This window comes from Stenotrophomonas sp. STEN063, from assembly GCF_056854515.1.
This window is the reverse complement of sequence record NZ_JBXFWF010000032.1, coordinates 1-48,026: the sequence shown is the minus strand read 5'-3', so window position 1 is coordinate 48,026 and position 48,026 is coordinate 1. Positions and strand designations below refer to the sequence as shown.

Annotated in this window: 40 protein-coding genes; 23 read left to right on the top strand and 17 right to left on the bottom strand. The window is 65.5% G+C overall.

Translation table 11 applies throughout. From position 1 onward, the window contains the following. Positions 1-286: 286 nt before the first annotated feature. The 3 genes from AC1VWL_RS10520 to AC1VWL_RS10510 all read right to left on the bottom strand — a co-directional run bounded on the left by AC1VWL_RS10520 (position 287) and on the right by AC1VWL_RS10510 (position 6,673). Complete coding sequence (locus AC1VWL_RS10520) at positions 287-2,596, bottom strand: beta-N-acetylhexosaminidase (protein ID WP_482986642.1); 2,310 nt, start codon at positions 2,594-2,596, stop codon at positions 287-289. Positions 2,597-2,902: 306 nt separating this feature from the next. Further along, positions 2,903-5,560 (bottom strand): TonB-dependent receptor, encoded by a 2,658-nt coding sequence (locus AC1VWL_RS10515; RefSeq protein ID WP_482986641.1) that lies wholly within the window; start codon positions 5,558-5,560, stop codon positions 2,903-2,905. 93 nt (positions 5,561-5,653) lie between these two features. Next, a complete protein-coding gene (locus AC1VWL_RS10510) occupies positions 5,654-6,673 on the bottom strand; it encodes a glucokinase family protein (RefSeq protein ID WP_481534330.1) in 1,020 nt (339 codons plus the stop codon). 370 nt (positions 6,674-7,043) lie between these two features. On the opposite strand from AC1VWL_RS10510, the gene AC1VWL_RS10505 reads away from it, so the two are divergent. Genes AC1VWL_RS10505 through AC1VWL_RS10485 form a run of 5 tightly spaced genes read left to right on the top strand, consistent with a single transcriptional unit; the run spans position 7,044 to position 12,721 of the window. Then, complete coding sequence (locus tag AC1VWL_RS10505; RefSeq protein ID WP_482986640.1) at positions 7,044-8,333, top strand: sugar MFS transporter; 1,290 nt, start codon at positions 7,044-7,046, stop codon at positions 8,331-8,333. Positions 8,334-8,376: 43 nt separating this feature from the next. Next, positions 8,377-9,453, top strand: a complete 1,077-nt coding sequence (locus tag AC1VWL_RS10500; protein ID WP_057627176.1) for a LacI family DNA-binding transcriptional regulator — start codon at positions 8,377-8,379, stop codon at positions 9,451-9,453. A gap of 6 nt (positions 9,454-9,459) precedes the next feature. Further along, positions 9,460-10,488: an SIS domain-containing protein gene (locus AC1VWL_RS10495; protein ID WP_482986639.1), complete on the top strand. Its 1,029-nt coding sequence runs from the start codon at positions 9,460-9,462 to the stop codon at positions 10,486-10,488. Next, positions 10,488-11,630, top strand: a complete 1,143-nt coding sequence (gene nagA / locus AC1VWL_RS10490; RefSeq protein ID WP_482986638.1) for an N-acetylglucosamine-6-phosphate deacetylase — start codon at positions 10,488-10,490, stop codon at positions 11,628-11,630. Before AC1VWL_RS10495 ends, nagA begins: the two co-directional genes overlap by 1 nt. Before the next feature lie 23 nt (positions 11,631-11,653). Continuing rightward, on the top strand, positions 11,654-12,721 hold the full coding sequence (locus tag AC1VWL_RS10485; protein ID WP_482986637.1) for an acyltransferase family protein: 1,068 nt from the start codon (positions 11,654-11,656) through the stop codon (positions 12,719-12,721). 168 nt (positions 12,722-12,889) lie between these two features. Here the strand turns inward: AC1VWL_RS10485 and AC1VWL_RS10480 are convergent, their stop codons facing one another. Both AC1VWL_RS10480 and AC1VWL_RS10475 read right to left on the bottom strand, forming a co-directional pair. Then, positions 12,890-14,110 carry a multifunctional CCA addition/repair protein gene (locus tag AC1VWL_RS10480; protein ID WP_482986636.1) on the bottom strand — a complete coding sequence of 407 codons (1,221 nt, stop codon included), beginning with the start codon at positions 14,108-14,110 and terminating at the stop codon, positions 12,890-12,892. Positions 14,111-14,579: 469 nt separating this feature from the next. Beyond that, on the bottom strand, positions 14,580-16,526 hold the full coding sequence (locus AC1VWL_RS10475) for a transglycosylase SLT domain-containing protein (RefSeq protein ID WP_482986635.1): 1,947 nt from the start codon (positions 16,524-16,526) through the stop codon (positions 14,580-14,582). A gap of 178 nt (positions 16,527-16,704) precedes the next feature. Between AC1VWL_RS10475 and AC1VWL_RS10470 the strand changes: the two genes are divergently transcribed. Then, the gene (locus AC1VWL_RS10470; protein WP_482986634.1) at positions 16,705-17,115 is read left to right on the top strand and encodes an ExbD/TolR family protein; all 411 of its coding nucleotides are present in this window, start codon (positions 16,705-16,707) and stop codon (positions 17,113-17,115) included. Between the two features lie 162 nt (positions 17,116-17,277). Then, a complete protein-coding gene (locus AC1VWL_RS10465) occupies positions 17,278-18,153 on the top strand; it encodes an EamA family transporter (protein ID WP_296248467.1) in 876 nt (291 codons plus the stop codon). 8 nt (positions 18,154-18,161) lie between these two features. Here the strand turns inward: AC1VWL_RS10465 and AC1VWL_RS10460 are convergent, their stop codons facing one another. The 4 genes from AC1VWL_RS10460 to AC1VWL_RS10445 form a co-directional block, all read right to left on the bottom strand. Next, entirely contained in the window at positions 18,162-18,899 is a 738-nt protein-coding gene (locus tag AC1VWL_RS10460; RefSeq protein ID WP_482986644.1) for an endonuclease/exonuclease/phosphatase family protein, read from the bottom strand. Positions 18,900-18,970: 71 nt separating this feature from the next. Continuing rightward, positions 18,971-19,792 (bottom strand): thiol:disulfide interchange protein DsbA/DsbL, encoded by an 822-nt coding sequence (locus tag AC1VWL_RS10455; RefSeq protein ID WP_482986633.1) that lies wholly within the window; start codon positions 19,790-19,792, stop codon positions 18,971-18,973. Between the two features lie 130 nt (positions 19,793-19,922). Continuing rightward, a complete protein-coding gene (locus AC1VWL_RS10450; RefSeq protein ID WP_481534321.1) occupies positions 19,923-20,570 on the bottom strand; it encodes a thiol:disulfide interchange protein DsbA/DsbL in 648 nt (215 codons plus the stop codon). 94 nt (positions 20,571-20,664) lie between these two features. Continuing rightward, on the bottom strand, positions 20,665-21,450 hold the full coding sequence (locus AC1VWL_RS10445) for a c-type cytochrome (protein ID WP_482986632.1): 786 nt from the start codon (positions 21,448-21,450) through the stop codon (positions 20,665-20,667). Positions 21,451-21,623: 173 nt separating this feature from the next. Between AC1VWL_RS10445 and yihA the strand changes: the two genes are divergently transcribed. Beyond that, positions 21,624-22,265: a ribosome biogenesis GTP-binding protein YihA/YsxC gene (gene yihA, locus AC1VWL_RS10440; RefSeq protein WP_481534320.1), complete on the top strand. Its 642-nt coding sequence runs from the start codon at positions 21,624-21,626 to the stop codon at positions 22,263-22,265. A gap of 331 nt (positions 22,266-22,596) precedes the next feature. On the opposite strand, the gene AC1VWL_RS10435 is transcribed toward yihA, so the two are convergent. The 3 genes from AC1VWL_RS10435 to AC1VWL_RS10425 form a co-directional block, all read right to left on the bottom strand. Beyond that, positions 22,597-23,574 carry an MBL fold metallo-hydrolase gene (locus tag AC1VWL_RS10435; RefSeq protein ID WP_482986631.1) on the bottom strand — a complete coding sequence of 326 codons (978 nt, stop codon included), beginning with the start codon at positions 23,572-23,574 and terminating at the stop codon, positions 22,597-22,599. A gap of 100 nt (positions 23,575-23,674) precedes the next feature. Beyond that, positions 23,675-24,508: a helix-turn-helix transcriptional regulator gene (locus AC1VWL_RS10430; protein ID WP_482986630.1), complete on the bottom strand. Its 834-nt coding sequence runs from the start codon at positions 24,506-24,508 to the stop codon at positions 23,675-23,677. Between the two features lie 3 nt (positions 24,509-24,511). Then, positions 24,512-25,210: a VIT1/CCC1 transporter family protein gene (locus AC1VWL_RS10425; RefSeq protein ID WP_482986629.1), complete on the bottom strand. Its 699-nt coding sequence runs from the start codon at positions 25,208-25,210 to the stop codon at positions 24,512-24,514. Between the two features lie 203 nt (positions 25,211-25,413). On the opposite strand from AC1VWL_RS10425, the gene AC1VWL_RS10420 reads away from it, so the two are divergent. Continuing rightward, complete coding sequence (locus AC1VWL_RS10420) at positions 25,414-26,778, top strand: glutamate--cysteine ligase (RefSeq protein ID WP_481534316.1); 1,365 nt, start codon at positions 25,414-25,416, stop codon at positions 26,776-26,778. A 40-nt stretch (positions 26,779-26,818) separates the two neighbouring features. On the opposite strand, the gene AC1VWL_RS10415 is transcribed toward AC1VWL_RS10420, so the two are convergent. Further along, positions 26,819-28,276 carry an ATP-binding protein gene (locus AC1VWL_RS10415; RefSeq protein WP_482986628.1) on the bottom strand — a complete coding sequence of 486 codons (1,458 nt, stop codon included), beginning with the start codon at positions 28,274-28,276 and terminating at the stop codon, positions 26,819-26,821. After that, on the bottom strand, positions 28,273-28,983 hold the full coding sequence (locus AC1VWL_RS10410) for a response regulator (RefSeq protein WP_482986627.1): 711 nt from the start codon (positions 28,981-28,983) through the stop codon (positions 28,273-28,275). The genes AC1VWL_RS10415 and AC1VWL_RS10410 overlap by 4 nt, the downstream gene beginning before the upstream one ends. A gap of 175 nt (positions 28,984-29,158) precedes the next feature. Here AC1VWL_RS10410 and AC1VWL_RS10405 point away from each other — a divergent pair, with 175 nt between their 5' ends. The 12 genes from AC1VWL_RS10405 to AC1VWL_RS10350 all read left to right on the top strand — a co-directional run bounded on the left by AC1VWL_RS10405 (position 29,159) and on the right by AC1VWL_RS10350 (position 40,620). Continuing rightward, on the top strand, positions 29,159-30,169 hold the full coding sequence (locus AC1VWL_RS10405) for a glycosyltransferase (protein WP_482986626.1): 1,011 nt from the start codon (positions 29,159-29,161) through the stop codon (positions 30,167-30,169). Continuing rightward, entirely contained in the window at positions 30,166-31,056 is an 891-nt protein-coding gene (locus AC1VWL_RS10400) for a sulfotransferase family protein (RefSeq protein ID WP_481534312.1), read from the top strand. Before AC1VWL_RS10405 ends, AC1VWL_RS10400 begins: the two co-directional genes overlap by 4 nt. Positions 31,057-31,071: 15 nt before the next feature. Beyond that, positions 31,072-31,428 (top strand): hypothetical protein, encoded by a 357-nt coding sequence (locus AC1VWL_RS10395; RefSeq protein WP_482986625.1) that lies wholly within the window; start codon positions 31,072-31,074, stop codon positions 31,426-31,428. Between the two features lie 74 nt (positions 31,429-31,502). After that, complete coding sequence (locus AC1VWL_RS10390) at positions 31,503-32,141, top strand: glutathione S-transferase family protein (protein WP_482986624.1); 639 nt, start codon at positions 31,503-31,505, stop codon at positions 32,139-32,141. Continuing rightward, a complete protein-coding gene (locus AC1VWL_RS10385) occupies positions 32,141-32,605 on the top strand; it encodes a DUF6265 family protein (protein ID WP_482986623.1) in 465 nt (154 codons plus the stop codon). The genes AC1VWL_RS10390 and AC1VWL_RS10385 overlap by 1 nt, the downstream gene beginning before the upstream one ends. Positions 32,606-32,651: 46 nt before the next feature. Beyond that, entirely contained in the window at positions 32,652-34,247 is a 1,596-nt protein-coding gene (locus AC1VWL_RS10380; protein ID WP_482986622.1) for an AAA family ATPase, read from the top strand. Between the two features lies 1 nt (position 34,248). Next, on the top strand, positions 34,249-35,241 hold the full coding sequence (locus tag AC1VWL_RS10375) for a hypothetical protein (RefSeq protein WP_482986621.1): 993 nt from the start codon (positions 34,249-34,251) through the stop codon (positions 35,239-35,241). Next, on the top strand, positions 35,238-37,019 hold the full coding sequence (locus AC1VWL_RS10370) for a hypothetical protein (RefSeq protein ID WP_482986620.1): 1,782 nt from the start codon (positions 35,238-35,240) through the stop codon (positions 37,017-37,019). Before AC1VWL_RS10375 ends, AC1VWL_RS10370 begins: the two co-directional genes overlap by 4 nt. A 22-nt stretch (positions 37,020-37,041) precedes the next feature. Continuing rightward, positions 37,042-37,623 carry a hypothetical protein gene (locus AC1VWL_RS10365; protein WP_482986619.1) on the top strand — a complete coding sequence of 194 codons (582 nt, stop codon included), beginning with the start codon at positions 37,042-37,044 and terminating at the stop codon, positions 37,621-37,623. Beyond that, positions 37,620-38,969 carry an AMP-binding protein gene (locus tag AC1VWL_RS10360; protein ID WP_482986618.1) on the top strand — a complete coding sequence of 450 codons (1,350 nt, stop codon included), beginning with the start codon at positions 37,620-37,622 and terminating at the stop codon, positions 38,967-38,969. Before AC1VWL_RS10365 ends, AC1VWL_RS10360 begins: the two co-directional genes overlap by 4 nt. Then, entirely contained in the window at positions 38,966-39,535 is a 570-nt protein-coding gene (gene pnuC, locus AC1VWL_RS10355; RefSeq protein ID WP_482986617.1) for a nicotinamide riboside transporter PnuC, read from the top strand. The genes AC1VWL_RS10360 and pnuC overlap by 4 nt, the downstream gene beginning before the upstream one ends. Positions 39,536-39,537: 2 nt before the next feature. Further along, entirely contained in the window at positions 39,538-40,620 is a 1,083-nt protein-coding gene (locus tag AC1VWL_RS10350) for an AAA family ATPase (RefSeq protein WP_482986643.1), read from the top strand. On the opposite strand, the gene AC1VWL_RS10345 is transcribed toward AC1VWL_RS10350, so the two are convergent. Next, entirely contained in the window at positions 40,614-42,299 is a 1,686-nt protein-coding gene (locus AC1VWL_RS10345) for a tetratricopeptide repeat protein (RefSeq protein WP_482986616.1), read from the bottom strand. The genes AC1VWL_RS10350 and AC1VWL_RS10345 overlap by 7 nt on opposite strands. A 293-nt stretch (positions 42,300-42,592) precedes the next feature. Here AC1VWL_RS10345 and bla point away from each other — a divergent pair, with 293 nt between their 5' ends. Beyond that, positions 42,593-43,474, top strand: a complete 882-nt coding sequence (gene bla / locus AC1VWL_RS10340; protein ID WP_482986615.1) for a subclass B3 metallo-beta-lactamase — start codon at positions 42,593-42,595, stop codon at positions 43,472-43,474. Between the two features lie 216 nt (positions 43,475-43,690). On the opposite strand, the gene AC1VWL_RS10335 is transcribed toward bla, so the two are convergent. Continuing rightward, positions 43,691-44,392, bottom strand: a complete 702-nt coding sequence (locus tag AC1VWL_RS10335) for a LytR/AlgR family response regulator transcription factor (RefSeq protein WP_296248420.1) — start codon at positions 44,390-44,392, stop codon at positions 43,691-43,693. Then, positions 44,380-46,089, bottom strand: coding sequence for a histidine kinase (locus AC1VWL_RS10330; RefSeq protein ID WP_482986614.1), 1,710 nt, complete (start codon positions 46,087-46,089; stop codon positions 44,380-44,382). The genes AC1VWL_RS10335 and AC1VWL_RS10330 overlap by 13 nt, the downstream gene beginning before the upstream one ends. A gap of 296 nt (positions 46,090-46,385) precedes the next feature. Here AC1VWL_RS10330 and AC1VWL_RS10325 point away from each other — a divergent pair, with 296 nt between their 5' ends. Next, positions 46,386-47,855, top strand: coding sequence for an alpha/beta fold hydrolase (locus AC1VWL_RS10325; protein WP_482986613.1), 1,470 nt, complete (start codon positions 46,386-46,388; stop codon positions 47,853-47,855). The last annotated feature ends 171 nt before the right edge of the window (positions 47,856-48,026 follow it).

Here is a 48,026-nt window from a genome sequence, read left to right as displayed (position 1 = left end):
CCCACAACCTTCGGTCAGGAGAGGGCGGAGCGCGTGTCGTTGTAGGAGCGGCGTAAGCCGCGAAGCTGACAGCAATGAAGCGAGAGCCATCGCGTCGCCCGGATGAAAACGCACATGCAGTTGGCCGGCGAGCAAGGAATATGCAGGCGGTTGCATCTGTGGCTTCGCGGCTGACGCCGCTCCTGCAAAAAGGCTCGCATCAACAGCTACCGGAATCTCATCTCGCCAAACGGCAGAAGGCCACCGCATGCGGTGGCCTTGTGCTTGCATCAAACCGCTGTGTGGATTACTTGCCCGGTTCGAGCTTGATCCAGTCCAGCGTCCACATGTTGGGGCGGGTGTCGCCGGTGAAGCGCACGCACAGGTCGCCGCGTGCTGCGGGGGCGGTGATGCTGGCGTCCAGCTCGAGGAAACCGTCGGCGTTCGGTTCGGCCGGCAGTGCTACCGAGGCCAGTGGCTTGCCTTCGCAGTTGGCCAGGATCTCCATTTCGCCATGGGCAGTGCGCGCCGGCGCGAACTTGCGCGACGGCTCGTCATGGGCCAGCTGGAAGTTGTACGGAATGCGGCCTGCACGCACCTTGATGCGGCTGATGTCCGACAGGTCGACATCACTCCACAACCAGCACGGGTTGAAGATGTTGACGTTGAACACTTCGCGCTCGCCTTCTGCCGGGCCGTCATCTTCCAGGCGCAGCAACAGCTTGCCGCCATTCGGGCACAGGCCCAGCTGGGTGTCTTCGCGGACCAGCAACGAAGCAGCGTCAAGCTTGAAGGTGTTGACGCTGGCCAGGGGCTTGCCATCAAAGAACGCGGCGGTCTGTACCTGCAGCGGCACCTTCAACTGCAGTGGTTGCGCGTACAGCGGCGAGCTGGCGGTGACCGGGCTGCCATCCAGCGTGTAATGCACCGGGTAGCCCAGTGGATTGTTCAGGCTCACCTGCACCGCGCCAGTGCGGTGCTCACCCTTGTCGATCATGTCGACCTGGAACGGCGTCTTCGCATAGGCGATGTTCATCGCCTGGTAGCGCTGCAGCTGCTGCGGCAGGCGCTGCAGGAAATTGCCGAAGTTGCGCTTGTCCTGCGGGCTCCAACCGGTCTCGGCGACCGCAGCCAGGCGCGGGAACAGGTTGTGCTCCAGGTTCTGGTTGTTGCGGGTGTGCTCGTTGAACATGTTGGCCTGCAGGCCAAGGATGTGCGAGCGCTTGTCGGCAGCGAGCTCGGCCGGTACCGGTTCGAACTCGTAGGCCTTCTGCAGGGTGATGGTGGCCGGGCGGCCCGGCGGCTCGTTCGGCGACTCGGTCTGCAGGTAGTCCATGTACATGTGGCTGACCGGCGACATCACCACGTCGTGGCCTTCGCTGGCGGCCTTGAGCCCGCCCTCGGTGCCACGCCAGGACATCACCGTGGCTTCCGGCGGCAGGCCGCCTTCGAGGATTTCATCCCAGCCGATCAGGCGGCGGTCGTGCTGCTCCAGGAACTTCTCCAGGCGCTTGATGATATGGCTCTGCATTTCCATTTCATCCTTGGCGCCGAGTTCGCGCATGCGCTCCTGCACGCGCTTGGAGGCGATCCACTGGTCCTTGACCGCTTCGTCACCGCCGACGTGCACGTACTTGGACGGAAACATCTGGATCACTTCTTCCAGCACGTTCTCCAGGAACTGGAAGGTGGCTTCCTCGGTGTTGAACAGGTTCGGGAACACGCCCCACTGGTTGTCGATGACCAGCTTCTGTTCGGTGGTGCCAAGCTCCGGGTAGGCGACGATGGCGGCGGTGGCATGGCCGGGCACGTCGATTTCCGGGATCACCTGGATGTGGCGTTCGGCGGCGTAGGCGATGATTTCGCGGATCTGCTCCTGCGTGTAGTAGCCGCAGTACTGGCGCGCTTCGCCGGTGGCGGCATTGATGCCGGCATCACCCAGCGGCACGCGGCAGCTGCCGACTTCGGTCAGTTTCGGATAGCGCTTGATCTCCATGCGCCAGCCTTGATCATCAGTCAGGTGCCAATGGAAGGTATTGAGCTTGTGCTGCGCCATCGCATCGAGCAGCTTCTTGATCTCGTCCATGCTCTGGAAGTGACGTGCCGAGTCGAGCATGAAGCCACGCCATGGGAAGCGCGGGGTGTCATTGATGGTGGCGGCGGCGACATGGCCTGGCGTATTGCCGGTCAGCAGCTGCGCGGCGGTGACCGCGCCGTAGAACAGGCCGACATCATCACCGGCGCTGATGTCGATGCCGGTGTTGGAAACCTTCAATGCGTAGCCTTCGGCGGTGTTGAGTGCCGAAGGATCGAGGCGGAAGCGGATCTGCGCCTTGCTGGCGTTGTCGGCCACGGTGAGGGTCGGGCCGCCGTTCTGCTTGAGCAGGGTCACGAACTGCGCGGCGGCGCGGCGCGCGGCCTCGTCGTTGCCGCCGACGCGGGCGGAACTCTGCAGCACGAAGTCCTTGCCGCCGTCAGCCTGGTAGCTGGCGGGCAGGGGGACAAGCGAAGGGGCGGAGGTGGTGTCGGCGGCCTGTACCTGCAGGGCGGACATGCCCAGCAATACGCAGCTGCTGAGCCACGGCGCGCGGCTGCGCTTGTGGAAGGACTTCGTCATGGGCGGAGCTCCTGTCTGTGCTTGGGCGGCAGTGTGTAGTGCCGCATTGATCTTGTGTAGTGCCGAGCCAAGCTCGGCAGGATGTTGCTGTTGCTGTTGCTGTTGCTGTTGCTGTAGCGCCGGGCCATGCTCGGCAGCGCAAGCATTGCCGAACGAAGCCGATGCCGGGCATGGCTCGGCACTACATGGGGCAAGGGCATTGCCGAGCATGGCTCGGCAATGCGCCAAAGGCTAAAAAAAACCGGGCCCGGAATGATCCAGGCCCGGCGGGTCACGCTGACCGGCGATGTTGCCTGCCGGGATCGATCAGTACTTGAAGCGGAAGTTCAGGTAGTACTGGCGACCGTTCTCGTAGAACGCGCTCGGAATCGTCGTGCTCTGGTAGTACTTCAGGGTCGGGTTGTTGAGGTTCAGCGCATCGAAGCTGACGCTCAGCCAATCCGTCGCCTTGTAGCTCAGCGACAGCGACAAGGTGCCGAAGTCGTCCTGGTAGTACGGATTCGCACCCTTCAGGCCGATCAGGAACGACGAACGGTAGGTGTAGCTGACGCGTGCGCCGAAGGTGTCGTTCTCGAAATAGCCGCCCACGTTGTAGGTGTTCTTCGAGGTGCCCAGCAGGTTGTTGCTGCCGTCCGCCCAGGTGTGCGAGGTGCTGCCATCGGCGTAGGTGTAGTTGGCATTGACACCGAAGTTGTCGCCGATCGGCTGCTCATAGGCGACTTCCAGGCCGGTGACCTTGCCGTTGGAATTGACCGGCACGGCGACCTGGTAGGCCTCCAGCTGGTTGGTCAGTTCGCTGAACAGCATCTGCGTTTCGGTGCCGAAGGCCACGTAGTCCTTCAGGTTCATCGAGTACGCGCCCACCGACAACATGCCGCGCGGCATGAAATACCACTCGATGTTGGCGTCGAAGTTGGTCGACAGCACCGGGTTCAACTTCGGATTGCCACCGCCACCGGTGCGGCTCAGGTCCGAGCCCCACGACGAAGCGCCCAGTGCCGAGAAGTCCGGCAGGGTCTGGGTCTGCGACGCGGCGAAGCGGAACACGAGGTTATCGCTCATGTCGAACTTCAGGTTGGCGCTGGGCAGGATGCGGTCGTGCTTGTTGTTGAACGACAGTGCCTTCCACATGCCGAACAGGCTGCTTACATCGGCGTTGGCGATATCGCTGACGGCCTGGTAGGTGTTGATGTCCTGGTCGATGTTGACGTAGCGCAGGCCGACATTGCCGCTCCAGCGATCGCCAACGAAGTTGGCCTGGACGTAACCGGCAAAGTTCTTCTCGGCAACCTTCCACTCGCCGCCGTAGTTGTGGCGGCCGTTCGGGCCGTCATTGTTCGACAACCAGGTGGAGTTTTTGAGGATCGCCTCCTTCAATGCGGCCGGGGTGAAGTACCACAGGTCGCGCGGGAAGTTGCCGCCGATGCCGCCGGCAAAGCCACCCGGGAAATTGGCGGTGGCGCCGTTCTTCAGGGTGTCCCAGATGTTGCCGGGGGTTGCTCCTTCCGGCGACAGCGCTTCGCGCTTGTGGTCGGCATAACGCAGGCCGAAGTCCAACGAGCTGAGCGTGCCGACATCGAAGTACTGGCTGAAGTCGGCGGTGAACCACTTCTCCTTGTCTTCAGCGGTGACTTCCTGGTTACCCCAGGTGCCAAAGCTGGTGACGCCGGCCGGGCTGATGTCGCCGCCGACGCTCCAGTCGATCGGTGCACCATTGCCGTGGGTGCTCCAGCTGGCACCACCACCGCGGGCTGCGGTGACTTCGGCGATGAACTGGCGCGGGGTCGAGCCGGTGCCCTTGGTGCTGCCGGCCTGGAACTTGGCATTCAGGCCATCATTGATCTGCCAGTCCGCATCGGCAGTGATGTAGCTGCTCTTGGCGGTGGCTTCGCGGTAGATCATGTCGTACACCGCATAGTCGGTGCCTGGCTTGCCCGAATAGGTGGCGTTGGTCAGTACGCCATCCTTGACCACGTAACCCGCATCCGGTGCCTGGGTGTTGGCGAAATTGCCGCCCCACAGCATGAAGTTGCGGTTGTAGTTGTTGGCGTCCATCTTCGAGCTGAAGCCTTCCAGGCCCAGGGTCAGGTTGTCGGCTGGCTTGAATTGCAGTGCGAGCAGGCCGCCCTTGCGCTCACGGGTCTGTTCGAACAGGGTCGAACCGAGCAGGCTGGGGACGTAGACGCCGGCCAGGTCCGGGTTGGACTGGGCAACGGCGCTGTCGGCGCCGATCTGGAAGAAGCCGGACGGGATTTCCTGGGCTTCGCGGCGCAGTTCACGCTTCTGGCTGAAGGCCTGCACCATCACGCCGAAGGTGTTGTCTTCGTTCTTGTAGTTGAACAGGCCCGACAGCTGCGGATCATTGGATTCGGCTGCATCCGAGCGCACTGCGCCGATCGAGGCTTCTGCAGTGATCTGCTTGGAGAATTCCAGCGGCTTGCGGGTAATGATGTTGACGGTGCCGGTGGTGCCGCCATCCTGCAGCTTGGCCTGCGAGGACTTGTGCACTTCCACCGAACGGACCAGCTCGGACGGCAGCAGGGTGTAGCTGACGCTGCGGCCGACGTTGCTGCCCTGGCTCAGTACGAACCAGTCAGCCGAACCAACGGTATGGCCGTTGATCAGGGTCTGGGTCAGGCTCGGGCTGGTGCCACGCAGGCTGACGCGGTCGGCTTCGTCGAAGCCGCCTTCGTCGGCCGAGGACGAGCTGATGTTGACGCCCGGCAGGCGCTGCAGGGTATCGGCGACGTTGTGCGCGGGCAGCTTGCCCACGTCTTCAGCGGTAACCACTTCAACGCGCGAGTTGGCTTCGCGCTTGGTGTCCAGCGATTTTTCCATCGAGCCGCGGATACCGGTGACGGTCACGGTGTCCAGGTCGGTGGCGTTCTGAGGGGCTTCCTGCGCGTGTGCGCTGAAAGCAATACAGCTGACGATAGCTGCCGAAAGCAGGGTCTTGCGATGCATGTTGTCTCTCCTCAACATCAAGATTGATTGGCACTGCGTGCCGCGTTACTACAGGGTCCTGCTGGTGGATCTGTTGCTTATGCTGCTGAAGGCTTACGTGGCCGACTTTTCCAGATACCAACTGGCGGCGCCGATGACGCCCAGTTGCCCGTGCTCTACCAGCTTCACGGGAATGCTTTGCAACGCCTTGCGCATCGGCCCCTTGTTGAGGAAGCGTTCGACGAAGGTGCTGTTCAGAAGGAACTGGCTGATCTTCGGCAGGATGCCGCCAGCCAGATAGATGCCGCCCTGCACGCCGTAGAGCAGGGCCATGTCACCGATGGTCGAGCCGAGGATTCCGCAGAACAGCTGCAGGGTTTCCACGGCCAGCGGATCACTGCCATCGCAGGCGGCGGCGCTGACGGCATCGGGGGTGGTGTGCACCGGCGTGACGCCGCGCACCGCGCATAGCGCGTTGTACAGGTTGAGCAGGCCGGGGCCGGACAGTGCCTGTTCGATCGATACATGTGGACGGTCCTGCAGCATCTGCTGCAGCACCGCCATTTCCAGTTCGGTCGTGGCTGCCAGCGAGGCCTGGCCGGCTTCGGTCGCCAGGACCACCGAGCGGTTGCCGACCGGGATCCACACGGCGGCGCCCAGGCCGGTGCCCGGGCCGATCACCAGGGTCGGGCCGCGCTCGGCTTCGGCCGGGCCGGTCAACTGCAGGACCTGGCTGGCACTGATATGGCCGGCGGCATGCGCGACCGCTTCGAAGTCGTTGACCAGATGCACGCCAGCAAACCCGAGGTCATCGCGGATGCGGGTGGACGACAGCGGCCACGGCAGGTTGGCCGAGATCACAGTGCCGTCCGGCAGCGCGTAGCCGGCGGTGGCGATCACGCAATGCTCGACCGGTGGGTTATGGCTGGCGAAGTCGGACAGGATCGCGCTGAGGCTGGGATAGTCCGCGCAGCGGTACTTGCGATAGGACAGTACGTCGATCGACGGGTCGTTTGCTGCCGCGGCCCGGATCAGGCCGACGCGGACGTGCGTGCCACCCACGTCGGCGGCGAAGAAGGGCCGGGAGGCGGGGTCGAGGCGGGTGGTCTGCAGTGGGGGGACGACAGCTGTCACTCGGTTTCCCTATGGCGAGGCGGAGCGCCCGGAGGGGCACCATTGGGGGGCGAGTCTGTAATCGTTCTGACAACGATGTCAACGAATAATTGAAACTTTCGATGCTGCGCCGCAGCGTGTCTGCGCAAACCTTGCGCCGCCTGCATTTGTTGCATCCGATAGCGTGCAGTGGCTTAACTTGCAGGGTTTTCTGCCAAAAGCCTGATCCTTACGGGCTTATGGGACATTCCTGATGAGCTGCCGGAATAACCCTGCGAAGCTGCGTTGTTGACAAACTTGTCCGCAGCAAACCATAAATGTGACAACGTTGTTCCCACGTAAGTCGCCGGACGGCCTCGATCCGTCTCCCGCATCCGCAGGAGCTTTGCCCATGTCTGCTGTTCCCGTCTCGACGCCGCGTACCAGCATGGCGTCGTCCATCGCCATCGTCGGCGTGCTGTTCTTCATCATCGGCTTCTGTACCTGGATCAACGGCCCGTTGATCACCTTCGTCAAGCTGGCCTTCGACGTGAACGAGGTATCAGCCTTCCTGGTACTGATGGTGTTCTACCTGTCTTACTTCTTCCTGGCCTTGCCTGCGTCCTGGATCCTCGGTCGCACCGGCATGAAGAAAGGCCTGGCGCTCAGTCTGGCGGTGATGGCGGTTGGTGCGATGGGCTTCGGTGAGTTCGCCACGCAGCGATGGTTCGGCGGTGCGCTCGCCGGCCTGTTCGTCATCGGCGGCGGCATGGCCCTGCTGCAGACTGCGGTCAATCCCTATATCAGCATCCTCGGCCCGATCGAAGGCGCCGCGCAGCGCATCGCGCTGATGGGCATCTGCAACAAGATCGCCGGCATCATCGCGCCGGTGGTGATCGGTACCTTCGTGCTGCACGGCATTGGTGACCTGGAAAGCCAGGTGCAGGCGGCCGACGCCGCAACCAAGGCCGACCTGCTCAACAGCTTCGCCGCCAAGATCCACACACCCTATATGGTGATTGCCGGTGTGCTGCTGCTGGTTGCAGTCGGCGTGCTGTTCTCGCCGCTGCCGGAAGTGCAGCCGGACCAGGCCAATGCCGTGGCCAATGACGGCAAGGCCGCCAAGCGCAGCATCTTCCAGTTCCCACACCTGTGGCTGGGCGTGATGTGTCTGTTCGTCTACGTCGGCGTGGAAGTGATGGCCGGTGACGCCATCGGTACCTATGGCAATGCCTTCGGCCTGCCGCTGGACCAGACCAAGCTGTTCACCTCCTACACCCTGTTCGCGATGCTGGTGGGCTACGTGATCGGCCTGTTGGTGATCCCGCGCTTCATCTCGCAGGAGAAGTACCTGGCGGTGTCGGCGGTGCTGGGCGTGGTCTTCACCCTGGGCGCGTACTTCACCCACGGCTATGTGTCGGTGGGCTTCGTTGCCGCGCTGGGCTTCGCCAACGCGATGATGTGGCCGGCGATCTTCCCGCTGGCGATCCGCGGCCTGGGCCGTTTCACCCAGATCGGTTCGGCCCTGCTGGTGATGGGTATTGCCGGCGGCGCGATCATCCCGCAGGCGTTTGCCCTGCTCAAGCACGCGTACCCGGAACACTTCCAGCTGGTGTTTGCCGCATTGATGATCCCCTGCTACCTGTACATCCTGTACTTCGGCACCGTAGGTCATAACGCGGGCAAGGCACGTGGCGCCTGAATCAAGCATCATGGCGGCAATCGAGCCAACGCGGGAACCGGTAATGCGTAGACCCACCATCAAGGATGTCGCCGAGCGTGCCAAGGTCTCTTTGAAGACCGTCTCGCGGGTGATCAACAACGAGCCTTCGGTGATGCAGGCCACCCGCGCGCGCGTACTGCGCGCGGTGGCCGAGCTGGACTATGAGCCCGATCCGTCCGCGCGCAACCTGCGCAGCAACACCACCTTCGTGATCGGGCTGGTGTACGACAACCCCAATCCGTACCACATCATCGGGGTACAGAACGGCGTGTTGTCGGCCTGCCGCGAGACCGGTTTCGGCCTGCAGATCCATCCCTGCGATTCGACCTCGCCGATGCTGGCCGAGGAACTGGCCGACTGGGTGCAGCGTTCGCGCCTGGCCGGACTGGTGCTGACCGCACCGATGTCCGAGCGCCCGGAACTGGTGGCCGCACTCAATGCACGCGGCATCAAGACCGTGCGCATCATCGCCGCCACCGAGGACCCGGGCGATGGCCCCTGCGTGTTCGTCGATGACCGCGATGCCGCCTACGAGATCACCGAGCACCTGATCCAGCTTGGCCACCAGCGCATCGGCTTCCTGTGGGGCGGCACCTCGCACCGTTCCAGCGGCGAGCGCTACGCCGGCTACGAAGCGGCGCTGAAGGATTACGGCATCCCGCTGGACAAGCACCTGGTGATCCCGGGCGACTACACCTTTGACGATGGCTTCCGTGGTGCGCGCCGCCTGCTGGCGCTGCGTGAACCACCTACCGCCATCTTCGGCTCCAACGACGAAATCGCCGCTGGCGTGTTGGCCGCAGCCAATTCGGCCGGCTTGAACGTGCCTTACGACCTGTCCATCGCCGGTTTCGAGGACAGCCCGTTCTCGCGCCAGTCGTGGCCGGCACTGACCACCGCCAAGCAGGCCACCGGCGACATCGCCCGCCATGCCGCGCGTTTGCTGATCAGCCAGCTGCGCACCGATGCCTACGAAGACAGCCCGGCACAGCTGCAGAACCAGGGCTTCGTACCGCAGCTGGTGGTACGTGGCTCCACCGCACCGCTGCGCCAGCAGCCGTCGCGACCTCCGTCATCTCCCCCCGACCTCTCCGAGTAACGATCCATGGCACTGCCGAGTGAAACCGAAACCTTGATGTTCAACGAGGCCGCGGAAAGCGCCTCTGTCATCGCCGCCCAGTTCGCACGCAACCGCGACGTGGTGCAGGCCCTGGCCGCAGACCTGCGCCAGAACCCGCCACCGTTCGTTGTCACCTGCGCCCGTGGCAGTTCCGATCACGCGGCTACCTATGCCAAGTACCTGTTCGAGACCCAGCTCGGCCTGGTGACCGCGTCGGCGTCGCCGTCGGTGGGCTCGGTCTATGAAGCGCCGCTGCAGCTGCGTGGCGCGCTGTATATCGTGATCTCACAGTCGGGCAAGAGCCCGGATCTGCTGCGCAACGCCGAGGCCGCCAAGGCTGCCGGCGCGCGTGTGGTGGCACTGGTCAATGTCGAGGATTCGCCGCTGGCATTGCTGGCCGAAACCGTCATCCCGCTGGGCGCCGGCGTCGAGCGCAGTGTCGCCGCGACCAAGAGCTACCTGGCGTCGCTGGCTGCGATCCTGCAGCTGGGTGCGTACTGGAAGAACGATCCGGCACTGATCGCCGCGCTGGATGCCTTGCCGGCCGCGATGTCCGAAGCATGGGCCTGCGATTGGACGGCGGTGACCGACGGTCTGGTCGATGCGCACAACCTGTTCGTGCTTGGCCGTGGCCCGGGCCTGGCTGCTGCGCAGGAAGCCGCGCTGAAGTTCAAGGAAACCTGCGGCCTGCACGCCGAAGGTTATAGCTCGGCGGAAGTGAAGCACGGGCCGATGGCGCTGGTTGGCCGCGATTTCCCGGTGCTTGCCTTCGCCCAGCCGGACGAAACCGGCGCCGGCACCCGTGCCGTGGCCGAAGAATTCGCCGCGCGCGGCGCGCAGGTATGGCTGACCGGCGAGGGCGGCAACCTGCCGACCGCATCTGCTCCGCATCCGCTGTGCGCACCGCTGCTGACCATCCAGAGCTTCTACCGCGCGATCAACGCACTGGCGCTGCGCCGTGGCAACAACCCGGACCTGCCGCCGCACCTCAACAAGGTGACGGAAACGGTCTGATGAAAACCGCGCTGCGCAATGGCCGGGTACTTGCCGGCGAGAACTTCCGTGACGATGTCGCGGTATTGATCGAAGACGGCCGCATCACTGCGGTCGTTTCCAGTGACGACCCGGCCGTTGCCGCGGCCGACGCGCAGGTAGACCTGGGCGGCGGCTGGCTGCTGCCCGGCTTCATCGACGCCCAGGTCAATGGCGGCGGCGGTGCATTGTTCAACAACCAGACCGACGTCGATGCACTGCGCACGATGGTGGCCGGGCATCGCCGCTACGGCACCACCGGCATGCTGCCGACCCTGATCAGTGACGATGCCGAGGTAATGGCGCGCGCGGTGCAGGCCACGCGCGAGGCAATCGCCAGCAAGGTGCCGGGCGTGCTCGGCATCCATCTGGAAGGCCCGTATATCGCACCGGCGCGCAAGGGCACGCACGATGCGGGCAAGTTCCGCGTGCCGGATGCCGATGAAGTGCGCATGGCGACGGCGCTGGACAACGGTGTCACGTTGATTACCCTGGCACCCGAGCGCGTACCGCTGGCAACGATCCAGCAGATGGTCGCCAATGGCGCCATCGTTGCTGCCGGTCATACCGCCGGTACCTATGACGAGATCCGTGTCGGTCTGGACGCTGGCATCACTGGCTTCACCCATCTCTACAACGCGATGTCGCCGCTGCAGGGGCGTGATCCCGGTGCAGTGGGTGCGGCACTGGAAGATGCCGACAGCTGGTGTGGCGTGATCGTCGATGGCGTGCACGTACACCCGGCCAGCCTGCGCGTGGCGCTGGCGGCCAAGCCGCGCGGCAAGGTGTTCCTGGTCACCGATGCAATGCCGATGGTGGGCTCGGACAACCCGGCGTTCGAGTTGTACGGCGAAACCATCACCGCCGTTGATGGGGTGGTCCGCAACGCTGCGGGTGCTCTGGCCGGTTCTGCCTTGGACATGATCACCGCCGTGCGCAATACGGTCGGCCTGCTGGGTCTCTCGCTGGCCGAAGCTTCGCGCATGGCGTCGACCTATCCGGCGCAGTTCCTTGGCCTGGATGATCGTTACGGACATATCGCGGCCGGCTACCAGGCCGATTTCGTATTGCTGGACGCCGATCTGCAGGTGCAGGCAACCTGGATTGCCGGTCAGCGCGACTGAGCTTCGGTCTGTGAGTAGTGCCCATGAATAAAGCCATCCGTTATGCCTCGGTGGATGCCCTGCGCGGCATCACCGTCGCGGCCATGCTGCTGGTCAACAACCCCGGCAGCTGGAGCCATGTCTACGCGCCGCTGCTGCATTCGGAATGGAACGGCTGCACGCCGACCGATCTGGTGTTTCCGTTCTTCCTGGTGATCGTCGGCGTGTCCATCGCGCTGGGCGTCGTGCCGCGGGTGGAGCAGGGCGCTGATCGTGGTGCATTGACGCGCACGGTATTGATCCGCGCCGGTCGTATCCTCGGTCTGGGCCTGCTGCTGCACTTTGTCGCCTGGTGGTGGTTGGATCTGGCGCACTACCGGCCATGGGGTGTGCTGCAACGCATTGGCCTGTGCTTCGCTGCTGCTGGCATGGCGGCGATCTGGTTGAAGCCGCGCTTGCAGTGGCTATGCATTGGCGTGTTGTTGACCGGCTACGCTGCGCTGTTGGTGGCAGGTGGCTCGCTGGAGCCCTGGCTCAATCTGAGCAGCCGCGTGGATACTTCGTTGTTCGGCGCGCTGCTGTATCAATATGACCCGGCGACCGGCCATGGCCATGATCCGGAAGGGCTGATGTCCACGCTGGGCGCATTGGCTTCGACCTTGCTCGGCCTGCGTGCCGGTGCCTTGCTGCGGCAACGTCCATGGCGATTGCTGCCTGCTGCGGTGTTGCTGTTGATTGCCGGCGGCCTGTGGGCGCAGTGGCTGCCCTTGAACAAGAACCTGTGGACCTCGTCGTATGTGCTGTGGACCGGCGGCTGGGCATTTGCGGGCCTGTGGCTGGCGCACATCCTGATCGACTGCCGGCAGTGGCCCGCGCTGGGGCGCCGCTTCGGTGTCAACGCGATCACCGCTTATGCCGGTTCCTCGGCGATGGTGCTGGCGATGATGGCCACCGGCAGCTGGGGCTGGCTGTGGGAACACCTGTTCAACCGCTGGCTGACCCCGTTGGGCGGCGCACAGTTCGCCTCGCTGGTGATGGCCCTGAGCTTCGTGGCGATCTGGTGGTTGCCGATGGCGTGGATGGACCGCCGCAAGATCTATCTGAAGATCTGAAGTGGCTGATTCTTGGCTTGTAGGAGCGGCGTAAGCCGCGAAGCTGGTGATACATGGCCAACAGAAGAAATTGCAGTTGCACAATCCAGCGGTGTCTTTTGCATTTTCGGCTTCGCGGCTTACGCCGCTCCTACAAGCAGCTCCAGAATTTCTTGGTGCCTGAGGCAATCACCGCGCCGCGCTGATTGCCTTGATCCGCGCCTTCTTCAAGGCTTCACCGATGGCGGGGCCTTGCAGGCCTTCAGTGGCGATATCGCGTGCATTGATTGCCAGTGCAGCCGCATGCAGGCGCTGCAGGGTTGCGCGCTGTGGGTAGTCACTGTCCTCGAAGCCGAGCCGTCCGCGCTTGTCGCATTCGCAGACCAGGGCCATCTGTGCGATGCGTTCGGGGCGACGGAAACCGTCGCAGCGTTGGATCAGCTCCAGCACGGTGGCGTCGCGCAGTTCGTCGATGCGATGCACGTTGAGGTGTTCGCGGCAGACCGCTTCGGCCAGTTGACGATGATCGAGCGGAATCTTCAGGCGTTCGCAGAGCTTGGCCAGCGGCTTCAGGCCGCGCTGCTCGTGCATGATGTGGCGCGGCAGTTCGTCGGTTGGAGTCAATGCCTTGCCAAGATCGTGGGTGAGCGCGGCGAACCCGATCAGGTCATCGCCCGGTGCCAGCTGTGCAGCCATGTCACTGACCATTTCCTGGTGCACGCCGGTATCCACTTCCGGGTGGAACTCGGCGCGTTGCGGTACGCCGTACAGCGCGTCCACCTCCGGCAGGATCACTGCCAACGCACCGGTATCGTGCAGGCAGCGCAGGAAGGCGGAGGGTTGTTTCATGGTCAGGCTGCGCCGCAGTTCCTGCCAGATGCGTTCCGGCACCAAGGCATCGAGTTCACCGCTGGCTGCCATATCGCGCATCAATGCGGCGGTTTCCGGTGCCAGGGTGAATCCCAAGGGGGCGAAGCGGGCCATGAAGCGTGCCGCACGCAGCACCCGCAACGGGTCTTCGACAAAGGCCGGGCCGACATGGCGCAGTACGCGCTGCTCGATATCGCGTACACCGCCCCAGGGATCGACCAGTTCGCCGGTTTCTTCGTCGCGGGCAATGGCATTGATGGTGAAGTCGCGGCGCTGCAGGTCTTCTTCCAGCGTCACCGAGGGATCGGCATCCACCACGAAGCCGCGATAACCGCGGCCGGATTTGCGCTCGGTGCGCGCCAGCGCGTGTTCCTCGCCGGTCAGCGGATGCAGGAAGACCGGGAAATCCTTGCCCACGGCCTTGAAGCCGTCCGCTTCCATCTGTGCTTGCGTGGCACCGACGACCACCCAGTCACGGTCACCGGCCTGCAGGCCGAGCAGGGAATCGCGGACAGCGCCGCCGACGAGATAAGTCTTCATGCGGCCATGATAAGGCGGATGGGGCGTCGGCCATGTCGTGCCGAGCCATGCTCGGCAGGGGCGTCACCAGCAATACCCAGTGTTGTGGGAGCGGCGTAAGCCGCGAAGCTGACAATGCTTGAAGGCCGCAAGAGCCAACCCCTCCCCAACCCTCCCCTTCGCTGCGCGAAAGGGAGGGGGCAGAAGCGGTAGTGCCGAGCCATGCTCGGCAAGGGGCGTTACCGGCCATGCATGTTCTTGTAGGAGCGGCGTAAGCCGCGAAGCTGGCGATGCAGGAAGGCCTCAAAAGCCAACCCCTCCCCAACCCTCCCCTTCGCTGCGCGAAAGGGAAGGGGGCAGCAGCGGTAGTGCCGAGCCATGCTCGGCAGGGGCTTTGCAAGCGAAAAAGCTGCCCTCACCCCAACCCCTCTCCCGCTAGCGGGAGAGGGGCTGAAGCGATAGTGCCGAGCATGGCTCGGCACTAGAGGTGTTACGGGGCTTGTTGGCAGCTGAAGGCTTTGCGCGCGCCTTGGGTCTTGCCGACCATGCGGTCGCTCAGGGTCAGGGCGTTGTTGTTGAGGCGCCAGTCGTAGATCACGCTGAAGGCCAGCACGCGCGCCACGTACTCGCGGGTTTCCTTGTAGCTGATGGTCTCGATCCAGAAATCCGGGTCGTAGTTCGGGCGTTGACTCTGCCAGCGTGCGGTCGGGGTGGGGCCGGCGTTGTAGGCGGCGATGGTGACGTAGGGCAGGCCGTTGTACTTGTCCATCAGCTGGCGCAGATAGGCGGTACCGATGGCGATGTTGGTATCCGAGTCATACAGGCTGGACGCACCGCCATAGCCGCTCAAACCAATGCTCTTGGCCACGCTGGCGCCGGTGGCGGGCAATACCTGCATCAGGCCCATGGCGTTGGCCGGCGAACGTGCATTTGGATTGAAGATGCTCTCGGCGCGGATTTCCGCCGCAATCCAGGCCGGGTCCAGCGCATTGCGGGCGGCTTCGCGGCGGATCGTGTCGTCGTGGTGCAGCGGGAAGCGCAGGTTGTACAGGCGCAACTCCTGCGGGCCTTTCAATGCAAACACTGCGCGGTCAAACCAACCGTTTTTGCTGGCTACTTCCACGGCGAGACGGCGCTGGCTGTCGTCGAAACGCGACAAGGCCTCGGCCCATTCGCGCGCGGCCCAGCTTGGGCGTTCGATCTTGAACAGCTCGATTGCGCGTACCAGCGCCGGGTCACGGGCAACAGCGGTCTTTGCTGCTGCGCTGTCGCCCGGATTCCACGGGCACAGGTTGTAGGGCTGCTTGAGCTTGTCGGCGGCCAGGAAGCCGTGGAAGGTCGGTTCGGCCGAGGCGGCGCGGTACAGCGCGGTGGCCTCGGCCGGCTTGCCGGTCTTCTCCAGCAGGCGGGCCTCGAACCAGCGCCAGCGTGAGTCGTTGCGCTGGCTGGCCGGCATCTTGCGGATGGCGGTCAGTGCTGCCGGCCAATCGCCACGTGCCATCGCTTCGCGGGTGCGCCATTCGTGCAGGCGTTCGTCATAGGCCGACTCGGGCACGGCGGCCAAACGCCGCGCTGAATCCGGCAGATAGGAAGCCACCGTCCACAGCGCAATCTCATACAGCACCTTGCCTTGCTGCTCGGCGTTGAGGGCGAGTGCCTGGGCGTATTGCGGCAGCTGCAGCTCGGCGGCGTCGGGGTCGGCCTTGGCCAGCTTCTGCAGGCCGTCGACGGCGATGCGACGGCTGCGTTCGTTCTTCGGCCAGTTCAGGGCGCGCGCGTCGGGCTTGTCGACGAAGGCTGCGTAGTCATTGGCCTGGGCCAGCTCGGCGGCTGGCAGGCCACGTGCGGCGGCACGCATCACCGCCGGTTGCTGCGCATCGGCGGCAGCGTCGATGCGTTCCCAGCGCAGCGCCGGGGTCAGGTCGCCGCGGCTGGCGAGTACCGCAAACACCGGGTCGCAGCCATCGGGCAGCGACTTGCCGGCGCTGCGCCAGACGGACTGGGCGTCGCTGGTCCATTGCGCATCGGCCCTGCCTGTTGCCTGGCGTGCGTTGAGCTCGGCACAGCGCAGGCCGGGATCGTTGCTGGTTTTCCAGTTGGCCAGCAGGGTCGGCCAGTCCTGGCGGCGGGCGAGGGCGGGCAACCAGGCCGAACGGAAGCTCTCGGCCACGGCCTGGCCCTGGTAGCGCTTGAGGAAATCCTGCGCCTGCGTGGTCGGCAACGTGTCGATGTTGCGACGCAGGGCGCTGAACTCCAGCCAGCCGTACAGCGGGTGGTCGCGCAGCGGCGCGGCGGCGTTGGCATCGAACTGCCCGCGCTCGGCATTGTCGATGGCGGTGCGCATCGCGGTGCGTTGTGCGTCCAGGTTCTGGGCCTGGACGCAGGCGCTGAGCAGCGCGGCGAGGGTGGCCAGAGGCAGCAGGAAGATTTTATTCATGGCGGAAGGATAACGGCCGCAGCGTCAACGGCAGAGCAGCAGCCCAACCCGCACATGAACAAGCGCGCCCCTTCCGTGCAAATGGAAGCTGAACAGAAGTCGCGGCATCGCTGGAAACCCCCGGAAGCAAGCGTAGCTTCGGTGGCGAGGCAGCCGGCCTCGCCCTGGGGGAACTGGAATGGCATTCAGTGCAGCAGGCAATAGCGGGCGTCCACTGGCCGATATCAACGTGACCCCATTGGTCGACGTGATGTTGGTGTTGTTGATCATCTTCATCGTGACCGCGCCGATGGTGGCGGTGCCGATCCCGGTGGATCTGCCACAACGAACCGACAAGATCGTGCAGCGTGTCGAGCCGCCACCGCCGATAGCGTTGCGGGTGGATGCATCCGACCAGCTCTTCTGGAACGGCGAGTTGCTGGCGATAGGCGATTTGCAGGCGCGGCTGCAGGCACAGGCCGATCTGCATGAGGGCAACCAGCCCGAGCTGCGCATCGACGCCTCGCCGGATGCGCAGTATCAGGTGATGGCCAAGGTGTTGGCGGCGGCCAACAACACGCACATGCAGCGTATTGCCTTCATCCAGTAGCGTGCCGCGCATGGCAGGCATCAACCAGCCGATGTGAAGGTTGATGCCTGTCGGGCGGTGATGGTGGCCGCACCGCCACGCAGGTCCGGCGACATCATCGGATCTGCCGCCCATCGCCATTTCGCCCAAGCGTTTGCAGCAGCGGCCGAATACACTAGCGGGATGCAAAATTCCCGATTCGCATCGCTGTTGCCGGTGCTGGCGGTGCTGGGCTCGGTGACCTCGTTGTCGATCGGCACGTCCTACGCCAAAAACCTGTTTCCCATCATTGGCGCGCAAGGCACCAGCGCGTTGCGCGTGGGTTTTTCGGCGCTGTTCCTGTTGCTGCTGTGGCGGCCATGGCGCTGGCATACCAGTCGCGCCGATGGCGCGGCGATCCTGCGCTACGGGTTGACGCTGGGGCTGATGAACCTGCTGTTCTACATGGCGCTGCGCACGATCCCGTTTGGGATTGCCGTTGCCATCGAGTTCACCGGCCCGCTGGCGGTGGCGATGTTCTCCTCGCGGCGGCCGATTGATTTCGTCTGGGTCGGTTGTGCGCTGGTTGGGCTGGTGCTGCTGTTGCCACTCGATGGTGGCCAGGCCTTGGATCCAATCGGCGTGCTGTATGCCCTGGGTGCCGCGCTGTGCTGGGCGTTGTACATCATCTTCGGCAAGCGTGCCGGCCATCTGCATGCGGGCCACAGTGTGTCATTGGGCTTGCTGGCGGCATCGCTGGTGGTGGTGCCGGTCGGCGTTGCGCATGCTGGCATGGCGCTGCTGGAGCCGAAGATCCTGCTGGCCGGTTTCCTGGTGGCGGTGGTGTCCAGTGCGATCCCGATGTCGCTGGAAATGATGGCGCTCAAGCGCCTGCCCAAGGAGACCTTCGGCATCCTGATCAGCATGGAGCCGGCCGTGGCGGCGCTGTGGGCATTGCTGTTGCTGCACGAGCATCTGACCGGCCTGCAGTGGCTGGCGATCGGCTGCACGGTGTTGGCTTCGGCGGGCAGTACCTTGACCGCGCGGCGGCGACCACCGCCAGCCGCGGTGGCCGGCTGAGCCTGCGCTCAGCGCAGGCTGTTGGCGGGGACTTCGACTTCCATTTCAACGGCCAGATGGTCCGAGTGCGCGGCGGGAACGGCGCGGGTGTCGAGCATCTTCAGGTTGTCGGAAATCAGGATGTGGTCGATGGCGCGGTCCGGACCCCAGCTGGGGAAGGTCGGTACCAGGCAGCTCGGCGGTTGCAGCCGGGTCTTGTGGTACAGCACGCGCATCTCCGGGCGATCCGCCTTGCAGTTGAAGTCACCCATCAATACCGCGTTGGGATGATCAGCCAGCACATCGGAAATGAAGTCCAACTGCGACAGGCGCGAGCCGGTACCCAGCGATAGATGCGCCACCGCCACGGTCAGGCCTTCGTCGCCATCGCCATAGCGGGCGACCAGCAGGCCGCGGCCACCGATGCGGCCGGGCAGGGCGTGGTCCTGAACTTCCACCGGCTCAAGCCGGCTCAGCAGGCCATTGGCGCTGGAGGCGACGCCGCCCATGCGCCGGTTGGGCTGGTGCGCCCAATAGTTGAAGCCCGCGCGTTCGGCCAGGTAATGGGTCTGGTTGGTGAAGCCCGAGCGCAGGCTGCCCGGATCGGCCTCCTGCAGGCCGACGATGTCACGGCCGCTGGCCAGCTTGGCGATCGCGTCAAGGCTGGAGCGCTTCTGGCCGGCAGGCAACGCATGTGACCAGCTGCGGGTCACATAGTCGCTGTAGCGGCGGGTGCTGGAGCCGGCCTGGATGTTGGCGGTCAGCAATCGCAATGTCTGGGTGGGGGATTTCACGACGGGTCGAACTCAAGGGCCTCGTTACCGAGGCCCTTGATACCTCACTTGGCGTTGGCGGCGCGTTCGCGCGCGATCAGGTGGTCGGCAATGCGAAGCATGTCTTCATAGCCCTTGCCCTTGACCAGGTACTTGCCGTTGATGATCAGCGACGGGGTACCGGTGATCTTGCTGCGCTGGGCGAACTGCTTGCCGCGGTTGACCTTGGCGGCGACGCCGAAGCTGCCCATGGTGTCGGCGAAGGTCTTGGGGTCGACGCCGTACTTGCCGTAGAAGTTGGCGATGTCCTGCACCGAATCGGTGCCGCGCTCGCCCTTCAGGGTCTGCTCGATGTGGATGGCGGTGTACAGCGCGTCGTGGGTCTTTTCCTGCACGCCCAGGGTCTCGGCGGCGTAGAAGGCACGTGCGTAGTTATCCCAGATACCGCCGAAGGCGGCCGGTACGTAGACGAAGTTCACGTCCGAGGGCAGGCCAGCCTTCCACGAGCTGATCAGCGGCTGGAAGCGGGCGCAGGCCGGGCAGACGTAGCCGAAGATCTCGGTGACTTCGACCTTGCCGGTGGCCGGCTGGAACGGCTGGCCACCTTCGATGGCGACGTAGTCGGTGCCGGCAACCGGCTCCGGGCCGACCAGGCGGGCCTGCGCCGGGACCGGGGCTGCCGGAGCGGCGTCGGTGGCAGCCGGGGCAGCGGTGGCACCTTCAGGGCTTGCACCTTCAGCGGCCGGGGCCGGGGTGGCGGCTGCCGGAGCGGCCTCGGTTGCGGCCGGGGCTGCCGGAGCGGTGGTATCAGCAGTGCCGTCCTGGGCCTTGCAGGCAACCATCAGCGGCAACAGGGCAGTCAGGGCCAGGGCGAAGCGGATCTTCATCGGGAGGGATCTCCAGCAGGGTGTGTTTGGGGCGCCGGGCAGATGGGCTGCAACCGACGCGCGCAGGGACGCATTATGTGCGTATTCGGCTGAACAGGTGACCCGGCTCAGCCGGGCTTCAGCGGAGGTTTCAGCGGCGGCTGGCGCCAGTGCGTTCGCGGGCCACCAGGGCAGCGGCGATGCGCAGGGTGTCGTCAAACGTCCTGCCCTTGACCAGGTACTTGCCGTTGACGATCAGCATCGGCGTACCGGTGACCTTGACCCGCATGGCGAAGGCGCGGGCGTACTTGACCTTGTCATCCACCTGCTGGCTGCGCAGCGCTTCGATAAAGCGCTGTGGCTGCACGCCGTACTGGGCATAGAAGGTTGCCAGTTCGTCGGGCGTGACATTCTGTGCTGGCAGGCTGCCCTGCACATGCAGCGCCTTGAACACGTCGGCATGGCTGCGCTGGCGTACGCCGACCTGTTCGGCGGCATAGAAGGCACGCGCGTAGGAATCCCAGTAACCGCCAAACGCCGCCGGCACCGGGGTGAAGCGCACGTCGGCCGGCTGCTTGGCCACCCATGCCTCCAACTGCGGCTCGAAGTGGGCGCAGTGCGGGCAGGTGTAACCAAATACCTCGACGACCTCGATCTTGCCGGCCAGCGGCGCAAACGGACCCGGCTCGGCGATCACTTCATAGTCATCGCCTTCGACCAGCGCGGCAGGGGCGGCGGCACAGGCCGAGAGTGGGGCTATTGCCAGCAGCATCAGCAACAGTCGGGGGAACAACTTCATCGTGGGGAGTCTCCGTTGGAAAAACAGACGCCGACCTTGCGGCCGGCGTGTCTGCGTGAGGCAGTTGCCGGGTCGCCGGAGCGACCGGCGGGTATCAGGGTTGCGCGGCGGCGGTGGCTACCGCGGCATCGTTGGCTCGATCATGCAGGCCTTGGACGTAACTGGCTAGCGCCTGGATCTCCTGTCCGGTCAGCGCGTGGCTGATCTGGGCCATGATCTTGAACTGTGCGGCATCGGCCTCGCCGGTCTGGCCAGACTGGTAGCGCTGCAGACGTTGCGCGACGTAGCCGGCATGTTGGCCGCCGATATGCGGATAGGCTGGGCCCGGGTTACCAGCGCCGGTCGGACCATGGCAGGCGATGCAGGCCGGGATGTTGCGGCTGGCGTCACCGCCACGGTAGAGCTTCTGGCCGACTTCGAAGAACTTCATCCCCTGGTACGGGCCGTCGCTGACCACGGCGTCATCGGCCACACCGGCACCGGACTTCTGGGTGGCGAAGAAGGCGCCGATATCGCGCATGTCCTGCGGGGTAAGCCCCTGTACGAACGGCAGCATCGCGGCGACTGCGCCTTCGGTGCGCTGGCCACTGGCGATCAGGGCTGTTTCCTTGGCGATATAACGCTCGCTCTGCCCGGCCAGGCGCGGGTAGATCTCCACGGCGGAGTTGCCGTCGGCGCCGTGGCAGGCCGCACAGGTGGACGCTTTGGCCTCGCCGACCTTGGCATCACCGGGCTTGGTCTTGCTGAAGTCGATTTCCAGCGAAGCGGTCTGTACAGGCGCATTGTCCGGCACGGCGATGACCGAGCTCTGGGCAAAGGCGACGGCGGCAATTACGGGGACTACCAGTGCTGCAACGGCAAGAACACGAGCATGGCGCATGCTGAAGCTCCGTGTGGACCGGGCCGGGCGGGGCTTTCCGCCGGCATCGCCCGGATTATCAACGGCGTTTTGCGGCACGGTCAACGCAGCAGTGCAGCAAAATCGGCCGGGTCGGTGGTCCCGGGACAGCGGCCAGGCCGACGCGCGGCGTCGCAACATGCGATCCTATGCCTATGTCATTGCTCATCGAACGCGCCCGTTACCACCTTTCCGCCCACAATTCCCGGCAGTTGCCGCCGGATCTGGGGGCCGAAGTGGCATTTGCCGGTCGCTCCAACGCCGGCAAGTCCAGCGCGCTCAACGCGCTGACCCGCCAAAATTCACTGGCCCGCGTCTCCAAGACCCCTGGCCGCACCCAGCAGCTGGTGTTCTTCGAGGTAACCCCCGAGGCGCACCTGGTCGATCTGCCCGGCTACGGCTACGCCAAGGTGCCGCTGGACCTGCAGGCGCACTGGCAGGCCTTCATCGACCAGTACTTCCGCACCCGTAATGCCCTCAAGGGCCTGGTAGTGGTGATGGATATCCGTCATCCGCTGAAGGACTACGACCGGCAGATGCTGGGGTATGCGGTACAGCGGGGCCTGCCGGCGCATGCGCTGCTGACCAAGGCTGACAAGCTCGGCCGTGGCCAGCAGATGCAGACCCTGCAGAAGGTGCGCAAGGAACTGCACTCGGTTTTCGGTGACACGGTCAGCGTGCAGACCTTCTCCGGCGAATCGCGCCAGGGCGTGGACGAAGCGCGCGGCATCATCGGTGGCTGGCTGGGCCTTAATCCGCCGGCAGCTGACGGTGCAGAGGATGCAGGAGTGGCGTAAGCCTTGTAGGAGCGGCGTAAGCCGCGAAGCCCAAGATGCTCGGATTGTGGGAGCGGCGTAAGCCGCGAAGCTGATGCTCTGTCAGTATCCACCGCAGAACAAACGCCGCCTTGTCAGGGCGGCGTTTTTGTTTTGTGGTTTTTTGGTTGTTGCCAAAGCCAAAGCCAAAGCCAAAGCCAAAGCCAAAGCCAAAGCTTCCCTCACCCCTACCCCTCTCCCGTAACCGGGAGAGGGGACAGCAACGGCAACGGCAAGAGCAACAGCCACAGCAACAGCAACAGCAACAGCAACAGCCACAGCCACAGCCACAGCCACAGCCACAGCCACAGCATCACTTCAGCGGCGAGAACTCACCCGGTACCCACGCAAACGCCTCAGCTGCGCGACGCACATGGCCGAGACCCGGGAACGGCAGGTGCGCACCGGCCACCCACCAGCCCTGGTCGGATGCTTCGGCCATCAGCCGGCGGCGGCTGGCAATGGCGGCGGTGCGGTCGCTGTCGGCCTCGAAGGCGGCATCCGGGCGGGCGAACTGCGCCGCATGGAAATGCACGATGTCGCCCCACACCAGCAGCTGTTGGCCGCTGCCACCCTCAATCAGGTACGAGACATGGCCGGGGGTATGACCGTGGCTGTCCAGCGCGGCGATCCCTGCCGGCAGGGGCTCACCCGGACCGAACCGGTGCAACTTGCCGGCGGCCACATAAGGCGCCACCGCATGGCGGGCCAGGCCAAACGCGAACCGCAGCGGCTGCGGGGCAGTGGTTTCGCTGGCCGGATCGAGCCAGTACGCGGCATCGGCCTGTGACAGCCACACCGTGGCTTTCGGGAAGGCCGGCTTGCCCTGTGCATCCAGCAGGCCGCACATATGGTCCGGATGGGCGTGGGTCAGCAGCACGTCATCGACATCGGCCGGGTTGTAGCCGGCGGCGCGCAGGTTGCCCAGCACCTGGCCCAGGCCGATATCAGCGCCGAAGCATTGTGCAGTGCCGGTATCGATCAGGCTCAGATGATCGCCGCGTTGTACCAGATAGGCGTTGACCGCGGTCTGCAGGCCTTTGCCATCCTCCGGTACATAGCCATGCTCAAGCAGGCGGGTGACCGCGCCGGGATCAATGCCGACCAGTTCCTGGCGGCCCAGTGCCACTGCGCCGTCAAACAAGGCGGTTACCTGCAGGTCGCCGATCTGTTGGTGATAGACACCGGCAACCTGCTGCTGCACGACATGCGTGCTGCGCGCCTGCGCGGTGCAACTGGCGGCGAGGATCAGCAAGGCGGCGGCGATACGGTGTCGGGGGCGGATGCGCATGGGGGTTCCTGCAGATACGGCTGTGCCGCGGGAACTCAATGCTGCGCTGGAGTGCCGCCGCGTTTCGCTCACAATGCTGCGCGAAACGCTCGCATCACGATCAGCTGTTGCCGATTGCCGCAGGCTCCAGGCCGTAGCGCGCGGCGAAGCGCTTGTTGAAGCTGCCCAGCGAGCGATAACCGGCGCGCGCTGCCACGGTCTTCAGCGGCAGGCGGGTGGTGTAGAGCAACTGCATGGCATGCGCCAGTCGCGCATCGGCTACCAGCTCGCGCACGCTGAGTTGTTCGCCGGCCAGGCGCCGCCGCAAGGTGGCACCACTGATGCCCAGGTGCGATTCGAAGTCACGGGATTGCCAATCGCGCTCCGGCTGCGCGGCAACCAGATCGCGGATGCGATCGCCCAGACCGGGCTCGGGCGCGGCGAGCAGGCTGCCATGGCCACGACGGCAGAAGGCCACCACCAGTGCGGCCAGGGCCAGTCGCGCCTCGGTGTAGTGGCCGTCCTGCAATGCCTGCCGCCATTGCAGCAGGGCCGCACCGTGTTCGGCCAGCGACAGACCTGCCAGCGCATTGCCGGCATCGGGCAGGGCGTCAGTCCACAAGGCGCGCGCTGCAGCCAGTACTTCCGGGCATAGCGGCACGATGGCACTCAGATACAAACCACTGTGCGGATCGGGAATATTGACCACGTCGATGCGGCTGCGGCGGGTAATCAGGAACAGGTCGCCCGGGCCGAATTCCAGCGACTGCTGCGCAGTGCGGGCTTGCTTGCGCCCCTGCAGCAGGATGGCGAACTGTGGCTGCGGAATGTCCACCGAGCTTGCGCCGTGCTCGCGACGCGCGGTGATGCAGGCGTAGCCTTCGGCACGCTCGCAATCGACCAGCGAGGACAGCTGAGCCAGCAAGTGGAGTGTGGGATCGGCTTCGGTAGTCATCGTTTACACGGTGATCTGGAACAGGTGGCCGATGGCTGCGGCGGCGGCCATCGCCAATGCACCCCAGAACACCACCCGCAACGCGCCGCGCAGAACGGGGGCGCCGCCGGCGCGCGCGGCCAGTGCGCCGGTGATGCACAGCCCGACCAGGGTGGCGGCTGTGGTCACCTGCGCTACCAGCGCATGCGGGGCCAGTAGTGCGGTCAGTACCGGCAGCGCCGCGCCGACGATGAAGGCGCTGGCTGACGCTGCCGCCGCCTGCAGCGGGCGGGCGCGCAGTTCCTCGGTGATGCCCAGCTCATCGCGGGCATGCGCGGCGAGGGCGTCGTGGGCGGTCAGCTGCTCGGCAACCTGCTGGGCCAGTTCGGGGCTGAGCCCGCGGCGGCGGTAGATGCCGGCCAGCTCCTGCAGCTCGCTGTGCGGGTCTTCGTGCAGCTCGCGTCGCTCCATGGCCAGATCGGCATGTTCGGCGTCGGCCTGGGACATCACCGAGACATATTCGCCAGCCGCCATCGACATGGCGCCGGCCACGGTGCCGGCGATGCCGGTGGCCAGGATCGCCGAGGCGCTGGCGCCGCCTGCGGCCACGCCGACAACGAGACCGGCGACCGAGACGATGCCGTCGTTCGCGCCCAGCACGGCGGCACGCAACCAGCCGACGCGGTCCGAACGGTGGGTTTCACGATGATGGGTGCGACTCATGCCTACAGTGTAGGACGAGTGCCCAGTCAGCCGCGGAATGACTCGCAGCCGCAGCGCCAGCGGCGGTCAAGTCTGCTTTTATAGGACGCTGAAAACCGCTGCCGTGACACGATGGCAATGTGCGCCACGATATAGTGCGCCCTTGCGATGGCGGGGGCTGGCCCCCACCTTCCCGCCCTGACCAGAATTCTGCGAGCCTGCCCTTGTCGAGCCCGAGCCACGTCGCTGACACACCCATCACCCACCGCGACCAGTTGGTCCAGAGCATCGCGGCGGGTGAAAAACCCAAGTCGCAATGGCGGATCGGCACCGAGCATGAGAAGTTCGGGTTCCGCCTGGATGACCTGCGCCCGCCCACCTTTGAAGGCGAGCGTGGCATCAATGCGGTGCTCGATGGGCTGACCCGCTTCGGCTGGGAGCCGGTGCAGGAGAACGGCAATACCATCGCGCTGCTGCGCGATGGTGCCTCGGTGACCCTGGAGCCGGCCGGTCAGCTGGAGCTCTCGGGCGCGGCGCTGGAAACCATCCACCAGACCTGCGTGGAGACCGGCAGCCACCTCAATGAAGTCGCACAGGTGGCCAGTGAGCTGCAGCTTGGCTTCCTCGGCATGGGCTTCCAGCCCAAGTGGGCACGTGCGGACATGCCGTGGATGCCCAAGGGCCGCTACCAGATCATGAAGAGCTATATGCCCAAGGTCGGTTCGCTCGGCCTGGACATGATGACCCGCACCTGCACCACCCAGGTCAACCTGGACTACGCCAGCGAAGCGGACATGGTGAAGAAGTTCCGCGTGTCCTTGGCGTTGCAGCCGATTGCCACCGCGCTGTTCGCCGATTCGCCGTTCACCGAGGGCAAGCCCAACGGCTACCTGAGCTACCGCTCGCACATCTGGACCGATACCGATCCGGACCGCACCGGCATGCTCGACTTCGTGTTCGAGGATGGCTTTGGTTACGAGCGCTACGTCGACTATCTGTTGGACGTCCCAATGTACTTCTCTTACCGCGACGGCATCTACCACGATGCCAGCGGGCAGAGCTTCCGTGATTTCCTGCAGGGCAGGTTGCCGGTGTTGCCGGGCGCGTTGCCGACCCTGCGTGACTGGTCGGACCACACCACGACCGCCTTCCCGGAAGTACGACTGAAGAAGTATCTGGAAATGCGCGGCGCCGATAGCGGCCCGTGGAGCCGCATCTGCGCGCTGCCGGCGTTCTGGGTTGGCTTGTTGTATGACGAGACCGCGTTGAATGCAGCCTGGGACCTGGTCAAGGACTTCAGCCTGGCCGAACGCAACGTGCTGCGCGATGGCGTGCCCAGGCAGGCGATGAACCTGCCGTTCCGCAATGGCACGGTGCGTGACCTGGCCCGCGAAGCCCTGGCGATTTCGCGCGACGGCCTGCGCCGTCGTGCCGCGCTCAATGCCGATGGTCAGGATGAAACGCGCTTCCTGGATGTGCTGCAGGAGATCGTGGATTCCGGCAAGACCGCGGCCGAGCGCAAGCTGGAGCTGTTCCATGGACGCTGGAATGGCAGCGTCGATCCCTTGTTCGGCGAGTTCGCCTATTGAGTCCGCGCGTGCAACCTTATCGGGTATCGGGTTGCTGCGTTCAAGCAAGCGCGCCTTGATCAGCAGGCAGGCACGGCAGCGTCATCAATGCACGAAGGCCGCCTTCGCTGCGATTGTGCAGGCGCAAGCTGCCGCCGTGGTCCAGCACCACGCCATGTGCCACGGACAGGCCCAGGCCGATGCCGCCGGTATCGCGGTTGCGTGATTCGTCACCGCGCGCGAACGGCAGGAACAATTCGTTCTCGCGCGCAGGATCGATGCCGGGGCCGTCGTCATCCACCTCAAGCACGACATTGCCGTTGTCGCGGTAGAGCTGCAGCCGCGCGCTGCCGGCGTACTTGAGCGCGTTGTCGATCAGGTTGGATACCGCACGCCGCAGTGCCAACGGATCGCCCAACAGGACCGCCGGCTCGGCGGCAGTGAGCACCACGTCCTGGCCGGTATCCGCCAGGTCGCCGACCGCGCTTTCCACCAGGCTGGCGAAATCGAGGCGGTCGCGTGGGCCCGGCTGCGATTGGCCGTGCAGGAAGTCCAGCGCGGCAGCGATCATCCGGCTCATCTCGTCGATGTCGGCGCTGGCCTTATCGCGTGCTTCCGCTGGTAGTGCCTGCAGGCGGAACGACAGCCGCGCCAGCGGTGTGCGCAGGTCATGGGCGATCGCGCCGATGGTGCGGGTACGCTCGTCCAGCAAGCGGTTGATGCGGGCCTGCATGGTGTTGAACGAATCCGCCGCGCGCGCCAGTTCGGCCGGACCGCTGCGGTCCAGCGGCGCAGCACCGGGATGGCTGCCGAGGCGATCCGCAGCTTGGGCGAAGCGGCTTATGGGGGCGGACAAGGCGCGCGAAAACCACCATGCCAGCGGCAGCATCGCCACTGCGCCACACAGGAACAACAGGCCGACCTGGCGAGCGACGCTGGGCAATGGTCCGGGCATGCGGTGTACAACGCTGCGCCAATGGCCATCGGCTTTGCGTGTGGCGGCAACGAAGTTGCCGAACAGCGGTGCATTGGCGGGGAAGCCGTCATCCCCAGGCGGCATCGCATCGCGCATGGGTGGCGGGCGCCGCACAGCCGGCGGTACGGCAGGTTCTGTCCCTGCTTCGCCAGCGGCTGCTGGCGCAAACGCTGCCGCCCGGTCGGGGCCGGCGGGACGCTGGTGAAACGCGCTGCCGGGACCCAGCCCGGGCATGCGCATGCCGTTGCAGTAGCTCACCTGGTCCTCGGCCACCCCCAGCCAGCGAGCCAGGCGCATCCTCATGAAAGGGTCCTGGCGATGGCCTTCCGGGCAGGCCGGTCGCTCGCTGCTGTCGGAGACGGTCAGCCGGTCGTTGGTCGATGGCAGTTCGCTGGACAACAGTGCTACCACTTCCGACAGTGGTATGTCGGCCGGGCGCCGCGGGGGCATGGTCAACAACAGCGCGATGCCCAAGGCCAATGCCACCAGCAATGCGCCCAGCAGCAACAGGAAGGTGCGCGCGAAGATCGGCAGCGCTTTCACAGGCGGCGCACCGTGGGCAGCAGCAGATAGCCTTCGTTGCGAACGGTGCGGATCAGTTCCGGATGGCCGCGATCATTCAACTTGCGGCGCAGGCGGCTGATCTGGCTGTCGATGGCGCGGTCGTAGACGTCACTGCCGCGGTTGCGGGCGTTATCCAGCAACTGGTCGCGGCTCAGCACCCATTGCGGATGCTCGACGAAGGCACGAAGCAGGGTGAACTCGCTGTCCGACAAGGTGACGTAGACACCATCGGGGTCGCGCAGGTCACGCCGCAGCGCATCCAGTCGCCAGCCGCCGAATTCGTAGACCGGGTGAGGACTTTGGGTCTGTTCGGCATCGGCCTGCGTACGACGCAGGCGGGCGCGGATGCGCGCCAGCAGCTCGCGTGGATTGCAGGGTTTCGACAGATAGTCGTCGGCGCCTACTTCCAGGCCGATGATGCGGTCGGTGTCGCTGCCCAGTGCGCTGAGCATGATCACCGGCGGCGCGTTGCGTGCGCCGACCAGTTGGCGCATCGCGCTGAGGCCATCTTCGCCGGGCATCATCACGTCCAGCACCACCAGGTCGGGGCGCTGGCTGTTCATGGCCAGGCGCATCTGTGCTGCGCTGTCGGCGGTGGCTACGCTGTAACCATGCTGGCCGAGGAAGTCAGCTATCAGGTTGCGCAGATCGGGATCGTCGTCGACCACCAGGAGATGGGTGGGCATGGGCTTCCTTTCGCTGCGACCGTGCTGGGGGACTCCGCATCCGGGGCCGCGCGACGCATCATAGCGCGCCAATTTGTCAATGTTTGTCAGTGCCCGGCGGCCTGTCGCCCGGTTCAGCATCCGGCGGTGAAGACGGCTGCCTAGAGTGCGCCATCCCATTCTGGCGCACTCCACGATGACAGCCCCACGCGTTCGTTTGATCAGCCGCGAAAACGGTGTTGGCCTGAGCCGTGACCTGGATCTGATGCAGCGCCTGTTGGCGCCGCGATTTGCCACCGAGCGGGTGGGATTCGGCAGTACCGGGCGTACCCGCGCGCAGGTGGCCGGTCTGTGGGGACGCCGCCTGTTGCAGGGGCGGGTGCCGCTGCAGATTTTTTCCGAGCGGGTCTACCCGCGCTGCCTGCCATTGGCGGAGCGCAATTTCCTCCTGCCCAATCCGGAGTGGTTCCTGCCGCGCTGGCACCCGAGCCTGGCCAGGTTCGATGCGGTGCTGTGCAAGACCCGTCACGCCGAGCGCATCTTCGCCGGATTGGGTTGCACCACCCGATACATCGGCTTCACCAGCGAGGACCGCCTGCTTCCCGATGTGCCGCGGCAGCGGGTGTTCTTCCATCTGGCCGGGCGCAGCAGCGCCAAGGGCACGCGGGTGTTGCTGGATACCTGGCGCAGGCATCCGCAGTGGCCGCTGCTTATCGTGGTGCAGAATCCGCGCACCGCTGGCGAGCGGGTGATCGCGGACAACATCGACCATCGCATCGCGGTGCTCGATGAGGCGGAACTACGCAGGTTGCAGAACCAATGCCTGTTCCATATCTGCCCCTCCGAGACCGAAGGTTACGGTCACTACCTGATGGAAGCCTTGAGCGTGGGTGCAGTGACGCTGACCACCGACGGTGAACCAATGAATGAGCTGGTCACTGCGCAGCGCGGGCTGCTGATGCTGCCGGCACAGGCAATCAAACGTGACCTTGCATGGCGCTATTACGTTGACCCGGCGGGCATCGAACTCGCAGTGACACGCGCGTTGCGGCTTTCCGAGGCTGCACTGGACGCCATGTCGCGGCAGGCACGGGAGCACTTCGTGGACAACCAGGAGGCCTTCATCCATCGCTTCCAGCGCGTGGTCACGGAAGGGCTGCCATTGCAGCAGCGGTCCATGCCGGCGCTGCTGCGGGTGAAGGAATGAATGCTGCCATCGGTCAGGTATTCCTGGTGGGGTGCCCGCGCTCGGGAACCACCTTGCTGCAACGCTTACTGAGCACGCATCCGGATATCGTCTCGTTGCCGGAAACGCATTTCCTGCAGCGTCTGCTGCGCTACGGCGACCGCCATCGCGAATCAGTGCGGGCGTGGCGCTGGAAGCAGCTGCATGGCATGCGGCATGCGCTGCAGGCCTGGCTGGGGTGGGTGCCGGGCGGGCAGGTCCGGCGTGCCTGGGCTGGCGTTCCCGAACTGGCAGCTGCATCGCCATCGGCGTTCGCCCCGGTCAGCGCGCAGCTGCAGGCGTTTGCAGATGCGATGGCGGCGCACTGCGATGGTTCCGGCGGACAGCTCTGGTTGGAGAAAACGCCAGACCACCTGTTCTATCTGCGCTCGATCAGCAAGCACCTGCCGGATGCACGGGTGATCCATCTGCTGCGCGATGGCGAAGAAGTGGTGGCATCGCTGCATTCCGCTGCCGCGCGCTATCGGCCCTGGCATGTATACGCCGATGTCGATCGTGCGATCGATCGCTGGAATCGAGCGGTCGTTGAAAGCGGGGCGTGGTTGCATGACCGGCGCCATCTCTGGGTGCGCTACGAACAGCTCATCGCGCAACCGCAGCAGGAACTGGCGCGGATATTTGCGTTCCTGGGCTGCGGTGTCGTCGATTGCGCGACGGCAGGATCCGCTGATCTGAGCGTCCTGGTCCGCAGCGATGAACCCTGGAAACAGGACGCGGGCGAGGCGTTGCATGATCGCCGCAAATTCCAGTTTTGCTTCGATGCTGCACGACGCGCGTATATCCGCGCGCGCCTGATCCCGTTGTCCGACGACCTGCTCGCCGCAACGCGGCGCCCCTTTCCCCATTGAACCCAGAGCATTCCCATGCGCTTGTCATTGCAGAAATTCATACCCTTCGCAGCCTCGCTGCTGGTGTTGTCGCTTGCCGGCTGCGGCGCGTTTGGACGTTGCCAGGATGGCCCGCCGCCTGGCCCGCATCGTGGTGGCCCCGGTGGACCCGGTCGACCTGATGGCCCGCCACCTTCGCTGCCACGTGATCCGGCATTCACCAAGGCATTTGACGCTTGCCTGGCCGAACAGGCAGGTAGCCCTGCGGCCGGGTCAGCGGAACAAGGCGATTCGGAACGGCCCAGGCTCGACCGGCAAGCCATGGACGCCTGCCTGAAGGGCAAGGGCGTGCAGCCACCAGCACCACCGCCGCGTCCACGCGAACACCGCTGAGCGCTGCACCTTCCCCTGTCCCGGTGCTGGGGCGCAGTTGCTAGACTGCCGCCTCATCCTCCGGAGGCAGGCGCATGGGCAGCACGACAGAAGAGATCGTCTTCTATACCAACCCGATGTCACGCGGGCGCATCGTGCGCTGGATGCTGGAGGAGTTGGGCCAGCCGTATCGCACCGAGGTGCTGGAATACGGCCAGAGCATGAAAGGCCCGGAGTTCCTCGCCATCAACCCGATGGGCAAGGTGCCGACCATCGTGCACAGTGGCGTGGTGGTGACCGAGGCTGCAGCGATCTGCGCCTATCTGGCCGATGCGTTTCCTGCTGCAGGACTGGCACCCGCCTTGGATGATCCGCTGCGTGGCAGCTACCTGCGCTGGCTGTTCTTCGCTGCCGGGCCGGTGGAGGCAGTAGTCAGTGCCAAGGCGCTGGGCCTGCTTGCACCGCTGGAGAAGGCCGGCACGGTCGGCTACGGCAGCTTCGAGCAGACCATTGACACCCTGGAGCAGGTTGCCGTGTCGGCATCACCGTGGCTGCTCGGCGAGCGCTTCAGCGCTGCTGACGTCTACGTCGGCAGCCAGATCCTGTGGGGGCAGATGTTCAAGAGCATGCCGGCGCGCGACGCGTTTGCCGCGTATGGCGAGCGCCTGCGTGCCCGCCCGGCCTGGCAGCGTGCAAGTACCCTGGATGATGCATTGATCCCGCCACGTAGCTGATGCGCAGGCTCCTGCTCTGCTTGGTCCTGCTGGTCGGCGCAGCCAGTGCCGTGACCGCAGCTGCGGCCGAGCTGTCCTCGCTGGACTGGCTGCTGGGCAGCTGGCAGCGCACCGGCATGGCAGCTGGTACGAACGGCGCTGAGCACTGGCGTCGGCAGGCTGATGTTCTCGAAGGCGAGGGCCGCAGCTATCGGCAAGGCGAGCTGCGGTTCCAGGAACGTCTGCGCATCATCGATGAGGGCGGGCAGCTGTACTACGTCGCCGATGTTGCCGGGAATCCCGCGCCGGTCAGGTTCGCGCTGGTGGAGCAGGGCGTGCAGTCGGTGGTGTTCGAGAACCTCCAACATGACTTCCCGCAACGGATCGCCTACCAGCGCAACGGCCGGCGGCTGACGGCCACTGTCTCCGCTGGCGAACGTGTGCAGGTGTTCGAGTTCGAGCAGGCCGCGCAACCGACTGACTGAGCGACGGCCGACGTCACGCCCCCCACGTTAGAATCCGGGTTCCGTGATGAAGGGACGCCCGGTGTCGCCATTCAACCTGTTCCAGCGCCTGTCGCAGGCGCCAACCAACCCGAGGGCCGAGCCGGTGGCGCGGACCTTCGATGTGGCCGAACTGTATGAAGGACCGGTGCAGCTGGCCGATGCCGCCGATGCCGCGCCGCTGGCGCTGGACGAGAAGCTGCGCCAGGCCTACTTCTGGATCGTCAACAACGCCATCATCAGCCCGCATTACGACATCGAGTACCACGCCGGTCCGTCGGCCAGCTTCAATGTTGGTGATACCCGCCGCCAGCTGACCTTGCCATCGGCGCAGAGCTATTCCAGCTACGTGCTGCTGCCGCTGCTGACCTTCGCCACCCGCCGCAAATGCCTGTTCGTCGGTGGCCCCGGCCGGGGCAAGACCGCCAGCGCGATCCTGATGGGCGTGCTTGCCGGTTACCCGGTGCGCGAGGTGCGTCGCGCCATGCAGCACGGTCACCCGCAGATGACCATCGCCGACCTGCTCGGCAATCCGCTGCCGGCCGATCTGGTCGCCGCGCAGGACATGTCGCAGATCCGCATCGCCTGGCGCAGCTGGCTGGGCATGCGGGTCAAGATCATCGACGAGTACAACCGCATCCCCACCCGTACCCAGAGCGCGCTGCTGACGGTGATGGGCGACAACTACGCCGAAGTGCTCAACCAGGTCTACGAATGCCCGGAGTCGGCGTGGTACCTCACTGCCAACGACGACCGCGGTGGCGGCACCTACCAGGTGATCGAGGCCCTGCGCGACCGCATCGACGTGGTGGTGCAGGCATTGGCCTTCAACCCGCGCTTCCTTGAAGAGATGCTGTTGCGCATCGAGCAGAACATCCGTCCGGAAGAAGTGGTGCCGCGCGAGATCATTTTCAGCGAGGAAGAAGGCGACCTGATGCTGCAGCAGATCCGTGCGGTGGAGGTACCGCAGGATGTGCGCAGGCGCATTGAATTCTTCAGCAGCCAGTTCGAGTTGATGGAGACCGCGGGTGCGCAGTTCGAGTACCTGACCAAGGACACCGTGCGCCTGGCCGGGGTTGACTGGGCCCAGGCGATTGCCGCCGATTCCGGCCGTGATCGCATGAAGGACCTGGGTTGCCAGACCCGCAATGGTTTGTCGGTGCGCAACCTGATGACCTTGCTGATGTTTGCCAAGGCGTTGGCCTGGTTCCGCGGCAATGCCGCGGTCGCGCTGGACGACGTGCGCCAGGTGTTGCCGTTCGTGCTCAACGACAAGCTGCAACCGGATCTGGACGCGCCGTTCTTCGCGCTGCCGGAGAACGCCGCTTACCGCAGCGACCGGCTCAGCTGGCTGCGCTGGTTGCTGGACAGCTCCAATGCCGAGTACGACCGCCTGGACCTGGATCGTAACGATCCGGTCGGCGAGCTGTCCGCACAGTTCGCACGCGGCCTGGATGGCATCAGCGAGCGCGAGACGCGTGCGCGCCTCACGCGCATCGAACGGCTGGTGGAGGAACGGGTGAAGGGCCGCAAGCTCTACGGTCATCTGTACGACGACCTGCTCAAGCTCAAGTACCTGCACCAGCGCTATACCAATTACCTGCATTGGCAGCAGGCGCGCTGAGGTGCTGTCACCCGCACTGACCGGCCTGCTGGCATCGCGCCGCAGCCTGCTCAACCAGCAGGTTGCTGAAGCAAGGCAACGTTGGCCCACCCTGGATACCGCGGCGTTCTCGGTCTTTGTCGCGCAGACGCTGGACCCTTTGTGCCTGGCGATTGCTGCTGTGGACGAAGCGGCGATGCCGGCGGCCACCGAAGTCGCCTTCGAACTGGGCCTGGAACTGGTGGCACAGGGACTCGCAGGCCCGGCAGCTCGCCTGCCGTGGGTGGATGCCGCGTGGCAGCAGCTGGCAGTGCCTGCCGCAGCACTGATCGCAGCTGCACCGCTGGAGACGCTGGGTGCACTCAGCAATGCGGTCGTGCGCATGCACGAGGTGCCGGGCGTGCGCGTCGACGCATGGCTGCAGCGCATGGCCGCATTGGCGCCGCGTTGCGACAGCACGGCGGCCATGCGCAGCGTCGGCGCGCTGTGTGCATGGCAGGCGGGCATGGCGCATTTGCGTGTGGCGGCATTGGCACAGGCCGATGGCATGCCTGCTGCGTTGGCGGCAGAAGCGATTGGCGTCGACGTAGCGCAGTGGCCGTCGCTGCGGAGCCAGCTCGGCCGCGAGCGTTGGTGGCACCCGCAAGGTGCAGCTGCAAGCGTGCAGGGGCAGACGGTTGGCGGCTTCACCGGCCTGGGCGGCCCATTCGCTGCGCCGCCGGAGCTGCGCGCCAGCGCGGAAGGTTTCATCGCACGTAGCGGCGACCGCCATTACCTGCTGATTGCCGATGCCTTCGGTGGCGTGGTATTGCCAGCCAGTGCAGCGGAGTTTGCTGCCGCGCGGGTCACGCCGGCCACGCAGCTTTCAATCGAAAGCCAGGGCGCGCGTATTGGCACGACCACCATCGTTTACGCCGCCCCAGTTGATGGCCTTGCGGCGGTGGCCGGGCCGGCGGGTATCGCCCTGTATTCGCCGTGGTCGCACCACGTGCGCCTGCTACCGGGCGCGGCATGAGCAGCACCGAGCAGGAAAGCCTGCTGGCCAACTGGCGCGCCGCCTGGCCATTGGCGCTGGCCGACTGGAGCCGTTTCACCCGCTTGCAGGATCCGCGCCTGTGCGACAGCAGCGTCGAGGCAGCGAAGGAGGGCCTGACCGGCAGCTTCGCGATGATCCGCTTGGCCGACCAGCGGGTGGTGATCGATCTGCCGCAGGTGCAGCGTTTGGGGCTGCAGGATCACGCCCGCGAAATCCTCGCCCACGAGATCGGCCATCACGTGCTGGCACCGGCCACGGCCACCGATCACGCGCGGCTGCTGGCGCGTATCCATCGCGCATTGCCGACATTGGAAGCGCACGCGCCGATGGTCGCCAACCTCTATACCGACCTGCTGATCAACGACCGCCTGCAACGCCAATGCGGCCTGCGCATGGCCGAGATCTACCAGCGCCTTGCCACCGGTGCCAGCGGTAGTTCACCGCTGTGGCAGCTGTACATGGGCATCTACGAACAGCTGTGGCAGCAGCCGGCCGGTAGCCTGGGCGGGCCAGCGCTGGAAGATGCAGGCCTGCGCGGCGATGCCTGGTTGGGCGCGCGGGTGATCCGCACCTATGCCGGCGAATGGATGGAAGGTGCCAGCCGTTTCAGTGCCTTGCTGCTGCCGCACTTGCTGGAGACGATCAGTGACGCGCGCGTCGATGCGCTGATGGATACCCGCCATGCCGGGCGCGGCAGTCAACCGGTGGGACTGGATCGGCTGGAAGAAGACGAACTCGCACCGGTGCTGCATCCGGCGCTCGATCCGCGCATCACCGGCGAGGAAGAGGCTGGTGCAGTAGACGTGGTGGCGGAGGACGCATTGCCGACCAGCACGCCCGGTCACGGCCAGACCCGGGAGCCGTTTGAGTACGGCGAAATCCTGCGCGCGGCGGGACTGGACATGGACCCGCAGCAATTCGCGGTGCGCTACTACCGCGAGCGCGCCTTGCCGCACCTGATCCGTTTCCCGGTCAGCCCACAGCCGCAGGCGCAGGAGCTCGAACTGGAAGGTCTGGAGCCCTGGGAACCAGGCGATCCTCTGGATGCGGTGGATTGGTTGCAGACCTTGATGCAGTCGCCCACCGTGGTGCCGGGGGTGACCACCGTGCAGCGGGTGATGGGGCCGGCGCCGGGCAACGAACCTGCCAATGAACCGATTGATCTGGACCTGTACGTGGACAGCTCCGGCTCCATGCCCGATCCGCAGCAGGTCACCTCATGGTTGACCTTGGCCGGTGCGGTGATCGCCTTGTCGGCGTTGCGCGCGGGTGCGCGCGTGCAGGCCACCTTGTGGAGCGGCAAGCAGCAATGCCTGCACACCGATGGTTTCGTGCGCAGCGAGGACGACATCCTCAAGGTGCTGGTAGGTTACTTCGGTGGCGCAACGGCTTTCCCCATCCATCGCCTGCGCAGCACCTATGCGCAGCGGCCGGCGGCTGCGCGTGCCGTGCATATCCTGCATATCTCCGATGACGGCATCACCACCATGTTCGAGCAGGACGAGCGCGGCAACAGCGGCTGGGACGTCGCCGCGCAGGCGCTGCGCGCGGCCCGGGCTGGCGGCACCATGGCGCTCAATCTCTACAGTCCGTTGCCGGCAAGCCTGGTCGGCGCCAAGGGTTGGACCGCGGACTTGCTACGCGCACGCGAGCAGGGCTGGGATATCCACGTCGTGCGTGACATGACCGACCTGCTGGCCTTCGCGCGCGATTTCAGCCAACGTCATTACCAGTCACCGGGCGTGGTCGGCCGATGAAAAGCACCTTACGGAACCAACCATGAGCAACAGCGCCTCGCTGGACGCCCTGCTGCGTCGCCTGATCGATACACCACCGGACTTCCTCGATCCGCCACGGCGCGGCCGCGAAGGGCAGCTTCAGGTCGCAGCCGTGGTCAACGACGTGCTGGCGCTGCATGGTGTCGCCTTGCCCGCTGCGTTGCAGGCCAGCCTGTCCGGCAACCTGGCAGCGGTCACCGCCAACCAGCTGAGTCTGTCCGCGGTGATGGCCTGGCTGCTGGCCGATGAAGCGTGGCACGCGCTGCGCTTCCCGCGCGAGGCGCTGCTGCAGGTATTTGGCGAGGCAGTGCCCGCGTTGGCAACGGAGGCCGCAGTGAACCGCTATCTGCACGATCCGGATCGGCGCGAGGAACTGGTGCGTACCGCCATCGCGCGGCTGGGTCTGCTGCCTGCGGGTGAAACCGCGGCACAGGCAGCCGATCGCCTGGCCAGCGTCAGCAGCGTCGAACGCCGTCGCCTGCTGGACGCCAGCCGCGCTGCTGAAGCGCGCGCACGTGCGATCCGCGAGGCGCTGGCACGCAAGGCTGCCGAGGAATCGGCGGACAAGTGGACACGCGAGTGAATCAAGACCCGCACGACGGTGAGCGCTATCCCACCCTGAGCGAAGCGGGCAGGGCGATGCTGCAGTGGATGCGCGAGCATCCGGCGGCACCGCGCTACCGCAACCAGAGTGGCAATCGACTGCTCGCCGGGGAAGTGCAGCAACTGCGCGTGTACGAACACCATATCCTCGGCGCTGGTTTCCAGTGGCAGCCGGGTTCACCTCCGCCGTGGTTGGGAGCCTTTGTCGATGAGGTGATCGCGCAGGTGCCGTACTTCCGTGCGCGCGGTCGTGCTGCATGTTTCGAAGACATCGCCACCACCCATCGCGGTGACCTGGCTGCCGATATCGCCCAGTTCGTTCCCGATCCGGTGCCGTTGCAGCGGATGATGAATTTCCGCACCACCGGAACCACCGGCCATCCGCTGGTGCTGCCCTCGCATCCAGTCGTGGCCGGCCGCTATCTGGCCTATCACAAGCGTGCCTTGGCACGCGCTGGCGTGGTCTTGCGCAATGGCCGCGGGCAGATGGGCGTGATGCTGCTGGGCATGCAGCAACGCTGCTTCACCTATGTATCGGTGACGCCGAGCATGGACGAGTCCGGGCTGGCCAAGATCAACCTGCATCCGGATGAGTGGCGTCATCCCGATGACCGCGCGCGCTATATCGATGCGCTGCAGCCGGAAGTGATTGCCGGTGATCCGATTTCTTTCGCCACCTTGCTGGAACTGGAGGTCAGCCACCGGCCGCGCGCGCTGCTGTCGGTGTCGATGGCCTTGTCGCCGGGCCTGCGGCAGGCCTTGCAACAACGATTCGACTGCCCCGTACTGGACATTTATTCGATGAACGAAGCCGGTCCGCTGGCGGTGCATGATGCCGCCGCCGGTGGTCACGTGCTGCTGCAGCCGGGCATGTATGTGGAGGTGCTGGACGATGCCGGTCGTGCCGTTGCGGATGGACAGGTCGGTGAGATCACCCTGACCGGTGGTTTCAACTTCTGCCTGCCGCTGCTGCGCTACCGCACTGGCGACCGTGGCGCGCTGGCGATGTGTGGTGACGTGCCGATGATTGTCGACCTGCAGGGCAGGCGACCGGTACGCTACCGCACCCGCAGTGGCCGCTGGATCAACAACATCGACCTGACCCACGCCTTGGCGCCGCTGCCGCTGTCGCGCTTTCGTGTGCATCAAGGCGGCGATGGCAGCGTGAGCCTGCATCTGCCAGTCGCCGAGGGCGGTTACGCACAGCAGGCGCAAGCGGCCCTGCAACATACCCTGGACGACCTGCCGGTGCAGGTCGTGCTGATGCACGTGGAGGACAAAGTGCTGCAATACACCACCGATCTCAACGAAGGCCTGGGCGCATGACCGCACTGGAAATCGCTGCCAACGCCTTCGCCACCGCGTCCATCCTGTGTGCGGCGCGCAACAGCGTGCATACCTGGTGTACGGGCATCATTGGCTGCTCGCTGTTCGGCCTGCTGTTCTGGCATACCCAGCTGTATGCCGATGTGCTGCTGCAGGTGTTCTTCGTCGTCGCCAGCATGTTCGGCTGGTGGAACTGGCACGCCAGTGCCAGCCATGCGGCACTGCCGATCAAGCGCACGCCGTTGCGCAGCTTCGTCCTGATGGGCGCAGGTGCGTTGCTGGCCGGTGCTGCTTACGGACTGGTGCTGCATCGCTTCACCGACGCCTACGCGCCGTTCGCTGATTCCTCGGTGCTGTGCCTGTCGGTGCTGGCGCAGCTGCTGCTGATGCGCAGGCGCATCGAGACCTGGCCGGTGTGGGTGCTGGTCAACACCATCGCGGTCCCGCTGTACGCCTCGCGCGGGCTCACCCTGACGTCCGTGTTGTATGCGGCGTATTGGATCAACGCCTGGTTGGCCTGGCGGCATTGGCGCCGGCTGTGGCGCGAGCAGGGCGCGGCTGCGTGAGCATGCTGCGGGTCGGCCTGGTGGTGGGCAAGTTCTGCCCGCTGCACCGCGGTCACCAGTTGCTGCTGGATCATGCACAGGCGGCCTGCGAGCGGCTGATCGTGGTCAGTTACACCAAACCCGAGTTTCCCGGCATGGCGCCCGCGCGACGCGAGGCCTGGCTGCGAGCGCTGTATCCCGACGCCAACCACTGGGTGCTCGACGACGTGCGCCTGGCCGCACATTGCCAGCGCTTGGGGCTGCCGCAGCGATGCCTGCCGGATAACGATGCCAGTGACGAGGCGCATCGCCTGTTCATGGCCTGGCTGCTGCGCGAGGTGATCCAGAGCGAGGTGGATCTGGTGTTCACCAGCGAGGACTACGGGCCCGGTTTCGCTGCAGTGCTGTCGCAGCAACAGCAACTGCATGGCGGCCGCGCGGTGGCGCACGTTGAGGTCGATCCGGCACGGCGCAGCGTGCCGGTATCGGGCACTGCAGTGCGCGCGGACCTGCATGCGCAGCGGCAGCAGCTGGCGCCGCAGGTGTATCGCGATTTCGTCAGGCGGGTGGCGTTGCTGGGCGGTGAATCCACCGGGAAATCAACGCTGGTCCAGACACTGGCCACGCGCTGCGATAGCGTCTACGCGGCGGAGTATGGCCGCGAGCTGTGGGAGGCGCAGGATGGGCAGCTGCAGGAGTCGGATCTGCTGCATATCGCCCAGACCCAGGTAGCGCGCGAGGAGAATCTGCTGGGTGCCGCCACCGGCTGGCTGGTCTGTGACACCTCGCCGTTGACCACCTTGTTGTACGCCGAGGCGATGTTTGGTCGCGCCGATCCGTGCTTGCTGGAATTGTCGCGACGTCACTATGACCTGGTGTTGCTGTGTGACCCCGATGTTCCATTCGTGCAGGACGGCACCCGCCGCGACGAGGCGTTCCGGCGCTGGCAGCATGCCTGGTATCTGCGTGAGCTTGGCAGCCGGCAGATTCCCTTCCGCCAGTTGGGCGGCGATTGGCAGCAGCGAGAGGCGGCGGCGCTGGCAGCCATCGCCGAGCTGCAGCCGGATGTGGATGCAGCCAGGTCGCGGCCAGCGCTGGTTCAGTAGCGCGCAGCTGCCAGCGGCGCATCTGCCCATTGCCAGGCTGCTGTGTGCTGGCGTTTGGTTTCGGCTGCCGCATCGGCCTGGCCCAGCACCTGTTGTGCCTGTGCCAGTCCGAACAGCGACCAGCCATTGGCCGGATAGGTCTTGAGGTCCTGGCTGAAGGCTTCGGCTGCGGATTCCGCATCACCTGCATCCAGCAGCGCGGCGCCCAGATAGGGACGCACCGGCAGCGGCCAGTCGGCGGGTTCGTTGTAGGCCAGGGCATCTTCGGCGGCTGCAGCCTCTCGCAAGGCGGTAATCGCTTCGCTGTGTTTTCCCTGCGCGCGTAGCAGTTCGCCACGCAGGAGTGCATCGGCAACACGCAGCACGCTGTCTGCGTGGTTGATGTCGAAGAAGCTGACCTGCGCCATTGCCGTATCGGCGGTGATGGCATGCAGGGCTTCGGCGTCGCGTGTTGCTTCTGCCAGTGCGCCCTTGCGGGCATGGGCCATGCCGCGGGCGAAATGGCGGATCGCGGCAGGATAGGGGAGTTCGGCTGCAGTGCCGGTGTCGGCGAGGATGCCGTCCCAATCGCCGAAGCGGACCTGGGTAAGCAGCGGTGCCACCACGAACTGCTGCATGAACTGCATCGGCGCCTCGCCCATAGCCGCGCGGTCCGCCCGATCGGCCGTCTGTCTGGCGGCCTGCATGGACAGCGTGCGCGAGCCGGTCAGTCCCGTGGTCATCGTGGCGAAGTGCCAGTTGTGCGGCACGTAGCCCAACGGATAGACGCCATTGCTGCCACGGCAGACCGCGAGGAAATCCTTGTCGGCGGTGGTCGCGGCCAGATTGGTCAGGGTTGCATCGTGGTAGCGGCCAACACGGATGTAGATATGCGCGGGCATATGCACCAGATGGCCGGACCCGGGCGCCAGTGCGGCCAGCGCATCGGCGTAGGGCTCGGCGCGCTTGGGCTCGGGCGAGGATTCCATGGCGTGGATGTAGTAGTGCATCGCGCCGATATGGCGCGGGTTGCGCGCCAGCACGCGCTCCAGCTCACCGACCAATGCCTGGGTGAACTCGGCGGGCTTGCCATCCTGCCAATAAGCCCACGGCGAGAGATCCATCAAGGCTTCCGCGTACATCGTGGCGGCATCATCGTCATGCGGGAACTTCGCGACCACTCCAGCCATCGCATCGGCGTAGTTGCGGTCCAGCTGCTTGCGGTCCTCCGGTGCGGGGTCGGCGTAGCGCTTCTGTAGTGCCTGGATCAGCGCTTGGTCGGCAGGTCGCGCGCCAGTGGCGAGGGTGGCGGCACGTGCTGCCAATGCAGTGGCTTCCTTGGCAGCTGCCGGGTCCATTGGCAGATTGATGTTCGGCCCAAGCACCAAGGCCTGGCCCCAGATGCACATTGCACATGCCGGGTCCAAGCGCGCGGCTTCGGCGAAAGCACGCCCGGCAGCTTCATGATTGAAGCCATAGGCCAGACGCAGGCCTTGGTCGAAATAGCGCTGAGCCAGCGGCACCTTGCTGCCGATGTCGCGGTGCAGGTCGCCGAAGGTGTCGAACAGCGGGAGTTCATTGGCATCTGCTACCGGGGCCTTATCGACAAGGGCGGTTGCGTTGTCGGGAGCGTCGCAGCCCGACAGCGCTGCAGCCGCAAACAGGGACGGAAGCAGCAGGGACAAGGATCGACGGATCATTGTGGCTTCTCGGGGCGGATGGACGCGAAGATACTGCTGGGCGCGGCTGGGTGGTGATATGCCGCGATGAAAACACCGTAAAAAAACGCAGACCGGAGAATCGCAATTACGCTGCGCTGCGGACGCCGGCCGTTCATTTCCGGATGGCGAGGTACCTGGCACGTATCGTGCCGGCCTGCCCGCGGATGGGCGAAGGCCAGGAAAAACTCATGGCTCTGCCCAGTTCTACGCATTTGTCGCAGTTTCCTCCGCGGTGCACAGTTCCTGAACGTATTGGACAAGGCGCAGAGATGATGCAGAAGCAGGGAATTCGCAGGAGATTGCAGGTGGCGGCGATGGTGCTTGCCGGAGCGGCGTCGTCGGCGGCGTGGGCTGGACCGCCTGCGGACTGGACGACACCGATCAAACCATTTCATATCGTCGACAACATCTATTACGTAGGCAGCGAGGGACTGGCGGCATACCTGATCGTGTCGGAGCAGGGTGCGATCCTGTTGGATGCTCCGCTTGCTGCCAATGCGGATCAGATCGAGCGCAACATCGAAAGCCTGGGTGTGCCGCTGCATGATGTACGGCTGTTGCTCAGCAGCCATGCCCATGCGGATCATGTCGGCGCCATGGCAGCACTCAAGCGCGACACCGGTGCACGTTATGCCGCCAGCGCTGGCGACCGTTGGGCGCTTGAGAACGGCAGGAACCAGGGCGACAACAACTACGGCATCCAGCCCTTCGATCCGATCAAGCTGGATGAGATCGTCAGCGATGGGCAGAAGCTGCGGCTTGGTGACGTCGAGCTGACGGCGCATCTCACGCCGGGGCACACCGCCGGTTGCACCAGCTGGAGCATGACCGTGAATGACCGTGGCACGCCGCGCGAGGTGTTGTTCCTGTGCAGCATTACCGTCGCCGGCAATACGCTGGTTGGGAATCGCAGTTACCCGACGATCGCCGAGGATTTCCGCGCTACGTTTGCAAAGCTTGGCGCGATGCAGGCGGACATCGTCCTGAGCGGCCATCCCGATACCACCGGCATCCTTGAGCGGCAGGCGCAACGCGCCGATGGCGATGAGGATGCATTTGTGGACCCTGGCCTGCTCGCCCGGCTGGTGGAGGAGCACAAGGAGAGTTTCGAGGACGCCTTGAGCAAGGCGCGTTCAACGCCCCAGCGCCCTTGAGCAGGCGCCGCAGATTCCATCGGCAGACGAACCGTCTGAGATCTTCAGCGTAACCACGTAGCCCGGGTAAGCGCAGCGCACCCGGGGAATCGTTGAGTCAGATATGGCGTTGATGTGCTTGTATGGGCACGCGACTTCGCACCGCTCTGCAAGCTCCCGGGTGCGCTGCGCTTACCCGGGCTACGGAGTCTGCTCGCTTTCATGTCGTCGGCTGGTTCATTCAAGCGCGAGTGCCTGCCGCAGGCCGGCCACATGGGCACGCCCGACCGGCAGCTCCCCGCCGCCATTGAGTACCAACCAGTACCGACTGCCGCTACCCGAATGCAAGGTGCTGACATGGCGAAGGTTGACCAGGTAGGAACGGTGGCAGCGGATGAAATCGGGTGGCAGCACCGCGCTCAGTCCGGCCAGGGATTTGTCGTGCAGCTCACTGCGGCCATCACGCATGCGCAGCTCGCTGTAGTCGCCGTCGGCACGGATCCACTGCACATCGGCCAGTTCGACCAGGGCCGTGCCCTGCGCGCGCCAGATGCCCAGGTAGCGCGCGCGGCCGGAACTGTAGCGGCCTACGTCCAGCAGGCGCTCCAGTGCCTGGCCAAGCCGCTCGCGCGAGAACGGCTTGGGCACGAAATCCAGCACGCCGTGTTCGAAGGCCTGCAGGGCGCGCTCGCGGTGGGCGGATACGACCACGCAGTGGTAACGGCCGGCGACCGCGCTGCGCAGCAGGTCAAAGCCATCTTCGCCGCCGAGGTTGAGGTCGAGCAGCAGACCGTCGTAGACGCTGCGCTGCAACCGGTCACCGGCGGCATCCAGGTCGGCGACCGCATCGAAGCGCGCACGCGTGCCCGCTATTTCCGCACAAAGCCGCAGCAGGCGCTGGCGGACCAGCGGCTCATCTTCGACGATCAATATGCGCATGTGAGCTCGATACGGCTGCACCAGTCGGCGCCATCGGCGCCTTGGCTGTAGTGCCAACGATTGGGATGGGAGGCGGCCAGGCTGGCCTCGATGTAGCGGGTGCCGGTGCCCTGGCCACGATGCGGTGCGGAGCCACGTGCGCTACGCAGTTCCAGAATCCAATGCTGCTTGTCGCGTTGCACGCGCAGGCGGAACGGTCGTTGCGCGCAGGCGACCGCGCCGGCATGGGTCAGCGCGTTCTCCACTTGTGCATGCAGCACGCCGGGGGGCAGCGACAGCTGCAGGTCGTCGGCATCCACCTCCAGCGTCATCGGCTGGTCAAGGGCCTGGCCGACGATATCCAGATGGTTGCGGCACAGGGCCAGTTCTTCGCTGAGCGGCACGCTCTGGCTGCTGCTGCTTTCGCGCAGGCGATCGAACTGCTCGGCCAGCGATTCGACCAGGCGGCTTGCCTTTGCCGGAGCCTGTTCGATCAGCTCCTGCAGGCAGGTGAGGGTATTCATCAGCCAATGTGGCTGGATGCCCCGCTGCAGCAGCTGCAGCGACAACTTTGCACGCTCTTCGCGCAGGCGCGCGTTGTGCAGGTCCAGGTTGCGAACCTGCTCCGCATGGCAGAGCAGCAGGAAGCCCACCAGCACCGCGAGCAGCAGGAAGTAGGGGCCATCGAGGAAGGCCCCGGGCGCAAACAACAAGGCCAGTACGCCCGCGACCAGCAGGGCCAGGATCGGCCAGCGTTCTTCGCGCTCACTATTGGTCCGCAGCAGCAGCGCAGACGAGGCCAGCAGACTCAGCAGTAGCGCCACCGCCGAACGGATGTCGAAGCTGGGTAGCAGCACGGCCGTCATCACCAGCGCGGCGGCGTAGGCGATACCCAGGCCCTTGGGCACGGCAACGCCATAACGTCGGGCAAGATAGGCAGGCAGCAGCATGGCCGCTGCCACGTGCAAGGCCAGCAGCGCATACAGGCGCAGGCCGTGCCATGGATAGAGATAGCCGAGCAACGGTCGCCAGCCTTCGACGACTGGTAGTGCAATCCCGACAGCGCACAGCGCGAGCAACAGTCGCCCGCCAGGCATCTGCGGCCGGCCGTGCTGTAGTGCAAGGAAGTACAGGCAGGCTGCTGCGAGTGCGCCGGTGGCGAGGGCCGCGATCAACCAGGGCAGGACCATGCGCTGGTACAACACCACGGCCGGCGCCACTGCTACCAGGGCATCGGCGCTGTACAGGCCGAACTGCTGGTGGTGGCTGGAAGCGAGTACCAGCAGTTCGTCCGTTCCCGTGGGCGAGGAAGGCGGCAGTACGCGGGTGATGTCGACCTGACCGGGCTGTTCCTGCTCGGCGCTGGTGCCGACGATGCCATTGGCCTGCATCGGCTGGCCGTTCCAGTAGAGCTGGCTGGCGCCGCGCAAGGACAGCCGCAGGGCGCGGCCGCCATCGTCAGGCTGGGTGGACGCGGGCGATTGCCAGCGCAGCCAGTACGGGCCGCGCCAGCTGGCCAGCGTTTGTTGATCGATTGGTTGCCAATGGATGTCGGCTGGCGGTGAGGTCGGCAAGCCGCCAGCAGCGGTTGCGCTGGCGGGCGCCATCTCTCCGCCCAGTACTTGCACGCTGTTGACGTCGCGCAGCAGCACGGCCAGCCACGCGGCGACCGCGAAGACCAGCACGGCCAGTACGCTCAGGATTCGTAGGATCGGCATGGGCCTATCGTATCGGCTGCGCGGAGACGCTGGGCGGTGAGTTGGAGCTGTTCGGCGGACGCGCGCCCCGCAAGCGCCGTCGAGGGAGGGATGCTGGCTTCGTGGCGAGGCAACGGGAGGTTTCTCCGGGTTGCCGGGGCCACGGCAACACCCATCTTCCCACCTGGTCGGAGCCCGCCATGTCCAACAACTCTCTGTCTGTTTCCAGTGCTTGCCGTCCTTGCCTGCAGTCGTTGGCGGCTCCTTCAAACGCCTCGCTTGTCGCTGGGCATCAACACGACGCTGGCGGAGTGCTTGTGACCGGCAAGGGGAAGCTGGGACGTAGCGGTCGCCTGTTGGCGCTGTGCCTGGCCCTGGCGTGCGCCTCGCCGGCGCTGGCCAAGGACTCGGTTGCGCCGCTGGTGTTTGCACCCTATGCAATGCAGACCAAGGCCAATGGCACCATCGCCACCGAAGAGGCCTTCCTCGAAGTTCCGCGTCGCCACAGCGAGCCGAACGGGCCGCGCATCCGCCTGCGTGTTGTGCGCCTGCCGGCGACCGGTGGCAATGGCAGCGCTGCCCCGGTGGTCTATCTGGCCGGTGGCCCGGGCGGTTCTGGCTTCGGCACCGCACTCGGCCCGCGCTGGCCGGTGTTTGACCGGGTCCGGCGCGAGACCGACGTGCTGCTGCTCGATCAGCGTGGCACCGATTTCTCCGAGATGCCCCCGGAGTGCCCACACGAGCACAAGTTCGATGACGCCCAGCCGCTGCAGCGCGACGCGGCGCTGGTAGCGGTGAAGGCGTCCCTGGTCAGCTGCCTTGCCTTCTGGAAGGACGCAGGAGTTGATCTGGGTGCCTATACCACCGCCGAGAGTGCCGACGACATCGAGTACCTGCGCAAGGCGATGGCGCTGCCCAAGCTGAGCCTGTGGGGCATGAGCTACGGCACGCACCTGGCGCTGGCGACCGTGCGCCGCCACCCCGACAGCCTGGAGCGCGTGGTGTTGATGGGCAGCGAAGGCCCGGATGACACGATCAAGCTGCCGCTGGCTGCTGATGCCTTGCTGGCGGACCTCGCCGTCATCGCGAAGAAGGACGGTTTCGAAGACCTGCAGGGATCGGCGCAGCGCGTGCTGGCTAAACTGCGCCAGCAGCCGGGGCAGGGCAGCAGCCCGATGCATGACGGCAGGAAGGTGACCATCGGCGAGTTCGATGCGCAGATGGCGATAGCGATCGCCCTCGGCCGTCGCTCAACCCAGCGCATGTTGCCGCTGGCACTGCGTGAGGCCGAGGCCGGCAACTATGACCTGCTAGGTGCGATCGCCTTGATGGTGCGCGAGGGCCTGGGCGGCTGGCGCGCCATGCCGACGGCGATGGATGTGGCTTCCGGGCAGAGCCCGCAGCGGCGCGCATTGGCGGCGGCTCAGGCCCGCCAGAGCCTGCTCGGCGATGCCTTGAACTTCCCGTTCCCGGACGTTGCTGATGGCTTGGGCATGCTGGACCTGGGTGAGGCCTTCCGTGCGCCAGTGCGCAGCGACGTGCCGGTGCTGTTCATCAGCGGCACGCTGGACGGCCGCACCCCGCATGCCAATGCCCAGGCGCTGCTGCCGGGCTTCAGCCACGGCGAGGAGCTGCTGGTGCGCAGTGCCAGCCATGACAACGAAATGTGGGTGGGCAATCCGGCCATCGCCGACAACATCGCCGGTTTCCTGGCCGGGCGCGGGCTGAGTGCGGATGTGCTGGATGTGCCGCTGCCGGTGTTTGTTACTGACAGGGCCAAGCTGTAAGCCAGAGCAACACCAGGTCAAAACCGGGGTGGGGGGGGGGGGTGGGGGGGGCGCGCCCCCGGGGAGCCCCGGGGGGGGTGGGGTGGTGTTTGGTGAGGGGGGGGGGGTGGGGGGGCGGCGGGCGCGCCCAATGGGGCGGGGGGGGGGGGGGGGGGGGGGCGGGGGGGGCGG

Excerpts from the sequence above, each read along its gene's own strand:
- AC1VWL_RS10470 (WP_482986634.1), top strand. The coding sequence starts at position 16,705 with ATGGCATTCAGTGCAGCAGGCAATAGCGGGCGTCCACTGGCCGATATC.
- pnuC (WP_482986617.1), top strand. The coding sequence starts at position 38,966 with ATGACCGCACTGGAAATCGCTGCCAACGCCTTCGCCACCGCGTCCATC.
- AC1VWL_RS10335 (WP_296248420.1), bottom strand. The coding sequence starts at position 44,392 with ATGCGCATATTGATCGTCGAAGATGAGCCGCTGGTCCGCCAGCGCCTG.
- AC1VWL_RS10430 (WP_482986630.1), bottom strand. The coding sequence starts at position 24,508 with ATGACTACCGAAGCCGATCCCACACTCCACTTGCTGGCTCAGCTGTCC.
- AC1VWL_RS10395 (WP_482986625.1), top strand. The coding sequence starts at position 31,072 with ATGCGCTTGTCATTGCAGAAATTCATACCCTTCGCAGCCTCGCTGCTG.
- AC1VWL_RS10515 (WP_482986641.1), bottom strand. The coding sequence starts at position 5,560 with ATGCATCGCAAGACCCTGCTTTCGGCAGCTATCGTCAGCTGTATTGCT.
- AC1VWL_RS10380 (WP_482986622.1), top strand. The coding sequence starts at position 32,652 with ATGAAGGGACGCCCGGTGTCGCCATTCAACCTGTTCCAGCGCCTGTCG.
- AC1VWL_RS10370 (WP_482986620.1), top strand. The coding sequence starts at position 35,238 with ATGAGCAGCACCGAGCAGGAAAGCCTGCTGGCCAACTGGCGCGCCGCC.
- AC1VWL_RS10485 (WP_482986637.1), top strand. The coding sequence starts at position 11,654 with ATGAATAAAGCCATCCGTTATGCCTCGGTGGATGCCCTGCGCGGCATC.
- AC1VWL_RS10410 (WP_482986627.1), bottom strand. The coding sequence starts at position 28,983 with ATGCCCACCCATCTCCTGGTGGTCGACGACGATCCCGATCTGCGCAAC.
- AC1VWL_RS10445 (WP_482986632.1), bottom strand. The coding sequence starts at position 21,450 with ATGCGCCATGCTCGTGTTCTTGCCGTTGCAGCACTGGTAGTCCCCGTA.
- AC1VWL_RS10425 (WP_482986629.1), bottom strand. The coding sequence starts at position 25,210 with ATGAGTCGCACCCATCATCGTGAAACCCACCGTTCGGACCGCGTCGGC.
- nagA (WP_482986638.1), top strand. The coding sequence starts at position 10,488 with ATGAAAACCGCGCTGCGCAATGGCCGGGTACTTGCCGGCGAGAACTTC.
- AC1VWL_RS10330 (WP_482986614.1), bottom strand. The coding sequence starts at position 46,089 with ATGCCGATCCTACGAATCCTGAGCGTACTGGCCGTGCTGGTCTTCGCG.
- bla (WP_482986615.1), top strand. The coding sequence starts at position 42,593 with ATGCAGAAGCAGGGAATTCGCAGGAGATTGCAGGTGGCGGCGATGGTG.
- AC1VWL_RS10400 (WP_481534312.1), top strand. The coding sequence starts at position 30,166 with ATGAATGCTGCCATCGGTCAGGTATTCCTGGTGGGGTGCCCGCGCTCG.
- AC1VWL_RS10480 (WP_482986636.1), bottom strand. The coding sequence starts at position 14,110 with ATGAAGACTTATCTCGTCGGCGGCGCTGTCCGCGATTCCCTGCTCGGC.
- AC1VWL_RS10405 (WP_482986626.1), top strand. The coding sequence starts at position 29,159 with ATGACAGCCCCACGCGTTCGTTTGATCAGCCGCGAAAACGGTGTTGGC.
- AC1VWL_RS10475 (WP_482986635.1), bottom strand. The coding sequence starts at position 16,526 with ATGAATAAAATCTTCCTGCTGCCTCTGGCCACCCTCGCCGCGCTGCTC.
- AC1VWL_RS10345 (WP_482986616.1), bottom strand. The coding sequence starts at position 42,299 with ATGATCCGTCGATCCTTGTCCCTGCTGCTTCCGTCCCTGTTTGCGGCT.
- AC1VWL_RS10520 (WP_482986642.1), bottom strand. The coding sequence starts at position 2,596 with ATGACGAAGTCCTTCCACAAGCGCAGCCGCGCGCCGTGGCTCAGCAGC.
- AC1VWL_RS10505 (WP_482986640.1), top strand. The coding sequence starts at position 7,044 with ATGTCTGCTGTTCCCGTCTCGACGCCGCGTACCAGCATGGCGTCGTCC.
- AC1VWL_RS10450 (WP_481534321.1), bottom strand. The coding sequence starts at position 20,570 with ATGAAGTTGTTCCCCCGACTGTTGCTGATGCTGCTGGCAATAGCCCCA.
- AC1VWL_RS10385 (WP_482986623.1), top strand. The coding sequence starts at position 32,141 with ATGCGCAGGCTCCTGCTCTGCTTGGTCCTGCTGGTCGGCGCAGCCAGT.
- AC1VWL_RS10495 (WP_482986639.1), top strand. The coding sequence starts at position 9,460 with ATGGCACTGCCGAGTGAAACCGAAACCTTGATGTTCAACGAGGCCGCG.
- AC1VWL_RS10455 (WP_482986633.1), bottom strand. The coding sequence starts at position 19,792 with ATGAAGATCCGCTTCGCCCTGGCCCTGACTGCCCTGTTGCCGCTGATG.
- AC1VWL_RS10500 (WP_057627176.1), top strand. The coding sequence starts at position 8,377 with ATGCGTAGACCCACCATCAAGGATGTCGCCGAGCGTGCCAAGGTCTCT.
- AC1VWL_RS10435 (WP_482986631.1), bottom strand. The coding sequence starts at position 23,574 with ATGCGCATCCGCCCCCGACACCGTATCGCCGCCGCCTTGCTGATCCTC.
- AC1VWL_RS10365 (WP_482986619.1), top strand. The coding sequence starts at position 37,042 with ATGAGCAACAGCGCCTCGCTGGACGCCCTGCTGCGTCGCCTGATCGAT.
- AC1VWL_RS10465 (WP_296248467.1), top strand. The coding sequence starts at position 17,278 with ATGCAAAATTCCCGATTCGCATCGCTGTTGCCGGTGCTGGCGGTGCTG.
- yihA (WP_481534320.1), top strand. The coding sequence starts at position 21,624 with ATGTCATTGCTCATCGAACGCGCCCGTTACCACCTTTCCGCCCACAAT.
- AC1VWL_RS10390 (WP_482986624.1), top strand. The coding sequence starts at position 31,503 with ATGGGCAGCACGACAGAAGAGATCGTCTTCTATACCAACCCGATGTCA.
- AC1VWL_RS10350 (WP_482986643.1), top strand. The coding sequence starts at position 39,538 with ATGCTGCGGGTCGGCCTGGTGGTGGGCAAGTTCTGCCCGCTGCACCGC.